Source organism: Limosilactobacillus urinaemulieris, assembly GCF_932750685.1.
In the GTDB taxonomy this organism is placed as follows: Bacteria; Bacillota; Bacilli; order Lactobacillales; family Lactobacillaceae; genus Limosilactobacillus; species Limosilactobacillus urinaemulieris.
Genome location: NZ_CAKOBX010000002.1, coordinates 230,686 through 272,639, shown reverse-complemented (window position 1 = coordinate 272,639; position 41,954 = coordinate 230,686). Strand labels below are relative to the sequence as shown.

At 41.2% G+C, this 41,954-nt stretch carries 36 protein-coding genes, 2 pseudogenes and 1 other annotated feature (1 of these 39 running past the window's edge); of the genes and pseudogenes, 29 read left to right on the top strand and 9 right to left on the bottom strand.

The window, feature by feature from the left end; genetic code table 11:
- Positions 1-78: 78 nt before the first annotated feature.
- The gene (locus MR181_RS02705) at positions 79-1,005 is read right to left on the bottom strand and encodes a magnesium transporter CorA family protein (RefSeq protein ID WP_242334526.1); all 927 of its coding nucleotides are present in this window, start codon (positions 1,003-1,005) and stop codon (positions 79-81) included.
- A 241-nt stretch (positions 1,006-1,246) separates the two neighbouring features.
- On the opposite strand from MR181_RS02705, the gene MR181_RS02700 reads away from it, so the two are divergent.
- The 26 genes and pseudogenes from MR181_RS02700 to MR181_RS02575 all read left to right on the top strand — a co-directional run bounded on the left by MR181_RS02700 (position 1,247) and on the right by MR181_RS02575 (position 28,134).
- Positions 1,247-1,699: a MarR family winged helix-turn-helix transcriptional regulator gene (locus MR181_RS02700; protein ID WP_242334524.1), complete on the top strand. Its 453-nt coding sequence runs from the start codon at positions 1,247-1,249 to the stop codon at positions 1,697-1,699.
- 18 nt (positions 1,700-1,717) lie between these two features.
- A complete protein-coding gene (locus tag MR181_RS02695) occupies positions 1,718-2,437 on the top strand; it encodes a B3/B4 domain-containing protein (protein WP_242334521.1) in 720 nt (239 codons plus the stop codon).
- Positions 2,438-2,528: 91 nt separating this feature from the next.
- Positions 2,529-3,767 (top strand): serine hydroxymethyltransferase, encoded by a 1,239-nt coding sequence (glyA, locus tag MR181_RS02690; protein ID WP_242334518.1) that lies wholly within the window; start codon positions 2,529-2,531, stop codon positions 3,765-3,767.
- Between the two features lie 117 nt (positions 3,768-3,884).
- The gene (locus tag MR181_RS02685; RefSeq protein ID WP_242334515.1) at positions 3,885-4,925 is read left to right on the top strand and encodes a zinc-binding dehydrogenase; all 1,041 of its coding nucleotides are present in this window, start codon (positions 3,885-3,887) and stop codon (positions 4,923-4,925) included.
- A gap of 109 nt (positions 4,926-5,034) precedes the next feature.
- On the top strand, positions 5,035-5,715 hold the full coding sequence (locus MR181_RS02680; RefSeq protein ID WP_242334513.1) for a matrixin family metalloprotease: 681 nt from the start codon (positions 5,035-5,037) through the stop codon (positions 5,713-5,715).
- An 85-nt stretch (positions 5,716-5,800) separates the two neighbouring features.
- Positions 5,801-6,172, top strand: a complete 372-nt coding sequence (locus tag MR181_RS02675; protein WP_369807469.1) for a cupredoxin domain-containing protein — start codon at positions 5,801-5,803, stop codon at positions 6,170-6,172.
- A complete protein-coding gene (locus tag MR181_RS02670; RefSeq protein WP_242334510.1) occupies positions 6,172-8,094 on the top strand; it encodes a copper-translocating P-type ATPase in 1,923 nt (640 codons plus the stop codon). Before MR181_RS02675 ends, MR181_RS02670 begins: the two co-directional genes overlap by 1 nt.
- 171 nt (positions 8,095-8,265) lie before the next feature.
- The gene (efp, locus tag MR181_RS02665) at positions 8,266-8,823 is read left to right on the top strand and encodes an elongation factor P (protein ID WP_040530735.1); all 558 of its coding nucleotides are present in this window, start codon (positions 8,266-8,268) and stop codon (positions 8,821-8,823) included.
- Positions 8,824-9,108: 285 nt separating this feature from the next.
- The gene (locus MR181_RS02660; RefSeq protein WP_242334507.1) at positions 9,109-10,128 is read left to right on the top strand and encodes a hypothetical protein; all 1,020 of its coding nucleotides are present in this window, start codon (positions 9,109-9,111) and stop codon (positions 10,126-10,128) included.
- Positions 10,129-10,180: 52 nt separating this feature from the next.
- On the top strand, positions 10,181-11,383 hold the full coding sequence (locus MR181_RS02655) for an ATP-binding protein (protein ID WP_242334504.1): 1,203 nt from the start codon (positions 10,181-10,183) through the stop codon (positions 11,381-11,383).
- The gene (locus MR181_RS02650) at positions 11,364-12,224 is read left to right on the top strand and encodes a DNA adenine methylase (protein ID WP_369807470.1); all 861 of its coding nucleotides are present in this window, start codon (positions 11,364-11,366) and stop codon (positions 12,222-12,224) included. The genes MR181_RS02655 and MR181_RS02650 overlap by 20 nt, the downstream gene beginning before the upstream one ends.
- Before the next feature lie 2 nt (positions 12,225-12,226).
- Positions 12,227-12,868 carry a hypothetical protein gene (locus MR181_RS02645; protein WP_242334499.1) on the top strand — a complete coding sequence of 214 codons (642 nt, stop codon included), beginning with the start codon at positions 12,227-12,229 and terminating at the stop codon, positions 12,866-12,868.
- Positions 12,869-13,078: 210 nt separating this feature from the next.
- Positions 13,079-14,422 carry a TrkH family potassium uptake protein gene (locus MR181_RS02640; protein ID WP_242334496.1) on the top strand — a complete coding sequence of 448 codons (1,344 nt, stop codon included), beginning with the start codon at positions 13,079-13,081 and terminating at the stop codon, positions 14,420-14,422.
- Positions 14,415-15,083 (top strand): potassium channel family protein, encoded by a 669-nt coding sequence (locus MR181_RS02635; RefSeq protein ID WP_102168213.1) that lies wholly within the window; start codon positions 14,415-14,417, stop codon positions 15,081-15,083. Before MR181_RS02640 ends, MR181_RS02635 begins: the two co-directional genes overlap by 8 nt.
- A gap of 18 nt (positions 15,084-15,101) precedes the next feature.
- Positions 15,102-15,695 carry a class I SAM-dependent methyltransferase gene (locus MR181_RS02630; protein ID WP_242334493.1) on the top strand — a complete coding sequence of 198 codons (594 nt, stop codon included), beginning with the start codon at positions 15,102-15,104 and terminating at the stop codon, positions 15,693-15,695.
- Between the two features lie 64 nt (positions 15,696-15,759).
- A pseudogene (locus tag MR181_RS02625) lies at positions 15,760-15,909 on the top strand (transposase); the annotation flags it as partial.
- A gap of 166 nt (positions 15,910-16,075) precedes the next feature.
- Positions 16,076-16,317 (top strand) — a binding site (T-box leader).
- Positions 16,318-16,472: 155 nt separating this feature from the next.
- Positions 16,473-18,104 carry a peptide ABC transporter substrate-binding protein gene (locus MR181_RS02620; protein ID WP_242334490.1) on the top strand — a complete coding sequence of 544 codons (1,632 nt, stop codon included), beginning with the start codon at positions 16,473-16,475 and terminating at the stop codon, positions 18,102-18,104.
- Between the two features lie 82 nt (positions 18,105-18,186).
- The gene (locus MR181_RS02615) at positions 18,187-19,119 is read left to right on the top strand and encodes an ABC transporter permease (protein ID WP_242334487.1); all 933 of its coding nucleotides are present in this window, start codon (positions 18,187-18,189) and stop codon (positions 19,117-19,119) included.
- A 1-nt stretch (position 19,120) separates the two neighbouring features.
- Positions 19,121-20,071, top strand: coding sequence for an ABC transporter permease (locus MR181_RS02610; RefSeq protein ID WP_242334484.1), 951 nt, complete (start codon positions 19,121-19,123; stop codon positions 20,069-20,071).
- Positions 20,072-21,130, top strand: coding sequence for an ABC transporter ATP-binding protein (locus MR181_RS02605; RefSeq protein WP_242334481.1), 1,059 nt, complete (start codon positions 20,072-20,074; stop codon positions 21,128-21,130). It begins immediately after the preceding gene.
- The gene (locus MR181_RS02600) at positions 21,123-22,001 is read left to right on the top strand and encodes an ABC transporter ATP-binding protein (RefSeq protein ID WP_102168207.1); all 879 of its coding nucleotides are present in this window, start codon (positions 21,123-21,125) and stop codon (positions 21,999-22,001) included. The genes MR181_RS02605 and MR181_RS02600 overlap by 8 nt, the downstream gene beginning before the upstream one ends.
- A gap of 30 nt (positions 22,002-22,031) precedes the next feature.
- A complete protein-coding gene (locus MR181_RS02595) occupies positions 22,032-23,216 on the top strand; it encodes a metal-dependent hydrolase family protein (protein WP_242334478.1) in 1,185 nt (394 codons plus the stop codon).
- A 14-nt stretch (positions 23,217-23,230) separates the two neighbouring features.
- Positions 23,231-25,129 (top strand): alpha/beta hydrolase family protein, encoded by a 1,899-nt coding sequence (locus tag MR181_RS02590; protein WP_242334475.1) that lies wholly within the window; start codon positions 23,231-23,233, stop codon positions 25,127-25,129.
- Between the two features lie 13 nt (positions 25,130-25,142).
- Positions 25,143-26,348, top strand: coding sequence for a metal-dependent hydrolase family protein (locus MR181_RS02585; RefSeq protein ID WP_242334472.1), 1,206 nt, complete (start codon positions 25,143-25,145; stop codon positions 26,346-26,348).
- Between the two features lie 13 nt (positions 26,349-26,361).
- A complete protein-coding gene (locus MR181_RS02580) occupies positions 26,362-27,711 on the top strand; it encodes a M20/M25/M40 family metallo-hydrolase (protein WP_242334469.1) in 1,350 nt (449 codons plus the stop codon).
- Between the two features lie 198 nt (positions 27,712-27,909).
- A complete protein-coding gene (locus MR181_RS02575) occupies positions 27,910-28,134 on the top strand; it encodes a hypothetical protein (protein ID WP_242334466.1) in 225 nt (74 codons plus the stop codon).
- Here the strand turns inward: MR181_RS02575 and MR181_RS02570 are convergent.
- A pseudogene (locus tag MR181_RS02570) lies at positions 28,072-28,846 on the bottom strand (IS5 family transposase). The gene MR181_RS02575 and the pseudogene MR181_RS02570 sit on opposite strands and share 63 nt — an antisense overlap.
- A 121-nt stretch (positions 28,847-28,967) precedes the next feature.
- On the bottom strand, positions 28,968-29,996 hold the full coding sequence (locus tag MR181_RS02565) for a YeiH family protein (RefSeq protein WP_191911640.1): 1,029 nt from the start codon (positions 29,994-29,996) through the stop codon (positions 28,968-28,970).
- A 169-nt stretch (positions 29,997-30,165) separates the two neighbouring features.
- Here MR181_RS02565 and MR181_RS02560 point away from each other — a divergent pair, with 169 nt between their 5' ends.
- The gene (locus MR181_RS02560) at positions 30,166-30,876 is read left to right on the top strand and encodes an alpha/beta hydrolase (protein ID WP_242334463.1); all 711 of its coding nucleotides are present in this window, start codon (positions 30,166-30,168) and stop codon (positions 30,874-30,876) included.
- On the opposite strand, the gene abc-f is transcribed toward MR181_RS02560, so the two are convergent.
- Both abc-f and MR181_RS02550 read right to left on the bottom strand, forming a co-directional pair.
- The gene (gene abc-f, locus MR181_RS02555; protein WP_242334461.1) at positions 30,873-32,363 is read right to left on the bottom strand and encodes a ribosomal protection-like ABC-F family protein; all 1,491 of its coding nucleotides are present in this window, start codon (positions 32,361-32,363) and stop codon (positions 30,873-30,875) included. The two genes, MR181_RS02560 and abc-f, sit on opposite strands and share 4 nt — an antisense overlap.
- A gap of 503 nt (positions 32,364-32,866) precedes the next feature.
- On the bottom strand, positions 32,867-33,811 hold the full coding sequence (locus MR181_RS02550) for a Dyp-type peroxidase (protein WP_242334458.1): 945 nt from the start codon (positions 33,809-33,811) through the stop codon (positions 32,867-32,869).
- Positions 33,812-34,162: 351 nt separating this feature from the next.
- On the opposite strand from MR181_RS02550, the gene MR181_RS02545 reads away from it, so the two are divergent.
- Positions 34,163-36,577 (top strand): hypothetical protein, encoded by a 2,415-nt coding sequence (locus MR181_RS02545; protein ID WP_242334456.1) that lies wholly within the window; start codon positions 34,163-34,165, stop codon positions 36,575-36,577.
- Positions 36,578-36,647: 70 nt separating this feature from the next.
- On the opposite strand, the gene MR181_RS02540 is transcribed toward MR181_RS02545, so the two are convergent.
- From MR181_RS02540 to MR181_RS02525, 4 genes are all read right to left on the bottom strand, one after another.
- Positions 36,648-37,538 (bottom strand): 3-hydroxyacyl-CoA dehydrogenase, encoded by an 891-nt coding sequence (locus tag MR181_RS02540; protein ID WP_242334453.1) that lies wholly within the window; start codon positions 37,536-37,538, stop codon positions 36,648-36,650.
- Between the two features lie 16 nt (positions 37,539-37,554).
- Positions 37,555-38,442 (bottom strand): 3-hydroxyacyl-CoA dehydrogenase, encoded by an 888-nt coding sequence (locus tag MR181_RS02535; protein ID WP_242334450.1) that lies wholly within the window; start codon positions 38,440-38,442, stop codon positions 37,555-37,557.
- A 224-nt stretch (positions 38,443-38,666) separates the two neighbouring features.
- The gene (gene gtfA, locus MR181_RS02530; RefSeq protein WP_242334447.1) at positions 38,667-40,124 is read right to left on the bottom strand and encodes a sucrose phosphorylase; all 1,458 of its coding nucleotides are present in this window, start codon (positions 40,122-40,124) and stop codon (positions 38,667-38,669) included.
- A 27-nt stretch (positions 40,125-40,151) separates the two neighbouring features.
- Positions 40,152-41,369, bottom strand: a complete 1,218-nt coding sequence (locus MR181_RS02525; RefSeq protein ID WP_102168198.1) for an MFS transporter — start codon at positions 41,367-41,369, stop codon at positions 40,152-40,154.
- 279 nt (positions 41,370-41,648) lie between these two features.
- Here MR181_RS02525 and MR181_RS02520 point away from each other — a divergent pair, with 279 nt between their 5' ends.
- On the top strand, positions 41,649-41,954 hold the beginning of the coding sequence (locus tag MR181_RS02520) for a dihydrolipoyl dehydrogenase family protein (RefSeq protein ID WP_242334444.1). Its footprint extends 1,020 nt past the window's final position; the window shows 306 of its 1,326 coding nt (coding positions 1-306); the start codon lies at positions 41,649-41,651; its stop codon lies beyond the right edge, outside the window.

Below are 41,954 nucleotides of genomic sequence, written 5' to 3'. Positions count from 1 at the left end.
TACTTTCTAAAACAAAAAGTAGTGAAATTCTTAATCCGTCGATTAAAAATTTCACTACTAATCTTAGTCTGTTTTTACTTAACGATAACTCTTTCTTTTTAGGTAAATTGCAATGATAATGGCCAAGCTTACCGAAATAGTGACGGTAAACCAAAAACCAAATTGAGTATTTTTCCACGGGAGACCACCGACATTCATTCCCATGAATCCAGAAACTAGTGCTGCGGTAGCAATTACTAGCCCAGCGGAGTCAAGAAACTTCATTAGGTTATTTAAGCTGGAATTCATCATTTCGGTAAATAAGCCGCTAATTGAATCGAGGAGATCACGAAAAATATGGATTGTTTTAGCAAGTCGCCGTTGCTGAATGTCTAATTCAAAGCAAAGATCTTTTTGGTGAATGGTTTCTAATTGGGGGTTCTTAATAAAGGCGGTAATTGTTTCCGACTGATCGTTCATGGTGTGTTCAAAGAAAACTAATTTTCTGGTTAGGTTAGTTAATGTTCTTAGTTCATCATTGTTGAATGACTCTTGGGCAGCGGCATCAAGGCGGTCGATTTCCGGTTTATATTTTAAAAGAGCGTTCATTAGATTTTGCTGGCATTTTAGGATATAGCCTGTAATGAAATCAATAATTTGTGACTTCTTTTCTGCAAGCTGTCGTTGGTACGTTTCGCTATTATCCGTGCAAACGATTAAAGTATCCTGATTAAAAACCATAATGGCAGGAGTTAGCTGGTTTTCAATTTTTTCTGGTTCGGTAATAAAGTCATAGACTACCAGAATATGCCCTCCTGGAAGAGCGTTGCTGATAAGCGGGTGGTAACGTGAAACCTCTTCGGGAGACGAGCAGTAGTCAAATGTTAAGGGGTCGAGATCAAAGGAACGACAAACTTGATGGAGTTCTTTTTTACTCGCTCGTGTAAGCAAAATCAAATTACAGTCTTTGAGGTCTGCAGGAGACTTTTCTGAGCTATAGGTTGAAAGCTGGTATTTTGTTAGCATGGGTCACCTCACAATAATTATTGGAAACTTTATAGCTTGATTCTAGCATAGCCTTGTGTTTAACAGGCTTTAGCGATTAAAAGTTAATAGACTTCTTACCAGTTTATGAATCTCTTTAACTTTACTCAGGGATGAAGGAGTTTATTCAAAAATTGTTGCGCATAAGACGAGATAATTTTTAGATTTTTGTTGCATTTGCAACAAAAATCAATATAATAAAAAGGGTAAGGAGATATTTATCATGATTGACATTTTGCGTGAGGTGGGAATGATTGAGCGAGCGCTTGATTCAATTTCCAACATTGAATTTAAGGACATTAACTTATCTAATCTGCAATTTCTTTATGTGGTACGGATTTATGAGCACCCAGGAATTATCGCTGAGCAACTTGCTAATCTGATAAAGGTCGATCGGACAACCCTTGCCCGTGCTGTACGACGTTTGGAAAAACAGGGTTATGTCTATCGGGAAAGCGATCCAGATAATAAAAAGATTAAACACCTTTACGTTACGGAAAAGGGGAAACGAATTTATCCTTTTATTATCCGAGAAAATTCGCATTCAAATGAGGTGGCGTTAACGGGCTTCACAGCAAAAGAAGCACAGCAGGTTCATGATTATTTGACCCGAATTCGTCAAAATATTGATGCTGATTGGAAATTCGTTAAGCATGGTGGCAAGAGAAAATATTAACTAGAGGAGCGATTTAAAATGGATCAAGTAACAGTCGATCAAGGCTTCTGGGATCTCTTCCCGGACGCTCAAGTGAATATTTTGTACGCAAACGGAATTGATAACCACGATAATGATGGGAACATTGCCGAACGACGGAAGCTGCTTCACAATGCAACTGAGGAAGCACAGAAGTTCTTAACAAACGAAACATTCCGGTTAAATCCGGTGATTGACCAATGGCGAAAGGCTTACCAACAATTTAAGAAAAAGAAAGGTGCGCGGGCATCTGTTGAGGCATTATTAAAGCGAGCTGATCAAGGACGAACTTTTGAACCAATTAATCCGCTAGTTGATGTTTACAACAGTGTTTCAATGACTTATGGCGTTCCGGTTGGAATTGAAGACCGGGATAAGATTACTGGCGACATGCACCTGGGAATTGCAAAGGGCGGCGAAGCGTTTGATTCGGTTGGTGACGGCAAAAATGAGCCAGCCCTTGAAGGTGAAGTCCTTTGGTACGACAATGAGGGCGCGGTTTGTCGTTGCCTGAACTGGCGTGACGGTGAACGGACGATGCTGACTGAAGATTCACAAAACGTGGTTGCCGTAATTGAATCAGTTAATGCTGAGCAAATCAAGCGGGCAAACGAAGCGATGGATGAATTAAGTAAGTTAATCAACCATTACTTTGGTGTTGAATCAAGTCAAGTATTCCACCTAACTAAGGACAACCCAACAGCAGTGGTGCCAAAGTAATTAATTTAATTAAGACTAGGAATGTTCCTGGTCTTTTTTTGATATAATCAATTTAGTAATGTTGTGTTGAAGCGATTAAGGAGTGATCTTGATGGATTATGCAGGAAAGTCACCAGAATTATGGGCAGCAATTAAAAATGAGGAACAACGACAACAGGAAACGATTGAGCTGATCGCTTCCGAAAATATTGTTTCTAAGGAAGTTCGGGAAGCGCAAGGATCCGTATTAACTAATAAGTATGCGGAAGGTTATCCGGGTAAACGGTACTATGGTGGTTGTCAATATATTGATCAAGTTGAACAATTAGCAATTGACTACGCAAAGAAGCTTTTCGGTGCTGAATATGCGAACGTTCAACCCCACTCCGGTTCACAAGCAAATATGGCAGTTTATCAGGCACTCCTTAAACCAGGGGATAAGATCCTTGGAATGGGAATGGATGCTGGTGGTCATTTAACCCACGGCGCAAAGGTAAACTTCTCAGGAAAAGTTTATGAATCATATAGTTACGGCTTAAATCCATCAACTGAGGAACTTGATTTTGATCAGATCGAGCAATTAGCGTTGGAAATTAATCCGCGGTTGATCGTAGCTGGAGCTTCTGCTTATAGCAAGATTATTGATTGGCAAAAATTCCGTAAAATCGCGGATGAAGTTGGCGCATACTTAATGGTTGATATGGCGCATATTGCTGGGTTAGTAGCCACAGGTGCTCATCCTAGCCCGGTACCGGTTGCGGACGTTGTGACAACGACTACTCACAAGACTCTCCGTGGGCCTCGTGGCGGGATGATCCTTTCTAAGTCGTCAGAAATTGGTAAGAAGATTAACTCAGCGCTTTTCCCTGGAACTCAGGGTGGCCCGCTGGAACACGTCATTGCCGGGAAAGCTCAGGCATTTTATGAGGACCTTCAGCCACAATTTACCGACTATATTAACCAGGTTGTCAAAAATGCCGCAGCAATGGCTGATGAATTTAATCAGTCTGCCACGATTAGGGTTGTATCTGGGGGCACTGATAACCACTTAATGGTAATTGACATTACTAAGACTGGTATTACCGGTAAGGATGCCCAAGACCTATTGGATGGGGTTCACATTACAACGAATAAGGAATCAATTCCAAACGATCAGCGGAGTCCGTTCGTGACAAGTGGTTTGCGGATTGGAACTCCAGCGGTAACTAGTCGGGGCTTTAAGGAAGCTGATGTTCGCCAGGTAGCTGATTTAATTATTAAGTTGCTAGAACATGCAGATGATGAAGCGGTTAAGAAAGAAGTTGCCCGGCAAGTCCATGAGCTAACTAGTAAGCACCCAATTGAAGAATAATTAGGGAAGAATTATTCTGTAAACGAATAGCTGGTCATAGGAAGAAAGCATTTTCATTTACGGCACTTTTTCCTTATAATAAAGGGGAATGTTATTGCAAGGAAAGGAGTCCTCAAAATGAAGAAGGCATTTTTTGCTAAGGCAGGACAAATGGAATTAAAGGACGTAGAAAAGCCAACAGTTCAAGCGGCCGACGATGTAATTTTAAAGATCGTACGGACTTGTGTATGTGGATCAGATCTCTGGAACTTCCGGGGGATTAACCCACTCAAGGGCGGCGAAGAAAACTCCGGTCACGAAGCTTTAGGAATTGTTGAAGAAGTCGGGGATGACATTACTACGGTTAAGCCTGGCGACTTTGTAATTGCCCCATTTACTCATGGCTGTGGTCAATGCGCTGCTTGTCGTGCGGGATTCGACGGCTCATGTGAAGATCATGCTGATAACTTTAGTAATGGTGTTCAAGGAGAATACTACCGCTTCCAACATGGTCAATGGTCACTTGTTAAGGTTCCTGGTCAACCAATCGATTACAGCGAAGGAATGCTGAAGTCACTTTTGACCCTTGCCGATGTAATGGCTACTGGGTATCATGCTGCCCGGGTTGCTAACGTTAAGGCTGGCGATACCGTTGTTATTATGGGTGACGGTGCGGTTGGCCTTTGTGCAATTATCGCTGCTAAGATGCGTGGCGCTAAGAAGATCATTTCTACCAGTCGGCATGCAGATCGAGAAGCCTTGGCGAAGGAATTCGGGGCAACTGATAATGTTGCTGAGCGTGGTGACGAAGCCGTCAAGAAGATTATGGAATTGACTCATGGTGACGGTGCCGATGCTGTTCTTGAATGTGTTGGGACTGAACAATCAACTGATACAGCAATGAAGGTTGGCCGTCCAGGTGCCATTGTTGGTCGGGTTGGCTTGCCACACACGCCAAAACAAGATATGACTGCCCCATTCTACAAGAACACGATTGTTGCTGGTGGTCCAGCTTCAGTTACTACTTACGACAAGGCTGTTCTTCTTAAGGCCGTTCTCGATGGCGAGATTAATCCTGGTAAGGTCTTCACTAAGACGTTTACCCTTGACCAAATTCAGGATGCATATAAGGCAATGGATGACCGTCAAGTTATTAAGTCTTACGTTGTAATTGACTAAGCAAATTAATAAATTAAACAAATCGTCCTCTGATTTGTCAGGTCATTATTCTTGACGAATTGAAGGACGATTTTTTAAATTAAGGACGAATGTGGAAGGAGGGGTGAAGATGCGTCGTTATTTCTTATTGTTCTTGACGTTAATAACGGTTGGCTTAATTACTCAGCCGGCTAGTGCTGATGATAATAATTCATCACTGCCAACAAGCTATTTCAACCAGGATGCTGAAGATGCCAGTTCAAACGATTTTAGTTTTAATGATTCTGACCAGACGCCAAATAGCCAGAAACTAGCAATTCCTCAGAATACCCCAACACCCCTTGAAGGGATCAGGTGGCGGAAACGGACGATCCTGATCTATATGCGGACCACTGATCCCCAATTAAAAGCTGCTTTCCGAAGTGCGGTCAAGAAGTGGAACCAGGTTAAAGTGATTAAACTTAAGTGGACGAAAGATGAGGATAAGGCTAACATCATTGCCACGGATAGTGATCTTTCTGCTCATACCAGCAACAACGGGGTCGGTTATCAGACAGCCCAGCTGGGAGAGACTAAGACCGAGTATAATCCTGATACCCATGAATTACATAAGGCAACCTCAATTCTTGATCCTTACCAGCTAGACTATACTAACCCAGAATTTCGGAGTGAGGTTGCTCAGCACGAGCTAGGACACGCCTTAGGATTGGCCCACGCTCCGGAATATCAGCATAGTGTCATGGTACCGCGGAATATTCGCAACGGAATTACCAAACAGGACCAGAAAAGCATTCGGCTCCTTTACCAATAAGCTTTTATTGTTGACAAATGTAAACAATGATTTACAATAAGTTTATAAATTACATCTGTAAACGATAAAAGCGGAGGAAATTATTATGGTACAAATCATTGTTTTAATCGTAGCGATTGCGTTAATTGCGGGAATTATTTGGTGGTTCTTTGGCAAACATACCGAAAGCAGCGAAAGGGCAACGGTTAATGATCAACACCAAGTTGCAACAGTTGTGGTTCACGGTGGCTATTCCCCAGAAAAGGTTGTTTTGAAGAAGGGGGTTCCAGCAACCGTTAACTTTGAGATGAAGGACGGCACTGCTTGTTTATCCCACGTTGTTTTTAATAAGTTGGGAATTGATAAGGACCTTACTAAGCAACCAGTAACTTCAATTAAGATTCCTACTGATAAGGCTGGTGAATACAACTTTGCCTGTGGGATGGATATGTTCCATGGAAAGGTGGTTGTTAAGTAATGAAACTATCTAGCATCCAACGTTTTTGGATTTCATTTATTTTAACGATCCCGATGATCATTCAAATGCTGGCAATGCCGTTTCATTGGATGATGCCTGGATATAATTGGATTGCTTTAATTACGACAACCTTAGTAATGCTTGTGGCAGCGGTACCTTACTGGACGAGTGCGTGGGTTGCTTTCAAGAATCATCATGCGAACATGAATACTTTAGTTGCGTTAGGGACGGGAATTGCCTATTTCTATAGTATTTTTGCAATGATAACTGGACGGGCAGTCTACTTTGAAAGTGCTGATTTTATTGCCGTTTTCGTATTGCTCGGTGATACGATGGAAGAGCGGATGCATAATAACGCGTCAAACGCTCTAAAAAAACTTCTCGACCTGCAAGTAAAGGAAGCTGACGTCTTACGGGATGGTAAGTTTGTTCAAGTACCATTAAGCCAAGTCAAACAGGGAGACATTGTTCGGGTGAAACCGGGACAAAAGATTGCCGTTGATGGAGTTGTTACGAAAGGATCGACAACTGTTGATGAGTCAATGGTGACCGGTGAAAGTATGCCAGTGAGAAAGAAGGTCGGCGATAACTTAATCGGTTCGACGATTAATGGTGACGGGGCAATTGAATTTCGTGCCACGAAGGTTGGGGATGAAACCGTCCTTGCTCAGATTGTTGAGATGGTCAAGAAAGCCCAAACCAGCCATGCGCCAATTCAGAATCTCACTGACCGAATTTCAGGAATCTTTGTTCCAGCGGTCTTGATTATTGCAATTATCACCTTTGTAGTGTGGTATGTCTTCCTCGGGGCACCGGCAGTAAACGCGATGCTTTTTGCGGTAGCCGTGATTGTAATTGCCTGCCCATGTGCATTAGGGTTAGCGACCCCAACAGCATTAATGGTTGGAACAAGTCGCGCTGCCAAGATGGGGGTCTTGATTAAAGACGGTCAGGCACTTGAAGAGATTAATGCTGTAAAGACAATCGCCTTTGATAAAACCGGAACGATTACTGTTGGTAAGCCAACTGTTACTGATGTGGTCGGTAAGCCAACTAGGGTTTTACAGGTTGCCGGAAGTTTGGAAGCATCATCTGAACACCCGCTTGCTAAGGCGATCGTAGAAAAAGCTCAACAAGAGAAGATTGAACTTCTTCAAGTAACCGAGTTTGAGGCAGTTGAAGGTCAAGGGGTAACAGCCAAACTTGACGGTCAGCCAGTATTTGTCGGAAGCTTGAAATTAGCAGGAAATGAACAGTTAACAGAAAAGCAGAAGGAATGGGCAAGCAAACTTCAAAATGAGGCCAAGACAGTGGTTTATGTTGGCCTTGGCAATGAAGTTATTGGGTTGATTGCTATTCAAGATACGCCAAAGAAGAGTTCTGCTACGGCAATCGCCCAGTTAAAAGCACGAGGACTTCGGACGGTAATGATTACCGGTGATAATGAACAAGTTGCTCGAGCGATTGCAAAGGAGGTTGGCATTGATGAAGTGGTTGCCGGCGTAATGCCAAATCAAAAGTCAGCTGTAATTGAATCGTTGCAAAAGAATGGTAAAAAGGTTGCCTTTGTGGGTGACGGAATTAATGACGCTCCCGCTTTGACAACGGCTGATGTCGGAATTGCGATGGGCTCAGGAACTGATATCGCGATTGAATCGGGAAGCATTGTCCTTGTTAAAAATGATCTACGTGGCGTTGTCCGGGCATTGTCGATTAGTCAAAAGACTTTTAATCGAATTAAGCTAAACCTCTTCTGGGCATTAATCTATAACGTTATCGGAATCCCAATTGCTGCTGGTGTCTTTGTTAGTGCTGGCTTGACCCTCAGCCCAGAATTTGCCGCATTAGCGATGGCCTTTAGTTCCGTTTCCGTTGTTACCTCTTCATTGTTATTAAATTGGACAAAAATTGAGGATGCCTAAGACTTAATTTTTGAAATTAACTAAATTGCTGTGGTAGGTGTGATACAATAAGAATTGAATGCTTTATGAGCAAAATTACGAACGAAGCCATGAGGACGGGATTAATGTGATCCTGGATCATACTCTCATTGTGAGAGCGTAGTTCAAAAATACGTGAAGGAGTTTTTAGTTATGATTCAAACAATCGATCTGAAAAAAGGAATGGTTTTTGAACGCGGTGGCAAGTTGCTCCGGGTTCTTCAAATCAACCACCACAAGCCAGGTAAGGGTAACACCTTAATGCAAATGGACATCCAAGACGTTCGGACTGGTTCTATTGTCCACACTACTATGCGTCCATCCGAAAAGGTTGAACAGGTTAATGTTGACAAGCGTCAAGCACAATACCTTTACGACCAAGGTGATGCTTCAGTATTCATGGACATGGAAAACTATGACCAATACGAAGTTTCTGCTAGTCAATTAGGCGACGACAAGAAGTACTTGGTTGAAAACATGAAGGTTACTGTTAACTTTGTTGATGGTGAAATCGTTGGGATCGAATTGCCAACCACTGTAGAACTTGAAGTTGCTGATACCCAACCAATGATCAAGGGTGCTACTATTGATGGTGGTGGTAAGCCAGCTACAATGACTACTGGTTTAGTTGTTAACGTTCCTGCCTTCATCAAGAATGGTGACAAGCTGATTATTAACACTACTGATGGATCTTACAAGTCACGTGCCTAAATTAGAGTGCGAGCCCGTTAAAACTTTCCGGTGGCTAACGATTTCTCCGCTGAACGGCGTCTTGCCGTCGGAGGCGGAGGTCGTTAGCTCTAGCGAGTTCCGAGGAAGCGTGTTTTGACTATGTAGCCTAGAACGTGCTACACATTAAATCAAAAAAGACTAAGCTGAATTTTCAGCTTAGTCTTTTTTGACTAGTGGGTGTTATCGCTTGAATAAGAATTTGACTTCGAACAATTGTTCTAGTATATTTAGATAACAATTTGTTTTAGTGGAGTAGTGACGATTTTGAAAAAGATAATCACAATGACGGCTGAACGCAGAGCTGGCATTTTAAAACAATTAAATAAGCGACAGATCGAAGCCCTTAGTGAGTTTACTCGCTTCACGATGCTTTCGCAGTTCCATACTCGTCACTATTTACAAAATACTGATTGGCAGTTTGTGGGGATGGTTGTTGATCCCTGGTATCGACGAGCACACGGGCACCATGGCGAAAATCTTTATTGTGATTGTGGGCGCCGGTTAAAGAACCAGTTTATTCTTCGTTCGCGTTCGACGGGTAAACGGTTATATTTAGGAATTACTCACTTTCAACAGCATGCAAGTATCCCGATGACAGTTGCTAAGGAAATCCAGCGGGGGATCAATGAGGTTCATTTGTACATGGATAGCATCCTGTTGAAGTACCAATCTGGGAAACGCTTCCCTGAGAAATTATTTGACTATGCATACCAACATAATGGGTTTAAGAATCGGGAAAGTACAGTTTTATTTCAACGCTGTCAGCTTTTTAGTCAGGTTAATTTACCACTATATGAAACTGACGAACATGACTTACGCGCCCTAGTTGAACAGTTGAAGGCAGGAAATCGACCACGGTTAACCAAAGAGCAGATCCGCCAGTTATTAGCATCAACCGCTGATGACTGGCGACAGATAGAGCAACAGATTACATTACTTACGTACCAGCTGAGTGAACAAGGATTAGGACAACAGGAACTTCACCGGGTAAAAAGCAATGCGACAAATTATTCTCTTCAAAGAAGGAAGAGTCGGTTCTTAGTCCAAAATTGGAAGGCACTTAATACACTAACCCTGACTAAGGCGCGGACCCAGCTAGCAATCAAACTGCGTGAGCTTGCATTCTACGTTTTAATAACTGAGCCGCTTGCAGAACAATTAATGATTAGTCGGACACAAGCACTGCAGATTCTAAAGACGCATCGTTATTCAGTGAAATCATCTCATTCATTTGGCGTTCGGGAAGCTAGACAGCTGGTGACGACTATCGTAAGTGAACGGTAAAGAGTAGAATAGGGAGAGGATAGACGCGGATCAAATTGGAGGGCTGCATCATATGACTCAAACAACATTTGCAATAACGAGCGCTGGAAAGTTGGTTCAGGATATTCATCCTTTAGTTGCTCATCATTTACTTGTCGTGGGACAAACGGGAAGCGGTAAAACCACGAGTACTTTATCATTACTTGATCAATTGCAACGCACCAACTACACCACGATTATTTTTGATCCAACTGGTGAGTATTCAAAACTACCTAATTCAGTAATCTATAAATTAGGTAAAAATGCTTATCTTGAGGCTGGACAGTTAAGTGCTCATCAATTACGGGAAGCTCTTCAAATATCGGGATCACCGCTGTTGAATGCTAAACTATCGCAGGCTATCAATGCATTACGGATCCAACAGAACCTTGTTCAAAGCAATCAGCCATATGTTAAAATTGGGGTTCCGATTGCAGATTATCAAAAACAACTGGCAAGGCTCAGTAACTGGTCTCGTTCATTTGCACCCCAGCAGTTAGCTGAACAATTAATTGAGGAGTTCGTAATCCCATATCCTGATGAACGAGCTGATTATTCATTGCTGGGGCAACAGTATGATCGCCCGACAATTAATCGAGAATGGAATGCAATTGCGACAATTCGTCAACGCCTTGTCAGCGAGGCCTTTCGGGTACTATTTGATCCGGAGCCGCATCCAGGAGTTTTTAAGACAGAATTAAATTTTGTCATTAAAATGTTTTTGGAACACCGGAGCAGTCACCGAACATTAGTAATTGATCTTTCAAAATTGAAGCAATATGAGGAAAGTCAACGAGTAGTGATCTCATTGCTGCTAAAAAATCTTTTGGCTGATCGCCTGCAAGTGCCTAATAATTTTCCAGTTAATATTGTTCTTGATGAAGCTCACCGATACTTACCACAGGATGAACAGCAGCTTGCGGATAACGGCATTTTCCAGGTCTTACGTGAAGGACGCAAGGTTGGCCTGTCAATGACATTGACCACTCAATCACCATTAGATTTGCCGGCCCGCTTACGATCACAATTTGCTAACCTCTTACTTCATCATTTGACAAGTCCGGAAGAACTTTCTAGTTTAGCGATTACTGACGGGATTGATTTACGTGAGATTAGTCGGTTATCAACTGGAGAGGCAATCCTGTTGCTAGCAAATACACCACAACGAAAAATTAAGGTTAACCTGCCAAAATGGTGGGAAAATAATCATGATGGGAATGAAGAGAATGGAGACTGAAGGACAAACAACTGCTGTGCCATTTGTAAAATGGGTTGGTGGTAAACGACAATTACTAACCGAATTGGCATCCTATTACCCGAAAAAATTTAATCGTTATTTTGAACCATTTATCGGGGGCGGGGCTAATTTACTTAATCTTCTCCCGAAGAAGGCAACGATTAATGACTTTAATGAGGAATTAATTAATGCTTGGCAAGTGGTTAGAGAACAGCCTGAGAAGCTAATTAGCCTGGTTAGCGAACATGCAGATAATGATAGTAAAGAATATTATTTGGATATTCGGTTAGCTGATCGTGATGGTCGTTTGTCAAAAATGTCCGCAGTTGAACGAGCAGCGCGCTTTATTTATTTGAATAAGGCCGGCTTCAATGGCCTTTGGCGCGTTAATTCGAAGGGACAGAATAACGTTCCCTATGGTGCTCACAAGAAGGTTAATGTTCCGGTCAATGCGATTCGAAATGATCATCATTATCTAGCTACTCATGATATTGAAATCCTTCAGGGTGACTACCGGAACGCAGTAGCAAGTGCCGGACAAGATGATTTTGTTTATTTTGATCCGCCGTATATTCCCGTAAATCAAACAGCTGCATTTACCAGTTATACCAAGGACGGCTTTGGTTTAGTCCAGCAAGAGGAACTGCGTGATTTAGCGATCCAGTTGGCCGATCGTGGGGTTAAGGTAATGTTGTCTAATTCCGACGTACCGTTAATTGAGCAACTCTATGCTGATCAGCACTTCCGTATCCATCACGTACAAGCGCGCCGAAGTGTTAATTCAAAGGGAAATAAACGGGGTAAAGTTGGCGAAGTAATCATTACGACTTATGGAGATTAAATATGATTGAGAATGGTACAGGTGGCGCAAATACTAATTTAAATGGTCTTGCATTTGAACGACAAACAGATTTAGCCCATCACTTGGCAAATGATTTTAACGGAAGATATGAGTTAACAGAATATCCGATCAAAAAAGAAAATTTGGTGAAAAGCGGGGCTAAAGATCGACATTATCTTGTCCATGATCGGATTAATAATGAAGATATTGGTGTCGTGACCAAACAGTTTCAGTTTTACAATGTCTTGAAACAAGTTTATGGAATTAAAAATATTCATCATAAATTCTGGAAACCTGATGAAGCCTTTTTTAACTTTAAACGCCGGACAGTTTTTATTGTTGAAAAGAAGTATCAAAATGGTTCTGGATCTGTTGATGAAAAGTTATTCGGCTTTAATGCTAAGCGAGTTCTCTATCAGGAATTGTTTAATCGTCAGATGAAAGAGCCGGTTGTTCCAGTAGAATTTATTGCGATGTTTAATCGTTCATGGTGGCTAGATGGTCAAACATTAGATAAAACCACGGGCAAACTAAAGAAAACCCAATCGGTTGATTATCACGATTATTTTGACAGTCTCCGAAATAATGGAGTCCGAATTATGTTTGATCATTATGAAGACTGGTATCTTGGACTAGCCGACTAGAGTGATTAATTCGTAATTGAAAAGATAACGGGACAAAATTTATATTTTATGGTATAACTAGTTATGGATTATTTTATCCAATTAATTACTTTGAATCACAAAAAGGGCGACGGTATTATACCGTTGCCTTTTTTGTCGGAAATTGTTAATGTGATCAGTAGTTAATGTTAAGATAGAAAGCATACTAGGTGAATTAGGCGGTGGTCGTTAATGATCGAGATTTTTAATCATAAATATTCCTTTCCCAAGATACTAACTTGGGGCTTTTTAGCGATCATTTTTCTCGGGACGCTTTTATTATCATTGCCGATTGCAACGCGTTCTGGGCATAGTGATGATATTATGACCGCTTTTTTTACTTCCACTAGTGCGACCTGTGTTACTGGACTAACGTTGGTACCGACAGCAACTTACTGGTCTTTCTTTGGCCAAGTGGTGATTGCAATCCTAATGGAAGTTGGTGGATTAGGTTTTATGACCTTTGCGGTAATGATGTCCTTACTAATTCACCAACGAATGCGGATGTCGACACGATTATTAACCCAAGAGGCCCTTAACCTTGATCACCTTTCTCAGTTAAATGTGGTTAACTTGATTATTCGCCTGTCGATTATTATCCAACTTGCAGGAATGGGATTACTTTTTATTGACTTTTATCCTCGCTACGGGTTGAAAAAGGGACTGTGGTTTAGCGCTTTTCATTCGATCTCAGCGTTTTGCAATGCCGGATTTGATTTGACCGGGAACAGCCTTGAAGATTACGCAAAGGATCCTTATATGTTAACGATAATGGCGGTGTTAATCATTACCGGTTCCTTTGGCTTTTTGGTTTGGCAGGATCTGCTCCAATTTCCTAAACGTCACCACTTGTCGCTCCATACGCATTTAGTCCTCCGTACTGGAGCAGTCATCTTTGTTATTTCAGCGCTGGTTTACTTTTTGACTGAACATAATTTAAGTCAATTTAGTAGGGAGCTAACCTACCCGCAGCGACTGTTTAACACGATTTTCATGGCCATTACTCCCCGGACAGCAGGACTCGTTACTGTTCCGTATACAAAATTGAGTGCTGCCGGAATCAGTACAACAATTATTCTAATGTTTATTGGTGGTGCACCGGGATCGACCGCTGGGGGGATTAAAACCACAACAATTGGGTTATTAACGCTCCAAAGTATTGCAACCTTACGTGGACGACGGGATACGGTTTTTGCCCATCGCCGGTTTACGGATGAGAATGTCTTTCGGGCATTGACACTGCTGTTTGTTGCGTTTGCGATTCTGATGATTTCAATTTTGATATTAGTCGAAACTCAAGCACTCCCGCGACATGATTCTCTAACATACGTTACTTTTGAGGCTACAGCAGCCTTTGGAACAACGGGAATTTCTCTTGGAATTACACCAAGTCTAAACTTTATTGGTAAATTAATTATTATGTTTTTGATGTTTATTGGCCGGGTTGGGATCTATACGGTCATGTATTCAATTCTCAATGCTCAGCCAAAACAACGGGAATACCGGTATCCAAAGGAAGGTGTCTTAATTGGTTAAACGAGAAAGCTATGCTGTCATTGGTTTAGGACAATTTGGTTCATCTATTTGTGATGCGCTTGTTCAAGCGGGGCAAGAGGTCCTTGCGATTGATAGTAATGAAGAGGTAATTAATGAATACGCCGACTCTGTTATGCGAGCGGTAATTGCTGATGCTCAGGATGAGGACGCCCTCCGTGATCTTGATATTGGAAGCTTCGATCATGTTTATGTTTCTATCGGAAAAAATGTTGAGGCTAGCATTATGGTGACGTTAATTGCTAAAGAGTTAGGGGCAAAAGATGTCATCTGTCGGGCGGAGAACGCTAACCATGCTCGAGTTCTTGAGAAAATCGGGGCCGATCAGGTTGTGCGGCCAGAACATGATTTAGCAAAGCGGCTTGTCTTTCAACAGTTGAATCCAGGGGTAATTGATTACGTCCAACTCAGTAAGAAAGTAACGTTAGCTGAGGTTAATATTAATAACCCAAAGTTCTTTGGCAAGACTTTAGACGAGCTTGATTTTCGGAATCGGTTTAACGTTAACGTCATTATTATCGTAAATGCTGATGATGAGGTTAACCAGATGCCGCAAGCTAGTGATGTGATTAAGCCACATGATAAAATTACAGTAGTGGGCGACTTAAAAGACATTAAGAAGCTTAATAGTATTGTTGCTTGACCGAAAAGAGGGTAAATCATGAAGGTATTATTAGTGATTATTATTATCTTAATCTTGTTAGTGGTAGGAATTTATTGCAATACACTATTTCGGGGGCGAAATTTAATTTGGGGACAAATTCTTCGGGAACTAAAGATGCCTGAGAATGCTCAGGTTGCAATTTTAGGGCTAAACTATGCTGGACTATTTATCGACGTAGCAAAGCGATTGAAGGCCCCAGGGAAGGTAACCGGAGTCAACATTGGTAATGAAAATGTGACAAAGCAGGAAAGTGAGCGAATTAAGGAAAATCGGGTTGCTGATCGGGCAAAACTGGTTGATGGTAGCTTACTGAACCTTCCGTTAGAGAGTCGGCACTATGACTATGTCCTTTCAACATTTACTTTCCATAGTGTTTCTCCCGCGATTAACCGGGGACGGGCAATTCAGGAAGCCGTTCGGGTAATGAAGCCTAATGGCACCCTAATCATTGTTGATTTTGGTAACCTTCAACAATATCGCCCACTTCTTAACAACCTTGGTTTTCAAGACGTAAGAGTAGTTCCAACCGGTATCAATGGTTGGTGGGGCGGTCCATGGTTAAAGACCAGCGTCCTAACGGCAAGAAGATAAAGAGAAAGCCTTTAGAAACTGTTTGAGGTCTTTGAAAGACCTCAAACAGTTTCTTATGAACGGTCAAGTAACGCCACAGCGCTGGGTCGTGGAACGTAGTTTCAGTTGGTTAACCAACTGGCGACGGCTTTGGTTCAATTGCGAACGCAAGTTAAATACCAGTAAAGTCATGGTTGCTATGGCCTTTATAGGGATCCTGCTTGCTCGTCAATAGAGACCTCAAACAGCTTCTAAAAAGTTATTTTTTGTGAATCTGATGAGACTTATTATAATCATTAATAAATCGCTTTCACGAAAAAATATTAAAAAATAATGTTAAAAAAGCGTTGACAAATGAGAATGTTATCAGTAATGTCTAATGTATCAATTAATTGAACAAAGGAAATGCTTTGAGAGGAACAGTAAGAATTTACGAAGTGCGTAGAGAGCTCTCATGAATGGTGAAAGAGAGACACGGGGTAATTTCTTAAAATCATCCTTGAGCATAGTAACTTGAACTAATAGTAAAGTTACCAAGAATGCACCCTTTATCGTGCCAGCGTATGAATGCGTACGTCAGAGGTTTAGTCAGTGATGACTAAATGAAATTAGGTGGTAACACGGTAAACGGATCGTCCTAAGCAGCATAAGTTGTAGCGCTGCTTAGGACTTTTTTTGTTCAATTAAAGCAAGCTTTCTAAATGGGGGGGAGAAGAACATGGAATCCGACATTTATTAGTAAGATTAAAATTAGATTAAAGAGAGATTATATTATAAGCTTTACGGGAGAAATTTATTATGAGAATGAACAAGAAGGTATTAACTTTAGCCGGGGTTGTGGCTTTAACAGCAATGTCCTTAGCAGCCTGTGGTAATAACGATAAAAATAAAGCAAGTGGTGATTTAAACGTTACTTTAAAAGCAAATCCAGTTACGCTAGATCCTGCTAAAACAATTGAAACACCAAGTTCATCGATGCAAATACAGTCATTTGAAGGGCTTTTAAAGTATGACAAAAACAATAAGGTGGTTCTTGGTGAAGCTGCTAGTCAACCAAAAGTTACGAATGATGGTAAGACATGGACCTTCACTTTAAAGAAGGGGCTGAAATGGAGTAACGGTGATCCTGTTACTGCTCAAGATTATGTAGCCTCGATGCGACACTGGGCAGATCCAAAAACTAAGTCACAAGCTGCCGATCGCGTTGCTGATCTAGAAAACTATGAACAAGTTTCTAAAGGTCAATCCCCAACATCAGCACTTGGCGTTAAAGCGCTCGGAAAAGATAAGGTGCAATTTACATTTAGTAAAAAGTTACCAACGGTTAATGTTCGGAACAACTTTGCTTCTAACTTAAAGCCAGTTAACCACAAGGTCCTGGCAAAAGAAGGAAGTAAGTATGGTTCAACTTCCGATAAGGCCGTTTATAACGGACCATACAAGGTTGTAAACTGGACCGGTGGTAGTGATGATAACTGGAGCTACGTAAAGAACAATCAATACTATGGTAAAAAGAATGTTCATATGAACAAGGTTAATGTTCAGGTCACCAAAGATAACAACACCGCTCAAAACTTGTTTAATTCTGGTAAAGTTCAAGAAACATCAGTTACTTCTGATTACGTTAAGGGTAATAAAAATAACAAAGAACTACACACTAGTTTAATGGCAACCCAATATTACCTCTACTTCAATGGTAAGAATGACTTAACAAAGAATGAAAACTTCCGTCAGGCCGTTAACTACGCCTTTGATAACAATCAATTAGCGAAGAAGGTTCTCCAAGATGGCTCTGTTGGTGCTACTGGTTGGGTACCAAAAGGTGATATGAAGAATCCAAAGAATGGTCAAGACTTTGCTGAAGAAGCTGGCCATCTGCAAAAGCAAAATAAGAATAAGGCTCAAGATTACTGGAAAGCCACCCAAAAGGATCTTGGTAAGAAGAACATGACATTAAATCTATTGGCAGATAACACCGATGATCAAAAGCAAGTGGCTGAATATCTTCAATCCACATTACAAAAGCAATTTAAGGGACTCAAGGTTGAAATTACAACATTACCACACGCACAACACGTTAGTCGTGATTTTGCTGGTAAGTTTGAACTGAACCTAACAGATTGGAATTCTGATGTTCCTGATGCTTCTGATTTCCTTTCTCTTTTGAAGACCGGCAACAAGGTTAACTTTACTAACAACACTGATCAGAAACTTGATGACTTACTGAACCAAGCCAACGATGGTACAAAGTCTGCTAGTGAACGTTACAAGCTTCTTCAAGAAGCAAATAAGCAAGTTCACACTAATGCTGATGGTGTTCCTCTGTACACCGCTGCTCAAGCACACTTAGTTTCTAAACATGTTACTGGTTTGAACTACGGTCCATTTAATACCGTTGCTCAATACCAATACGCTCAATGGAAGAAGTAAAATTAATATCCGAAGCTTAAATAAAGAAGGTCTGCTTGCTCCTCTGTTAGACCTTCTTTATTTATAAGAACAGGAGGATTTTATGAGAAAGTATATTATTAAACGGTTACTAATGATGGTGCTAACTCTATTCATTGTTGCCACCTTAACATTCTTTTTAATGAAGATGATTCCGGGATCGCCTCTTGGGAACACAATGAAGCTCTCAAAGGCTCAACAGTTAGCCGTTGAAAAACAATATGGATTAAATAAGCCGGTTTGGCAACAATACCTTTCTTACATGACAGGGGTTCTCCACGGTAATTTTGGAATGTCCTACCAATATAATAGTACGACGGTCGCTTCCTTAATTGGTCACCGGGTAGGACCATCCATCCTCATTAGTTTTCAAGCCTTGGTATTAGGGGTTGTTGTTGGGATCCTTTTGGGATGTGTTGGTGCCTTAAAAAAGGGGACGTGGGCTGATGCTACCAGTAGTACACTAGCGGTTATCGGTATTTCATTCCCCAGCTTTATTCTGGCAATCTTACTTCAGTACTATCTTGGTTTTAAATTAGGATGGTTCCCAGTAGCCAGTTGGGACGGTTTCCCATCAACCATCTTACCAACAATCGCATTGTCGGCTGTACCAATGGCCCAAGTTTCACGATTTGTCCGGACAGAAATGGTGGAAGTCTTAAATTCTGACTATATCTTGTTGGCAAAAGCAAAAGGATTATCGGTCCCACAGATTGTTTTCCGCCATGCATTAAAGAATAGTATTATTCCTGCTTTAACATTAATTGGCCCATTAGCAGTTACCCTTATTACTGGTTCAATGGTGGTTGAAAATATCTTCTCGGTTCCAGGAATCGGTGAGTTATTTATTAACTCAGTTTTGGCTAATGATTATCCAGTAATCATGGGCTTAACAATGTTTTACTGCCTATTACTATGTGGCATTTTGTTGCTGACCGATGTTATGTATGGATTAGTTGATCCACGAATTCTTTCAAAGGAAAAGGGGGAACATTAAGATGGAGATACCTAAAAAATCTACTTCGAAAAATGAAGAATTTCAGTTTGTCAATCTCGATGAAGTGACTGCCGCTCAAAGTGGAGTTGCCCCAAAGTCCTTATCCTTTCATGAGAAAGCTTGGCATCAGTTAAAGCATAATCATGCTGCGATGGTTTCCTTAATTTTTTTGCTCTTTATTACGGTTGTATCAGTGGCTTCCCTATTTTGGATGCCCCATGATCCTAATGCACAAAATGTTAGCTTATCAAACTTGAAGCCGTTCACTAATGGTAGTTATCCACTAGGGACCGATGGACTAGGGCGCGATATGTTTTCACGACTCCTTTATGGCACGCGAATTTCATTAATGATTGCATTATTTGCCACCCTTGTTGATATTTTAATTGGTGTTCCATACGGTCTCGTTTCCGGATGGTGTGGCGATCGTGTTGACAATATTTTACAACGGATCATTGAAATCATTAGTTCAATTCCAGAATTAGTATTAATCATGCTTTTACTGATCATCTTAAAGCCAGGAATGGTTTCCATCATTCTAGCAATTGCACTTAGTTCATGGGTTTTGATGGCACGATTAGTGCGTGCCTCAGCGATGCAAATCAAGAGTGCTGATTTTGTTCTCGCTGCTCAAGCAATGGGGGAAAGTCCCATGCAAATCGCATTTCGTCACATTTTACCGAATACCATGGGTGTGATTATTACACGGACAATGTTTACAATTCCGGCAGCAATTTTCCTGGAAGCGTTACTTTCCTTTATCGGAATCGGTGTTAAAGCGCCCAATGCTTCATTAGGGACATTGTTAAATACTGGTGAAAAAGGGTTCCAATTCTATCAATACCAATTATGGGAACCGGTCCTCGTCCTATCTTTAATGATGATTGCCTTCAACTTACTTGGTGATGGATTACGGGACGCATTTGATCCTAATACGAGGGGGGAGAAATAAATGGCAGAAGACGTACTGACAATTAAAAATCTTTCGGTTGATTTTAAGACCCTTGAAGGGACCGTCCACGCAATTCGCAATGTAACATTGAAACTACACCCCGGTGAAGTTCTCGCATTAGTTGGTGAATCTGGTTCCGGTAAATCTGTAACCACCAAAACTGTCATGCAACTCTTACCTAAGAATGCAGAAGTGGTCAGCGGTAGTGTTGAATATGAGGGTCGTGACTTATTAAAGCTGCCTGAAAAGGAATTACAAAAACTGCGGGGAAATGATCTTGCAGAAATTTTCCAAGATCCGATGACTGCTCTTGATCCAACTATGCGGGTTGGTAAACAAATCATGGAAAACCTATTGCAACACCAGGACATTAATAAGGAAGATGCAAAGAAAAAAGCGTTAGCAATTATGGAAAAGGTGGGAATCGTCAATGCTAAAGAACGGTTTAAAAACTTTCCATACCAGTTTTCTGGTGGGATGCGGCAACGAATTGTAATTGCCATGGCTTTGATTTGTAATCCCAAAATTTTAATCGCAGATGAACCAACAACTGCGCTTGACGTTACCATTCAATCACAAATTTTAAAGCTTATTAAACAGCTGAAGGACGAGTTAGGGACAGCGGTAATTTTCATTACTCATGACTTAGGCGTAGTTGCTGGGGTAGCTGATCGGGTTGCAGTAATGTATGCTGGACGAATTCTTGAATTCGGGTCAGTTAATGATATTTTTTACTATCCCCAACATCCATATACAGTTGGCCTACTAAAATCGACACCAACGATGGAGATGGATGGTGGTGATCTCGAATCGATCCCAGGAACACCACCAAACTTAATTAATCCACCAGCTGGTGACCCATTTGTTTATCGTAATCGGTATGCTCTAAAGATTGATTTTAAGAAATTACCACCATTCTTTAAGGTCAGTGATACTCATTACGCAGCAACTTGGCTGTTGGACAAACAAGCACCAAAAGTTCATTTAAAGGATAAGCTTGATCAACGTCGTCAACATTATGCAAAACTCGTTGAAAAGGAGGCCCATCAATATGACTGAAAACCTAGTAGAAGTTCACCATTTAAAGAAATATTTCCACCAAGGACGTCCTGATGAAGTCCATGCGATTGATGATGTCTCCTTTAATATTCAACGTGGTGAAGTCTTTGGCCTAGTAGGTGAATCCGGTTCAGGTAAGACAACAACCGGGCGGTGCATTTTAAATCTATATCAGCCAACTTCTGGTGACATTATTTATGACGGTGAGGATGTCACTAAACTAAAGGGACATCAAAAATTGAAGGAGTTTCATCAAAAAACCTCAATGATTTTTCAAGACCCATACTCGTCTTTGGATCCCCGGATGTCAGTTCGTGACATTATCGCTGAAGGACTTAAAATTCACCAAAAGATTACCAATCGTGAAGAATTTGATGAAAAAGTCGCGGAGACCATGAAATTGGTTGGGCTAACACCAGACCTTATGAATAGGTATCCATATGAATTTTCAGGTGGTCAAAGACAACGGATCGGAATCGCCAGATCACTTGCGGTTGAACCAGAATTTGTTGTTGCTGACGAACCATTATCAGCTTTGGATGTTTCCATTCAGGCACAAATTGTTCAACTCATGGAACACCTCAAGGAGGTTAGAAATTTAACTTACCTTTTTATTGCTCATGATATTTCGATGGTTAAATATATTTCTGACCGTATTGGGGTTATGTATCATGGCAAGCTTTTGGAATTAGGAACAGCAGATGAAATTGTTAATCACCCACTCCACCCATATACACAGAGTTTATTATCCGCGGTCCCAGTTCCAGATCCTACTTATGAACGAGTACGAAAACAATTTACTTATGATGAAGAACCAGCAAATGTACCTTTACGCGAAGTCAAGTCAGGTCATTATGTTGCGTTGGCTTAAGAAATAAATTAAAGAGGGAGAGTGTTTATTATGGCAGTTCAATATAAAAATGCTCAAGTTTTTAATGGCCATGAATTTGTCAAAACAGATTTTACCGTTGAAGATGGCTATTTTAAAAACGTTGGTAAGAATAGTAACACTGATCAAAGCGTAGATTTAACAGGAAGGTTTGTGACCCCCGGCCTAATTAATGCTCATACTCATATGACAATTCCAGCTGATCCTTTTTATTGGACTAGTCGACCACAAAATACAGTTTCTAAAACAGTCTTAGCAATGCAAAATCTAAAAGAGGCGTTATCAGTTGGTGTAACCTACGTTCGTGATGTTGGCTCAACTGATAATGTTGACCTGACATTAATGAAACTCAACCTTCCTGATTTACCAGGAATTGTTGGTAGTGGTCGGGCCTTATCAATGACTGGTGGTCATGGTTCCAACAAGAGTGGTAATCCCGATGATGGAACTTTAGAGGTTGATGGTGTTGATGGTGTTCGCCAAGGTGCCCGGACGGTTTTAAAAGAGGGAGCGCGGAATGTTAAGTTAATGGCTACAGGTGGCGTGTCCTCTCCAGGAGAAACACCCTTTGATGTTCAATTATCAGAAGAAGAAATGCATGCTGCCGTCGTTGAAGCCCACCATAAAGGATTCCCAACCGCTGCCCATGCTCAAGGAACTGAAGGAATTAAGAATGCCGTTCGTGCCGGAATTGATTCGGTTGAACATGCTATTTTTATGGATGACGAAGCTGTTGAGTTAATGAAAGAGCACGGGACTTTTGTTGTCCCAACATTGGTCGCTCCACGGGCAATTTATGAAAATCCTGACCACCTTCCAGATTTTATGGTAAAGAAAGCGCGCCAAGTTGCAAAAGCTCATCTTACAAGCATCCGTAAGATTGTTAAGGCGGGTATTCCCGTTGCAATGGGAACGGATGCCGGAACTCCATATAACACCTTCGGTCATTGGGTCGTTAATGAATTAAAAATGTATTTAGATGCGGGAATGACTCCGGAGCAGGTATTAAATTCTGCGACAACCGTGGCTGCTAAATTGCTACGGGTGGATGATTATGTCGGGAAAGTTGACAATGAATTTGAAGCAAACTTTGTTGTCCTTGATAAGAATCCATTCGATGATTTTTCAGCATTTGAACAAGCGGTTGCCGTTTATCGGAAGGGACGGCGAGTTGTTAACCGGTTGGATGTTAAATAAGGAGGATGATAATCATGAATGGTTTAAATGTTAATGACCTCGTTAATTTAACGAATACCGGTGCTTTGAAAACCCATTTGAGCGCTCGGGCATGGTTAACTGCCTGCGCCAACGCTGATGATCTTGAACATTATCGTTGGCAACTATGGTTTCAACCTCTTGACCAAACACCTGTAATGGTTGTTGAGACTAATAACCAACCTGGCTTTACCTTTAATGGTGACCACCAATTAGTTTACACGACGGTTAATACACAAACGAAGCACACGCGTCTTCATTTTTATGATGTAAAAAATTATGAAACAAGTAAGACGGTTTTATTAAAAGACCACCAATTAAAGGTTTTGGAGAAACTTGCCGGTGGACAATTTTTGCTCGGTGGCAGAACACAACGACCAGATAAAGAACCGAATAAGCCTTGGCATGAACTTAAAGAGGTTCCCTATTGGTCAAATGAAGAGGGCCTGGTTGACCAAACAAGACGCCACCTGTGGGTGTTTAATTCGGCAACCGAACAATTAAATGATTTGCTACCTCAGGACTTTGATTGTTCGAATTATTGGTACCAAGATGGTCAACTCTTTTTATGTGGGGTAAGTTACAAAAATTCACGACCATTTAAGGATGGACTGTATAAATATGATTTTGTCAATCAAGAATTACAGGAATTAGTTCGTCCTAATCAATATCGAGTAGATACTATTGCTCTCTTAAAGGATCAATTATTTGTTCTAGCAAGTAACTGTAAGATCTATGGGATGGGTGAGAACCCTAATTTCTACCGTTATTCTGGTCACACCCTGCATTTAGTAGCTAAATGGGACCACAATGTTGGCAATATTGTGGTTAATGATATGACCGTTGTTGGTGGTCACAGTAGCACTGTTAGTGATGGCAAGTTGTACTTTGTTTCAACCGTTATTGACCATACTGAGGTATATTCATTTGATGGTCAACATATTAATTTAACCTTTAAGTGGCCTGGTGCAGTTAACTCACTAGCTTCAGAAAATCAGCGACTTGTCTTCACTGCAACGACGGCTGATCAACCGCAACAGGTTTATCAATATGATGGTAGTGATTTGGGACAAGTAACGAAATATAATCGCTTCTTGCAAAAGCGGTCAGTGGCGACAATGCACGAATTTGAATATTATGATTCCACTAATCGTCAATGTCATGGATGGGTACTGTATCCGGTTAATTATCAATCTGGTAAGAAATATCCGGCAGTTCTTGAGGTCCATGGTGGTCCACGAGCAACTTATGGCACCAGTTTTTTCCATGAAATGCAAGTTCTTGCTAATGCCGGTTACTTTGTATTATTTACTAATTTACATGGTTCGGAAGGACAAGGAGATGAATATGCAGATCTGCGTGGTCGCTATGGACAAGTTGACTACGCAGATTTGATGGCATTTACAGATGCCGTTCTAAAACAGTATGTAGATATCGACCCGACCAAGGTTGGTATTACTGGTGGTAGCTATGGTGGTTACATGACTAATTGGGTAATTGGTCATACTAATCGTTTCAAAGCAGCGGTTAGTCAACGGAGTATTGCAACATGGGTTTCGATGATGATTTCCGACATTGGACCAGAATTTGTTACCGACCAGTTAGCAGCCAGTCTCGATCAAGAAAATGGTATGCAGACTTATTGGCAACATTCACCGTTATCCTATGTCCACAATGTCCAAACACCGACTCTTTTTCTTCATTCTGACCATGATTTCCGCTGTCCAATTCCTGAAGGTTACCAAATGTTTCAATCGATGAAACTTCAAGGAGTGCCAACCAAACTAGTTGTCTTCCATGGCGCTAATCATGATTTGTCAAGGGATGGTCGTCCTGACCAACGGATGAAACGTTTGACTGAAATGGTAGCCTGGTTTAATAAGTATCTAAAGTAAGGAGAGACTAACAATGACAACAACATTATTTCATAACTGTAATTTATTCACTGGAACTAAAAATGAAGTAACTCCTGATGCCTGGTTTACGGTTGATGATGATACCGGTCGATTAACTGCATTAGGGACAGGTAATCAGCATGGCGAAGCAGATCATGTTGTGGATCTTCAAGGTCAGTATGTAATGCCAGGATTGGTTGACGCCCATACTCATATGATGATGGATGCTTTAACCAACAAGCTGTATTACCTTACGGAAACTGAAGTCACCTTGCAAGCATTAGAGAACCTCCGGTCAGCATTACGAGCTGGTGTTACCTACGTTCGTGATTGTGGCGCCGCTTTTGATGTTGATATTAAACTTAACAAGTATCGTGCTAAACACCCGTTTGTTGGACCGGAAATTTTACCCTCTGGTCGACCAATGTCGATGACTGGTGGACATGGTGATTTTACAGAAGGTGAGCATGGTGAAACTACTTGGGGATACCTCGTTGATTCTCCAGAAGAAATGCGTCATGCAGTTCGGTTAGCTTTCAAGGAAGGCGCCAAAAATATTAAAGTAATGTCAACTGGTGGAATTATGTCAGCAACTGACCAGGTTGATGATACCGAATTAAGTCTGGAAGAATTAACAATGGCGGTTAAAGAAGCGCACTCTAAACACATGACGGTTGCCGCCCATGCTGAAGGAGCAAAGGGTATTCATAATGCAATTGTTGCCGGGGTTGATTCAGTTGAACATGGCTGTTACTTACGACCAGAAGATGTTGAATTAATGAAAGAAAAGGGAACTTACTTGACCCCAACGTTAATTGCTGGTTACACAATTCCTAAATTTGGTCAAGGCAAGCTCCCTCAATATATGTTAGATAAAGCGGAAGCTTTCTTAGATGACTTTTTTGAAAATGTTGGTCGCGCACTTCAGGCGGGTGTTAACCTTGCCTTTGGAACTGATTCGGGGACGCCCTTTAATGAATTTGAAGATGCACCGTTGGAACTCGGTTTGATGGTCAAGGCTGGGGCAACGAATTATCAAGCACTACATGCTGCTGGATTAGGCTCTGCAACTTTATTGCGGGTTGATAAGGATTATGGAAGTTTGGAAGAGGGCAAATTTGCCGATTTCCTTGTTTTGAAGGAGAACCCATTAGCTGATGTTAGTGCTGTTCAACAGGTTGATAAAAAGGTTTATCAGCATGGTCAGCAAAAATTCTAGGAGGTGAAAACCAATGGAACTAAACCGTAATAAGGTTGAGGAATATGCCCTTGACCACTGGCATGATTTTAAAGAATACCTAGAACATCCAAGTATTTCTGCACAAAACAAGGGGATTAATGAAGCTAGTGATTGGTTAGTGCAAACCTTTAAAGATTTAGGAGCTAAAACCGCAACTAAATGGGATGACCAGGGTGGCAACCCGGTTGTTTTTGCCGAATTTAATGGCCATAGTAATTATACCGTTCTCTTTTATAATCATTATGATGTTCAACCACCTGAACCATTAGACGAATGGAAATCGGCACCCTTTAAGCCCACCGAAAAGAACGGAAAATTGGTAGCTCGTGGTGTTTGTGATGATAAAGGTGAATTAATGGCTCGCCTTGGTGTTGTTAAATACTTTAATGAGCATGGTGGTTTACCCGTAAATCTTAAGTTTTTCGTTGAAGGGGAGGAAGAAACTGGCAGTCAGCATGTTGCACTATATGTCAATGCTCACCAAGATGAATTAAAAGCAGATGCTTGTATTTGGGAAGGCGGTGGCAAAAACTCGGTAGACCATTTTGAAGTCGTTGCAGGTGTCAGGGGCATTGTCAGTTTTGATATTAAAGTTAAAACGGCGAACGCTGATATTCACTCATCATTGGCAAGTTATGTCCCTAATGCTGCTTGGCGATTGTTAGAGGGCTTAGGTTCTCTCCGCGATCCTCACACGGGGAGAATCACCGTGAATAATTTTTATAGTGATATTGAACCTTTAACAACTGACGAAAAGGCTGCCGTTGATGAAATGGATTTTGACGAAGATAATGTTAAAGAAACCTATGGACTAAAGCGACCACTGGTTACAAATCCCCCCCGTGAGGAGTTGGTTAACGGAACGACCCTGACAATTAATGGCCTTTCTGCTGGTTATGAAGGCGCTGGGGTTAAAACAATTGTTCCAAAGGAAGCAAGTGCCAAACTGGATTGTCGATTAGCACCTAACCAAGAACCCAAGAAGGTAATGGAATTGCTTAAAGAGCAGTTAAGAGTAAATGGCTATGATGATTTTGAAGTACACCTTAATGTCGCGGAAGATGCTTGGCGGACACCAATGAAGGAGCCGTTCGTCCAACAAGCACTCAAAACTGCTCGGGTTGTATATGGTCCGATGACAAAGTTTGTCCCGAATACAGCAGGAGGCGGACCGGCTCAACCATTTGGAGAAACACTTAATCTGCCAGTAGTAATGGTTGGTGTTCATTACGCGAAGAGTGGTCCGCATGCTCCTAATGAACACATTCGCCTCAGTGATTACGCAGAAGGAAGTTATTATTTAGCCACTTTCCTCAATCAACTCGGTGAAAGTCACCAATAATATAAATTCAATCATTCATAATATTTAGCCTCTCAGGTTCAAAACAGCTGAACTTGAGAGGCTTTATTTTAAGTTATTTGTAAGGTTAATTCATTTTGGCTAGACATTGAGACCAATTTGTGAAAAATTGAAAAATGCTATTAAATAGCGGGAAATTAACATGTATGTATAACACGTTAACTAATAGGAGATAATCTTATGTCGAATACTCAAACGACAGGAAATGGTATTGATGCCAAGCGGATCCATATCATCCATAATGATGAAGAATCAAATATGTCAATTAAGGATATTTTTGATCCCTTAGAATATCCACAATTAATTGCTGTTACGGGACACGTTAGAAGCTGTTTGAGGTCTCTATTGACGAGCAAGCAGGATCCCTATAAAGGCCATAGCAACCATGACTTTACTGGTATTTAACTTGCGTTCGCAATTGAACCAAAGCCGTCGCCAGTTGGTTAACCAATTGAAACTACGTTCCACGACCCAGCGCTGTGGCGTTACTTGACCGTTCTTCAGCTCACTTTGTTTGGCGATAATGACATCTGCACCAATGATTGCATGGACCGACTGGGCGAAGTTATCGCCTGTATAGCTACCATCGGCCATCGCTCGCTGAACAAGATCAAACTGCTCTTCATTTAACGCGAGTAAAGCGATCGCACCGTCCCGTTCGGAGACATTAGCTGTGGTAATGTGGATCGCGAATGGGAGACCATTAATATCAACGGCAAGGTGACGTTTAATCCCACTGATTTTCTTGCCGCCATCATACCCTTTATTTTGGGGTGTTGCCGTATTTTTGACGCTTTGCGCATCAAGGATTACGAACGACGTTCGTACCGATCGTCCCATTCGTAATCGCTCTCGAGCGACAATTTTTTTAAAAGCAGGTCAATCAGGGAATATTCCGAATTAGCTAATGGTTTTGACTACATGGCAAAGTAAGTGTAAACGGTTTGCCATTTCGGAAAATCATGCGGCAACTGACGCCATTGAGCGCCCGTACGAAGCTCGTAAAGCACTGCATTGAAGACATCAAATGAGGACATGTACGCTTGCGAAACGTCTCAAGGTCAACGTGAATCAATTCAAATTGGTCACGAGTGATATTGCTTGGATAATCAGTCATAATGAAGTCCTTTTTTCACATATTTTACCGGAAATTCAAGCGTCTTTCAAAGACCTCAAACAGTTTCTTAGTATTCGGCTAATACCGAGTGCTAAAGGCTTTATAAGTTTAAAGTAATCTTTTAGAAGAAGAGCCGACTCATAATGATCATAAAGATCAGTAGGCAGGTTGAACTGATGACAGCAGCGCCAAAGACAGCACCGCCGCGTTTGAAGATAACGCGGAAATTAACTGAGATTCCAAGAGCTGCCATTGCCATTCCTAAAAAGATGTAAGCTGCTTGAACAAGACCATCAAGGAGTCCAGCAGGAAGTGGCAGAAATGTGCCAAGAATACTGGTAAGGATGAAACCACCCAGGAACCACGGAATCGGTAATTTCTTTGGAGCTTGTTCGTGTTCTTCAATGCTTTCACGGATGAGCCGTCGTTGGTACCAGTAACCGACAATTAAAGCTACTGGTGCAAGGAGAAGAACCCGAGAAAGCTTCATGATTAACGCATTATCTAGGCTGGCTTCACCAAAGGCCCCTCCAGCAGCGACTGCGTGAGCAATTTCATGAAGCGATCCGCCGGCAACAATTCCGAATTGGGGATCAGTTAAGCCAAGGATTGGTTTAAGACCAATTTCAATCAGGGTGAAGACGGTTCCCATAACACAAACAACCGCTACCGCAAGGACCTCATTTTCTCGTTTCCGTTCTTCATCGGTAGTTTCGATTTGTGGTGAAACTCCCATAACGGCAGCGGCACCACAAATTCCGCAACCACAAGCTGATAGGATTGCTAACTCATCTTCAGCACCGAATTTACGACTGAGCCAGTAAGTTAAACAAATCGTTCCGGTAACTCCGACCATCGCAACTAAGATCGTTTTTACTCCAGCTTGAGCCAGTGATTCGAGATTTAACCGAAAACCAAGAAGGATAATCCCGAGGCGTAAAAACTTGTTCGAAATGAAGCCCATTCCAGATTTTGCATCAGTCTGCAATTTACTTGGTGTCAGCTGCATTGCAATTCCAAGAAGCAACGCAATTACTAAGGCTCCAATTAGGTTAACGTATGGTAGTTTTGCTAGAAGAACTCCCGCAACTGCGCAGATGAAGGTCATTACAGCTGCTAGCCAGAAGCTCTTTGTTTTAATAATTGACATTATTTAATAATTCCCCTCTCTTTAATCCTGTATAACTTTAGCAGATCCATGGGTATAAACAAGGGGATTTGTTAAGAAAGTTAAATGTAAACGGTTGCCTCAGTCATTCTGCTTGAAGTCGTCTTCAAAAAGCATGAAAATAAAGGTGTCAGAAAATGGAGGGATATTAATGGATATTCAAAATGTTTCACTATTTCAGTCTTTTTCTTCGTTAGATATTTATCATAGTAATAGTGATAAGCCACTACCAGGAATCGTAATTATCCCCGGAGGCAGTTACAATGAGATTATGGAGCGTGATTCTGAACGAGTGGCAATTACCTTTGCTAGTCATGCTTTTCAGGCATTTGTGGTTCGTTATCCGGTAGTTGAACACAAGGATTACCAAGCAGCCAAATCAGCAGTTGCTCAGGCATTTGACCATATTGTTGCCCATGCTGACGAATTAAACGTTGATCCCAACCGCTTAGGAATTATCGGCTTTTCTGCTGGCGGACAATTAGCGGCTGCGTACAGTAATATTGCCCACACGAAGGCAAAGTTCATTGGTCTTGGTTATCCGGTAATTAAACCGACAATTGATGATCGAATGGGTGTAGTAACTGAGGATGTTACTCAACTTGTTAACGATCATACTCCAGCAACATTCATTTGGGGCTCGTTTAATGACCAAGTAACACCATTCAATGATCATATTTTGCCATACGTTCAAACATTAAGAGCCCATGATGTTTCCGTCGAACTTCATGAATTTAGCACTGGTAACCACGGACTAGCACTTGCCAATAAGTATACGGGAATCGTTAATAATGACCGGACAGATGAACACATGAGCGAATGGTTTAACCTCTTTCTTAACTGGCTGAAAACATCGAATTAGGATAGATCTCTATTCAATTGAATAATCTTTGAACTTACCTGCTCAATAAAGTGGTGATCGTGTTCCACAAAGAGGAGTGGCGGTTGATATGCTTGAATTAAGTCAATTAGCTGTTCCTGGTTATACGTGTCAAGGTAATTTAACGGTTCATCCCAGATATAGAGGTGGGCGGGAGTAGCTAGTGATCGTGCAAGTTCAACCTTCTTTTGCTGCCCCATGCTCATCGTTTCGATTCGGTTATCGAAGACTGAACGGGGAACCCCTAATTTCCGAAGAATATTGAGGAACGTTTCTGGTTCTAGTCGGTTTGCTTTTGCAAATTCAGTTAGACTTCCTGAATTATCTGAATAGTCTTGACGAACCGTACTAACTGTAATGTTGCTAGCAAGCTCAATTGTGCCGTTAATATTCCTGGGAAATTGCTGACAGATTGCCTGGATTAAGCTAGACTTTCCAGTACCATTCCTGCCGCTGAGAGCAACCTGCTCATTTTGCTTAACGGTAAAATTCAGCGGGGTAAAGAGTTGCCGGTCAGGGAATGAGAGCGTCACGTCCTTAACCGTTAATAAAGTTTGGTGATGATCTTGCTGAAGATTAAGTGAGAGTGGTGTGATGGAATCGATGTTGTTAAGTAATCCTTGCTTATCATCAATTGCTTGCTCGATTCGGTTATTAATGGTCACTGATTTCTTCATCATTTTTGCGGCCTTAGCGCCAAGAAATCCCTTATCAGCGTGAGAATTATTCTTTTTCTTACCTTCAGCTCGCTTGGCCCATTGCTGACGTTGCTGTTGACTTTGTTTAAGCCTTTTAATATCAGTTTTTAATTGCTGATTAGTCGTGACTGCTTCTTGGTCACGACGCTTTTTTTGTTTAAAGTAGGTTGAATAGTTTCCGCGCTCTAAAACTAGTTGGGATTTTTCGATTACTAAGGTATGGTCAATAATTTGATCAAGAAATTCTCGATCGTGACTGGTAATGATGAAACCAGTATTTTTTTGGCGGAGATAGTTAGCAACTTGTTTACGGCCAACTTGATCAAGATGATTTGTTGGTTCATCGAGAAGAAGATAATCGTAATCACTGGCAAAGAGAGCTGCTAACTGAAGTTTTGTCCGTTCACCGCCGCTTAACATTGAGTAAGGCTGCCACAAAATTTCAGGATTAGTTGCCATCAAATTTAGTTCTCGCTCTAATTGCCAAGGCTCAAGAAACGAGTTTGGAACTGCTTCAATCACCGCGTCTCCAGCAAGAGAAGCCGGATCCTTAATAGTTAGCGGGAAATATTGGGGCTTTAGATTAGTAATGATTGAACCCTGATAGTTGACAAGACCACGGAGAATCTTCATTAAGGTGGTTTTCCCGCGACCGTTTCGACCAAGCAAACCTAATTTCCAATCACCATCAAGGTCTAAATTACAGTGATCGAAAAGGAGAGTTTGTCCTGGATAAGCAAATGAGAGGTTTCTGATTGTTAAGTTTTCCATTAAACTTGTCACGTCCTTTCGGGGACGCAAAAAAGGCCTACCACACGGGCAGACCTTTAAAATGGTATTCTCCTACCATTTAAATTTTATGATCTTCACATTGAAATAATAATTCTACCCGTGAGCAACCGTTCTGCGTCATAGATCCAGAGTAGTTGCAATAAATTGTGTAGAATTAAAACTTCAATGGATGATCCCTCCTTAAAATTATTAATCAGAGCATATCAATTTTAGGAGGGGTTGTCAACTGATGATTTTGCTGCGATGGAGTGGAAATGTGTTCGCCCTAACCTTCCTCGAGCTAACGACCTCCACCTCCGACGACAAGACGTCGTTCGGTGGAGAAATCGTTAGCCACCGGAAGGTTTTAACGGGCTCACACTCTAATTAAAATCTGTTCGCCGTGACCGCAACTTCCGCCTAGCTATCCCGTCCTTGATTGCAAGCCAATCATCGTCCGGGATTTTCTAGTGCTCAGTTGCTAATTCGTCACGGCACACACTCTAATTTAATTCCCCATCCGCGATTTTGTCTAATAGGGGACGGGAAGGGATAAAGAAGAGCTGACCGGAGAGAATATCGGAGAATGAAAGGAGATAATCATTCTTCTTGAGCATGTTTTCAAGCATTGTCTTAGTAACTTTCCAGTAACGGGAATAACCAATGAAGTAAGTTCCTGTATTTCCGGCAACAGGATCGGAATATGGAACGTTCATCCGGACGATTTTTTGTTCTACACCGTTAATTGTCGCTTGTGAGGCAACGTTATGGGCATTGGCAAACTTTTCTTGATCTTCAAGTTCAAGGTCGCTAAACTTCTTTCGACCAACAGCCTTTTCTTGATCTTCAGTAGTTAATTGATTCCAGATGTCCATGTGGTGACGCCATTTTTGAGCAAAAGCATATGAGCCGTTTTCAAAGAATGGGTCTTCGTCGCCAATGATTGCGTAATGGGCAGCGTCTTCAACTTGTGGGACCTCAGTACCATCAATAAAGCCGATAATTGCCCGTCCCTCAAAGTAGCGGAACCCCTTTGTTTCGTCGACAACGGTAGTAAAGTCCTTCAAGAAAAGACGACACTGACGAAGAAGCTCGTATACAACAGCCTCATCATTTGCCCGAATATGAAGGAAGAGATCCCCCTTAGTGGCTGGCATTGTGTATTTTTCACCGGAAAGGGTTTGGTATGGTTCAAGTTCCTTTGGCTTTGGAGCATTTGGAAAGAGGTAATCCCAAGCATCACTGCTAAAGCCTAATGAGGTTTTTAGATTACCGCCATTATCGCGGATTCGTAGTGATCTGATAATTGCCTGATAACGATCCACAAATTCTTGAATTGCCTCTTGTTCCTTTGCTTGATCTTTGCGGTTGAGTTCAAGAACCGTAAACTGAACGTGCTCTCCTGCGTCTTTCCAGACATCTTGAGCTTTACTTGGATTCATGACCATTTAAATTACTCCCTTCACAAAAGACCGATTAAATACTATTAATTTCACTTTTATTGTATCATTTAATCTTCGCGGGAACCTGGTAGAGGTATAATAAAGTTAAATAATAATAAATTTATTATATGGGGATAAGTATATGATAATAATTGCATTTACGTTAAAATAGATATACGATTTATTTTGAGAGTTTAAATAAGAAATTTGAAAATTTGTTTATCAAGCGAATGTTATTACAACCTTATTAGCATAACTTTTCACAAGATGATCTTGCTAGCAGGGGAGAGTAACGACTGAGAATAGAAGATGAATTATACTGTTACGATCAATAATCGGGGAATAATTTTATAATTAGTGGTTGTAACAGGCTGGTCAATAAGGCAAAGTGACGGTGAGACAATGAATATTAATGAGCAAAATCAACCAATAGATCCAAGTCAACTGACTGCTGCTAATGAATACTTTGATGAAGGTGAGCAGGGACACTATGGATCCGTTGTTTTACATAGTTTAGATCGAGCATTAAAGCAAGAAAAATTACGGTCAATCCCATACACCCAGAACGAGGATGGCTCATTTAAGAAGATTCATATCCCCGTCGAAGGTGGCTATGCTTCGGTATTGAACGATGGTAACGTTGTAACAACGTTTGATCCGGCAACTTTAGATGATCCTACTAAGGATACCGATATCTATTACATTGTTTACTACAGTTTAGTTGGACAAAAAACGGCTAACCTTTCTAACCAGCCACAAAGTATTGAGCTGGATAACTTTTATAGTGTTAGTACGTCAGGGGATGAAATGTGGCCCGCTACATTTGGTCCCATTACGCTAACTAATAATTTAAACCAGATTTTTGGTAAGAATACCTCTATTTGGGTTGAAGGAAACTACATTGATACTGGGCGAAATTCTATTAAGATGGCTGCTCAAAAGATGGACGAAAATGGTGATCCGGTTCCAGATACCAATATTGGGACGTACACGTTAACCTCTAAGGGTGCTCACCGGGGGGCTGAGGTTAGTTTTGAATTAACCGACAGTACTTATAATGGTCCAGTTGCTCCGGCTTACGTAATCTTATCAGACAGTAATTTTGAATATATTGGTTTTGTTCGGTTCCAACCACAAATTATTCGTGGTGAGGTTTCTAACCCATCAACTGTTGGGTGGCAAGGTAAGGAACAACATGCCAAAATTTCAATTAAAAATAATCTGCCAGTGATTACCCAAAACGATAATCCATCAACTGATCTGTTCTATCAACGGACTAATCCTGAAAAGAAGATTGAAGAGAAAAAGCCATCAAATATTGATGTAAGGGACATTAAGTTCTGGGTTAATGGAAGTGCAACCGGCGCCCAATCACTTGATGCAATCTTGAACGATGAAAAGATTGGTGTTTACCGAATTGATCGGGGAAAGAATGAAATTATTTACCAGCCAAGCGGCACGTTTGTTGGTCGTCCGCAACCAATAGAATTTATTGCTTATGGTTCAGATGGACATAGTTATCTTGGTAATTTCAGTCAGACTGTTTTAGGAATTCAGTTGCAAAATACTCATGATATCCAAGGGGTTACCCAGACTTCACAGATTACAATCATTTCTAGTCCTAATGTACCAGGGAAGCCGCTTGATCCTAATTGGCCAATTGACTTTATTAGTAATGGTCAAGCAAGTAAGCAGCTGAGTGCAACCAAGAATGGTCAGACTGTCGGTCTCTACCAAATTGACCCTAATACAGGAACGGTATCATTTGCGCCAGATAAAAACTTTATTGGTCAACCAGATAAAGTAACTATTCGGGTAACTTCTGCTAGTGGTGAGCAGACCAATCTCCAGTACCAACCAACAGTTGATGCTGTTCGGCCGAGTGCGCGGATTGCGCCAACAATTGGTGAACAAGGTCAGAGTCAAACTTCTAAGGTTCGGATTACTAGTGGTAGTGATCAAGTGATGGCACGGATTGATGCTAACCACCCGGCACGATTTATCATTAATGGTCAGGTAAGTAATGCTGAAAAGATTTCCATCTCGGGAATTGGTAGTTATATTTTGGAACCAAGTACCGGATTAGTGACCTTCTCGCCTGATTTTGAATACTTTGGTAAACCAAAGGGCATTAATATTCAAGTGACCGATGACAACAATACACCTGCAATTGCTACTTATAATGTTACTGTTTTGCGTCATCAGGCTGCACAACAACCATCACCAGTTGCTAATAGTAGCGACCAAGGGGTAATTGAAGAATCGCCTGCTGGGGAAACAGTTATTCAACAACCGGCTAGTCAACAGCAATCACCGGTTCAACAACCGCAATCGCAGCCACAACAGACTGCACCTCAACAAAAAGTTGTTGTTCATCAGCAAACACAGCCAACTACTCCACAGTCACAGGAAGTAGTAGTTCAGTTAGCACCGCAGGGACAATCAACGGCACCACAGCAACAACCACAATCAGTTGTTCAGCAGCCGCAGTCTACTGATAATCCACAGGAAGTTGTGGTTCAAGAACCAGCTTCACAAGTTACTGTTCAACCGCAACAGCCGGTTCAGCAACAATCACAACCGGTTCAACAACAAACTCAGCCACAGCCAGCTCCACAGCCAGCGCCGGCACCACAACAACCAGTTCAGAATGTTGCTGAGGAAGTTCCTAGTGATGATGCTACCGAGTTGCCAATGCTAGATAATACCAATGCTTGGTACATGATGGCAATTGCTCTTCTTGGCGCATTGTCTGAAGAACAGGAACAATAAATTAAAAAAAGATCATTAACGATTGAAATTTCATCGTTAATGATCTTTTTGCTATTTCATCGCTATTGATTTATTTCTTGAGGAAATCAGGATCTTCAAACTCCGGGTTAGGGTAGTGATAGAATCCTTGACCTGATTCTTGTCCAACGTGTCCAGCATCAATCATTGCCTTTAACTTTTTCGCAATCGTTTGGTGAATTTCGTCCTTAGTAGTTTGATAAGCATTGAGTTCCATTTGGTAAGGAGTTCGTAAACCAACCATATCCAAGATCATAAATGGTCCCATCGGTGAATTAGTAGAAATCATCCAGTCCTTATCAATTGTTTGCGGATCAGAAACGTCATTTGCCCATAATTGCATTGCGGAGGCAAGGAGAGGCATTAAGACAGCGTTAAGAACATAGCCATGTTGTTCCTTATGAACTTCGATTGGCACCATTTTAATTTCACGAGCAAAGTCAACCACTTCTTGGTAAACTGCTGGATCAGTTTGTTCAGTTCCCATAATTTCCGCAACGTTAAATCGCCAAATTTTATTAGCAAAGTGCATGTGCAGGAACTTTGCTGGTCGATCAACAAACTTAACCAGTTGACTGGGAATAAATGATGAAGAATTACTTGCAAAGATTGTTTTAGCAGGAGCGGCCTGTGAAAGTTCAGCGTAAAACTTTTCCTTAAGTTCTAATGACTCAGGGAGAGCTTCGATGACGTAATCAGCATCCTTAACGGCTTCTTTGAGATCGGTCGTAATTGTGGTGATATTGTCTAACCCAGCTTGGAATTCTTGATCAGTTAAATTGAGATCGCGCTGGTAATCTGCTTTTAACGCGTTAATTCGACTTTCAGCAGTATCAATGTGATGGTTATAAACGGTGACATTAAAACCATTGAGCGCAATTTGGTAGGCAATCTGGCTTCCTAAAACGCCAGCCCCCGCAACAGTAATGTTTTTAAATGACATAATTACGTGCTCCCTTCTACTTCTTAAGAAAATCTGGGTCCGCAAATTCTGGGTTAGGGTAGTGGTAGAACCCTTGACCTGATTCTAGTCCTTCGTGACCAGCATCAATCATTTCTTTAAGCCGATCGGCAATTACCTTGAAGACTTCTTGCTGACGAGATTCATAGAGGTTAGTGACAATATTCCAAACTGTCCGTAAACCTACATCATCGAGCATCATAAATGGACCAACAGGTGAACCGGTAGAGATCATCCAGTCCTTATCAACCGTTTGGGGATCGGCAACTCCCTTTACCCAAAGAGCCATTGCACTAATCACAAATGGGATCAAGAGTGAATTAAGGACGTATCCTGGTTGTTCTTTATGAAGTGGAATTGGCACCATCTTAATTGCGTGGGCAAAGTCAACCACTTCTTGAAAAACGGCTGGATCAGTTTGCTCAGTTCCCATAATTTCGGCAACATTACACTTCCAAATCTTATTGGCAAAGTGCATGTGTAGGTATTTGGTCGGTCGATCGACAAACTTTACCAGTTGACTTGGAACCATGGTTGAGGAGTTACTTGCAAAAATAGTCTTTGCCGGAGCAAGTTTTGATAATTGCTTGTAGAACTCTTCCTTAATTTCCAGATTTTCTGGTAAGGCTTCAATTACATAATCAGCGTCTTTAACTGCTTCTGCAAGGTCAGCGGTAAAGTTAATTTGATTAAGACCAGCATTGAATTCTGCGTCACTTAGTCCCAAATCGTTTTGGTAACTTGCCTTTAATCCAGTAACCCGTTTCTTGGCAGTGCCTGGGTTGCGATCATATGCCGTAACGTTGAAGCCATTTAATGCCGTTTGATACGCAATTTGACTTCCGAGCACACCCGTTCCAGCAATTGTTACATTTTGAAATGCCATTATAATCAGCCTCCTGTAACAAACCTAGTTAAATCATACAACTCTAAGATAATCGTACCATAAAAACGCTTACAATGAACGTGATTACAAAAAATAGGCTACTAATATCTAGCTTTCGCGAAATATTAGTAGCCTATTAAATTTAGGGTGTTGATAATTTTTACTACAATTAACCGTACATATTGATTAGAAAGGGTTTATTGTTAGCTGGTTATTGCAGCAAATTATTTTTGTTCCATAACCTTTTCACCGTTAGCAGTGATTGTAAAGGTCTTGTTAGCAGCATCGGCATTGAGGACAGCAACGTTCTTACCATCTTTGTCCTTCCGGGTAATCTTAATTGTAGTCTCGCTTGGGGTTTCGACTTCAATTGAACCGTCAAGGTCAAAGGCAGCAAACTTGTTCCGCCATGAGAGTAACTTCAGGAGATTTGCAACTACTGGACGTTGAACTTCCTTAGCAACTTCATCCTTAGTGTAGTAGTGACGGTTAATGTTCCGACCTTCCTTAGTCTTTTCAAGTAATTCAAGGTCATTTGAGCCAGCAAGTAAACCAACATAGTAAACCATTGGAATACCAGGAGCAAAGACTTGGATTGCCCGGGAAAGAAGGTAGGCGTCATCGTTGTCACCTAGTGCTGAGTAGTAAGTGGAGTTGATTTGGTAAATATCAAGGTTGTGGTATTCAGCACTTGAGTATTTCCGCTTAACGTTTGCACCAACCTTGTATAATTCGTTTGATGCGTATTCGATTTCGTCATCAGTTAAGATGTCCTTAGCATCAACAACACCGATTCCATCGTGAGTATCAAGGGTAGTGAATTGCTTCATTGGTGACATCTTAAGCCACTTAGCAAGGCGGTTAGTCTTACCAGAGTAGAGAGTGTAAAGGGTGGTCATTGGTAATGCAAAGTCGTAAACAAAGTAACCGTGGTCAGAAATCTTTTCTGGAATAGTGTAGTGTTCGTGAATTTCTGGCAAGATATCAGCCTTGTAAGGGGCAAGAATATCGCGAACTTCATTTAAGAGGTCCCAAATTTCTGGTTCAACAAAGAAGTCGTTAGTGTCAACCTTCTTAACAGCGTAAGCAAAGGCATCAAGACGGATTAAGTCTGCACCGTGCTTAACCATGTCAGTTAATGTTTGCTTGAAGAATTCTTGGGCGACCTTGCTCTTAACGTTGATGTCAATTTGTTCTTCACCAAAGGTATTCCAGAGGTGTTCCTTAGAACCATCAGCAAAGTCGATTTCTTGTTCAGGAGCCTTATCCTTCCGCTTGTAAATAAGGTCAATATCTTTTTGAGTAGGACGGCCCTTACCAGCTGCTTCCCAGAACTTCTCCCAACGAATGAAGAAATCATTGTACTTGGAATCGTCATGCTTTTCCTTGAAGTCTTGGTACATTACTGACTTCTTGGAGATGTGGTTGATCATGAAGTCAAACATTAAGTAGTAGTCTTCACCAAGTGCTTCAACATCATCCCAGTCACCGAATGCAGAATCAACAACATCATAGCGGTATGGAGCAAATCCACGGTCACCAGTTGAAGGGAAGAATGGTAGCAAGTGAACACCACCAATAGCGTCACCAATGTAGTTCTTCAATACTTCATGGGTTTCCTTAATGTTCTTTCCCATTGAGTCAGAGTAGGTAATTAACATTGCTTTGTTTTGAATAGGCATAATTAAAATCCTCCTAAATAATTCTGATTAAGCTTTGTGTGCGTGACGACTTGCAAAGAAAATAATGATTCCGATTAGAATCAGGACAACACCGTAAACCGGGAATGGTGCTGCAAGGCCGAGACCGCTTAATGGCTGGCCAAGCAAGTTGTTTGTCCATTGACCGATAGTTGGTGAGAAGAATGAACCAAAGTTAAATCCGATTAGGCAAAGGGATGTTACTAATGGTTGTCGCTTAGCAGGGGCCAAGTCTGGAAGTAAGTTGAAAATTAATGGTGAAACTAATTGAAGGGGAAAACCGATTAATAATAAACCGATAACCATGACAACAAAGTTATGACCGGCAAACCCGAACAAGAAGTTTGAAAGGGCCATTAAGCCGAGGCCAAGGTAAACAGTTCCAAAGCCAAGTCGTTTATTAATTGGACCGTAGCAGATTCCACCAAGAGTTGCCCCAATCAACATTAAGGAAAGGAACATTGATGAACCGGTATATTGTTCACCGTTGATGGCAACAGAAAGACCAGGGAACCGGTTTTCCATTCCAACGTAGTCTACAACTAGAAGAAACGCGAACAAGACAAGAAGATAAACAACGGGGCTAATCTTGGTAATATCTTGTGGCTTTTCGTTAGTTAGTTCCTCAGCGAGATCATCTTCAGCAACGCTATCGTCTTGAGCTTTACTGTCATCGGGAACTCGCATTGCAAAGAAGAAGAGGACAACGAATGCAAAGGCATAAACAAGGAATGAAGCATGCCAGCCAGCATAGTTGAGTAAGAGACCAGCAACTGCAAGGGTACATGCTTGACCAATTTGTTCGGCAGCTGCACGCCAACCAAGCATTTGCGCTCGGGTTTCGCCTTGATACCAAACAGAAATCAGGGAAATAGCTTGGGAGTTATATAACCCATAACCGGCACCCAGAATTAGTCGGGAAATCAAGATAATAGTGTAGTTACTAATAAACATTGGAACCAACCCAGCAAGTCCAACGATGGTAACACCAGCCATAATAATCTTCTTGTCAGAAATGTTGAACCATTCTTGAAGTAATGGTGAAAGGACAACGAAGATCATTACCGCAAATGAAGGAGTAGTAACCAGATACTCCGATTGTGGCTGACTGATTCCTAATGCAGCCTTTAATTGTGGTAGTGAACCTTGAATGGCATATGCACTAGTAACCATGAAGGAAACGGATAAGAAAGCGAGTTTGGTAACCATTGAATTCTTGTTATTCATAGTTCAAATTACTCTCCAAATATTAATTTGATAAACGCTTATCATTTGCTTGTGTGAATAATATACAATGCCTATTTTTAAATGTCAAACGTTTATCAATTAAAATTGTAATCATTTTCATTGCTATTAAATTGGCATCTTATGAAAATAATGATGAAAGCTTGTGGGAATGCGAAATGAAACTAATTAACAATGAAAGTGAAAAGGTGAATAAGCAGAAAAATATTTTTTGGATCCATCTTGTGTTATCTTGAGACCAAGAGAAATGGAGGGTAAGAAATGAAAAAATATGATTATATTTTAATTGGCTCTGGTCCAGCTGCCTACAAGCTATCTAATTTATTAGCTAAAACATCCCGGAAAGTTTTAGTGGTTGATGGGGATGAATTTGGCGGGACCTGCCCAAATTATGGCTGTGAGCCGAAAATTTTCCTTGAAGGAGCAACTAGAGTAGTTTTACAGAGTCAGCAACTCCAAGGAAGAGGAATTAAACAAACAGCAACAATCGATTGGCAGAAGTTAATGGCTACTAAGTTAGACCGGTTTAATCCATGGCCAGAAGAGACTAAGGCGATCATTGCTAAA

Excerpts from the sequence above, each read along its gene's own strand:
- MR181_RS02590 (WP_242334475.1), top strand. The coding sequence starts at position 23,231 with ATGAATGGTTTAAATGTTAATGACCTCGTTAATTTAACGAATACCGGT.
- MR181_RS02600 (WP_102168207.1), top strand. The coding sequence starts at position 21,123 with ATGACTGAAAACCTAGTAGAAGTTCACCATTTAAAGAAATATTTCCAC.
- MR181_RS02585 (WP_242334472.1), top strand. The coding sequence starts at position 25,143 with ATGACAACAACATTATTTCATAACTGTAATTTATTCACTGGAACTAAA.
- glyA (WP_242334518.1), top strand. The coding sequence starts at position 2,529 with ATGGATTATGCAGGAAAGTCACCAGAATTATGGGCAGCAATTAAAAAT.
- efp (WP_040530735.1), top strand. The coding sequence starts at position 8,266 with ATGATTCAAACAATCGATCTGAAAAAAGGAATGGTTTTTGAACGCGGT.
- MR181_RS02550 (WP_242334458.1), bottom strand. The coding sequence starts at position 33,811 with ATGGTCATGAATCCAAGTAAAGCTCAAGATGTCTGGAAAGACGCAGGA.
- MR181_RS02700 (WP_242334524.1), top strand. The coding sequence starts at position 1,247 with ATGATTGACATTTTGCGTGAGGTGGGAATGATTGAGCGAGCGCTTGAT.
- MR181_RS02640 (WP_242334496.1), top strand. The coding sequence starts at position 13,079 with ATGATCGAGATTTTTAATCATAAATATTCCTTTCCCAAGATACTAACT.
- MR181_RS02560 (WP_242334463.1), top strand. The coding sequence starts at position 30,166 with ATGGATATTCAAAATGTTTCACTATTTCAGTCTTTTTCTTCGTTAGAT.
- MR181_RS02655 (WP_242334504.1), top strand. The coding sequence starts at position 10,181 with ATGACTCAAACAACATTTGCAATAACGAGCGCTGGAAAGTTGGTTCAG.
- MR181_RS02670 (WP_242334510.1), top strand. The coding sequence starts at position 6,172 with ATGAAACTATCTAGCATCCAACGTTTTTGGATTTCATTTATTTTAACG.
- MR181_RS02565 (WP_191911640.1), bottom strand. The coding sequence starts at position 29,996 with ATGTCAATTATTAAAACAAAGAGCTTCTGGCTAGCAGCTGTAATGACC.
- gtfA (WP_242334447.1), bottom strand. The coding sequence starts at position 40,124 with ATGCCTATTCAAAACAAAGCAATGTTAATTACCTACTCTGACTCAATG.
- MR181_RS02685 (WP_242334515.1), top strand. The coding sequence starts at position 3,885 with ATGAAGAAGGCATTTTTTGCTAAGGCAGGACAAATGGAATTAAAGGAC.
- MR181_RS02645 (WP_242334499.1), top strand. The coding sequence starts at position 12,227 with ATGATTGAGAATGGTACAGGTGGCGCAAATACTAATTTAAATGGTCTT.
- MR181_RS02705 (WP_242334526.1), bottom strand. The coding sequence starts at position 1,005 with ATGCTAACAAAATACCAGCTTTCAACCTATAGCTCAGAAAAGTCTCCT.
- MR181_RS02535 (WP_242334450.1), bottom strand. The coding sequence starts at position 38,442 with ATGGCATTTCAAAATGTAACAATTGCTGGAACGGGTGTGCTCGGAAGT.
- MR181_RS02680 (WP_242334513.1), top strand. The coding sequence starts at position 5,035 with ATGCGTCGTTATTTCTTATTGTTCTTGACGTTAATAACGGTTGGCTTA.
- MR181_RS02580 (WP_242334469.1), top strand. The coding sequence starts at position 26,362 with ATGGAACTAAACCGTAATAAGGTTGAGGAATATGCCCTTGACCACTGG.
- abc-f (WP_242334461.1), bottom strand. The coding sequence starts at position 32,363 with ATGGAAAACTTAACAATCAGAAACCTCTCATTTGCTTATCCAGGACAA.
- MR181_RS02615 (WP_242334487.1), top strand. The coding sequence starts at position 18,187 with ATGAGAAAGTATATTATTAAACGGTTACTAATGATGGTGCTAACTCTA.
- MR181_RS02605 (WP_242334481.1), top strand. The coding sequence starts at position 20,072 with ATGGCAGAAGACGTACTGACAATTAAAAATCTTTCGGTTGATTTTAAG.
- MR181_RS02675 (WP_369807469.1), top strand. The coding sequence starts at position 5,801 with ATGGTACAAATCATTGTTTTAATCGTAGCGATTGCGTTAATTGCGGGA.
- MR181_RS02630 (WP_242334493.1), top strand. The coding sequence starts at position 15,102 with ATGAAGGTATTATTAGTGATTATTATTATCTTAATCTTGTTAGTGGTA.
- MR181_RS02620 (WP_242334490.1), top strand. The coding sequence starts at position 16,473 with ATGAGAATGAACAAGAAGGTATTAACTTTAGCCGGGGTTGTGGCTTTA.
- MR181_RS02575 (WP_242334466.1), top strand. The coding sequence starts at position 27,910 with ATGTCGAATACTCAAACGACAGGAAATGGTATTGATGCCAAGCGGATC.
- MR181_RS02610 (WP_242334484.1), top strand. The coding sequence starts at position 19,121 with ATGGAGATACCTAAAAAATCTACTTCGAAAAATGAAGAATTTCAGTTT.
- MR181_RS02595 (WP_242334478.1), top strand. The coding sequence starts at position 22,032 with ATGGCAGTTCAATATAAAAATGCTCAAGTTTTTAATGGCCATGAATTT.
- MR181_RS02650 (WP_369807470.1), top strand. The coding sequence starts at position 11,364 with ATGAAGAGAATGGAGACTGAAGGACAAACAACTGCTGTGCCATTTGTA.
- MR181_RS02695 (WP_242334521.1), top strand. The coding sequence starts at position 1,718 with ATGGATCAAGTAACAGTCGATCAAGGCTTCTGGGATCTCTTCCCGGAC.
- MR181_RS02540 (WP_242334453.1), bottom strand. The coding sequence starts at position 37,538 with ATGTCATTTAAAAACATTACTGTTGCGGGGGCTGGCGTTTTAGGAAGC.
- MR181_RS02525 (WP_102168198.1), bottom strand. The coding sequence starts at position 41,369 with ATGAATAACAAGAATTCAATGGTTACCAAACTCGCTTTCTTATCCGTT.